At 74.1% G+C, this 55,728-nt stretch carries 48 protein-coding genes, 1 tRNA gene, 1 pseudogene and 1 riboswitch (1 of these 51 running past the window's edge); of the genes and pseudogenes, 26 read left to right on the forward strand and 24 right to left on the reverse strand.

Translation table 11 applies throughout. The features are described 5' to 3' along the window. The 3 genes and pseudogenes from ACFY4B_RS23890 to ACFY4B_RS23900 all read left to right on the forward strand — a co-directional run. Positions 1 to 215, forward strand: a pseudogene (locus tag ACFY4B_RS23890) (hypothetical protein); the annotation flags it as partial. A gap of 138 nt (positions 216 to 353) precedes the next feature. Beyond that, entirely contained in the window at positions 354 to 1,829 is a 1,476-nt protein-coding gene (locus ACFY4B_RS23895; protein ID WP_387970818.1) for an alpha/beta hydrolase family protein, read from the forward strand. 143 nt (positions 1,830 to 1,972) lie between these two features. After that, positions 1,973 to 2,533, forward strand: coding sequence for a hypothetical protein (locus ACFY4B_RS23900; RefSeq protein ID WP_387970821.1), 561 nt, complete (start codon positions 1,973 to 1,975; stop codon positions 2,531 to 2,533). A gap of 21 nt (positions 2,534 to 2,554) precedes the next feature. Here ACFY4B_RS23900 and ACFY4B_RS23905 read toward each other — a convergent pair whose 3' ends face one another. After that, positions 2,555 to 3,478 (reverse strand): LysR family transcriptional regulator, encoded by a 924-nt coding sequence (locus tag ACFY4B_RS23905; RefSeq protein WP_387970824.1) that lies wholly within the window; start codon positions 3,476 to 3,478, stop codon positions 2,555 to 2,557. Between the two features lie 134 nt (positions 3,479 to 3,612). Between ACFY4B_RS23905 and ACFY4B_RS23910 the strand changes: the two genes are divergently transcribed. Then, entirely contained in the window at positions 3,613 to 3,999 is a 387-nt protein-coding gene (locus ACFY4B_RS23910; RefSeq protein ID WP_387970826.1) for a VOC family protein, read from the forward strand. A 91-nt stretch (positions 4,000 to 4,090) separates the two neighbouring features. Here the strand turns inward: ACFY4B_RS23910 and ACFY4B_RS23915 are convergent, their stop codons facing one another. Together ACFY4B_RS23915 and ACFY4B_RS23920 are read right to left on the reverse strand one after the other, a co-directional pair. Next, the gene (locus ACFY4B_RS23915) at positions 4,091 to 4,528 is read right to left on the reverse strand and encodes an SRPBCC domain-containing protein (protein WP_049659222.1); all 438 of its coding nucleotides are present in this window, start codon (positions 4,526 to 4,528) and stop codon (positions 4,091 to 4,093) included. A 211-nt stretch (positions 4,529 to 4,739) separates the two neighbouring features. Further along, positions 4,740 to 5,189, reverse strand: coding sequence for a DUF5994 family protein (locus ACFY4B_RS23920; protein WP_375876529.1), 450 nt, complete (start codon positions 5,187 to 5,189; stop codon positions 4,740 to 4,742). Between the two features lie 307 nt (positions 5,190 to 5,496). Here ACFY4B_RS23920 and ACFY4B_RS23925 point away from each other — a divergent pair, with 307 nt between their 5' ends. Then, positions 5,497 to 5,937: a CBS domain-containing protein gene (locus tag ACFY4B_RS23925; protein ID WP_387970830.1), complete on the forward strand. Its 441-nt coding sequence runs from the start codon at positions 5,497 to 5,499 to the stop codon at positions 5,935 to 5,937. Positions 5,938 to 5,952: 15 nt separating this feature from the next. Here the strand turns inward: ACFY4B_RS23925 and ACFY4B_RS23930 are convergent, their stop codons facing one another. Continuing rightward, positions 5,953 to 6,750: a helix-turn-helix domain-containing protein gene (locus ACFY4B_RS23930; protein WP_387970833.1), complete on the reverse strand. Its 798-nt coding sequence runs from the start codon at positions 6,748 to 6,750 to the stop codon at positions 5,953 to 5,955. 113 nt (positions 6,751 to 6,863) lie between these two features. Between ACFY4B_RS23930 and ACFY4B_RS23935 the strand changes: the two genes are divergently transcribed. Together ACFY4B_RS23935 and ACFY4B_RS23940 are read left to right on the forward strand one after the other, a co-directional pair. After that, positions 6,864 to 7,220 (forward strand): VOC family protein, encoded by a 357-nt coding sequence (locus tag ACFY4B_RS23935; RefSeq protein WP_387970836.1) that lies wholly within the window; start codon positions 6,864 to 6,866, stop codon positions 7,218 to 7,220. Positions 7,221 to 7,237: 17 nt separating this feature from the next. Further along, positions 7,238 to 7,669, forward strand: a complete 432-nt coding sequence (locus ACFY4B_RS23940; protein WP_387970839.1) for an SRPBCC family protein — start codon at positions 7,238 to 7,240, stop codon at positions 7,667 to 7,669. A 59-nt stretch (positions 7,670 to 7,728) separates the two neighbouring features. Here the strand turns inward: ACFY4B_RS23940 and thiC are convergent, their stop codons facing one another. Continuing rightward, entirely contained in the window at positions 7,729 to 9,543 is a 1,815-nt protein-coding gene (gene thiC / locus ACFY4B_RS23945; protein WP_375876532.1) for a phosphomethylpyrimidine synthase ThiC, read from the reverse strand. After that, a riboswitch (TPP riboswitch) is annotated at positions 9,538 to 9,672 on the reverse strand. Its footprint overlaps the gene before it by 6 nt. Positions 9,673 to 9,910: 238 nt before the next feature. Here thiC and ACFY4B_RS23950 point away from each other — a divergent pair. Then, on the forward strand, positions 9,911 to 12,406 hold the full coding sequence (locus ACFY4B_RS23950; RefSeq protein WP_387970842.1) for a PKD domain-containing protein: 2,496 nt from the start codon (positions 9,911 to 9,913) through the stop codon (positions 12,404 to 12,406). Between the two features lie 87 nt (positions 12,407 to 12,493). On the opposite strand, the gene ACFY4B_RS23955 is transcribed toward ACFY4B_RS23950, so the two are convergent. Further along, complete coding sequence (locus ACFY4B_RS23955; protein ID WP_049653234.1) at positions 12,494 to 12,694, reverse strand: DUF5326 family protein; 201 nt, start codon at positions 12,692 to 12,694, stop codon at positions 12,494 to 12,496. Positions 12,695 to 12,956: 262 nt separating this feature from the next. Here ACFY4B_RS23955 and ACFY4B_RS23960 point away from each other — a divergent pair, with 262 nt between their 5' ends. Further along, positions 12,957 to 14,258: a hypothetical protein gene (locus tag ACFY4B_RS23960; RefSeq protein WP_387970845.1), complete on the forward strand. Its 1,302-nt coding sequence runs from the start codon at positions 12,957 to 12,959 to the stop codon at positions 14,256 to 14,258. 195 nt (positions 14,259 to 14,453) lie between these two features. After that, positions 14,454 to 15,755: a hypothetical protein gene (locus ACFY4B_RS23965; protein ID WP_387970848.1), complete on the forward strand. Its 1,302-nt coding sequence runs from the start codon at positions 14,454 to 14,456 to the stop codon at positions 15,753 to 15,755. Between the two features lie 83 nt (positions 15,756 to 15,838). Here the strand turns inward: ACFY4B_RS23965 and tenA are convergent, their stop codons facing one another. Next, positions 15,839 to 16,510: a thiaminase II gene (gene tenA, locus ACFY4B_RS23970; protein WP_049653239.1), complete on the reverse strand. Its 672-nt coding sequence runs from the start codon at positions 16,508 to 16,510 to the stop codon at positions 15,839 to 15,841. A 163-nt stretch (positions 16,511 to 16,673) separates the two neighbouring features. Between tenA and ACFY4B_RS23975 the strand changes: the two genes are divergently transcribed. Beyond that, positions 16,674 to 17,054, forward strand: coding sequence for a phage holin family protein (locus ACFY4B_RS23975; RefSeq protein ID WP_049653241.1), 381 nt, complete (start codon positions 16,674 to 16,676; stop codon positions 17,052 to 17,054). A 96-nt stretch (positions 17,055 to 17,150) separates the two neighbouring features. Here ACFY4B_RS23975 and ACFY4B_RS23980 read toward each other — a convergent pair whose 3' ends face one another. Together ACFY4B_RS23980 and ACFY4B_RS23985 are read right to left on the reverse strand one after the other, a co-directional pair. Beyond that, entirely contained in the window at positions 17,151 to 17,576 is a 426-nt protein-coding gene (locus ACFY4B_RS23980; RefSeq protein WP_049653243.1) for an SsgA family sporulation/cell division regulator, read from the reverse strand. A gap of 197 nt (positions 17,577 to 17,773) precedes the next feature. Further along, a complete protein-coding gene (locus tag ACFY4B_RS23985; protein WP_387970851.1) occupies positions 17,774 to 18,667 on the reverse strand; it encodes an IclR family transcriptional regulator in 894 nt (297 codons plus the stop codon). A 238-nt stretch (positions 18,668 to 18,905) separates the two neighbouring features. Between ACFY4B_RS23985 and ACFY4B_RS23990 the strand changes: the two genes are divergently transcribed. Then, positions 18,906 to 19,448, forward strand: coding sequence for an NUDIX domain-containing protein (locus tag ACFY4B_RS23990; protein ID WP_387970854.1), 543 nt, complete (start codon positions 18,906 to 18,908; stop codon positions 19,446 to 19,448). Here ACFY4B_RS23990 and ACFY4B_RS23995 read toward each other — a convergent pair whose 3' ends face one another. The 4 genes from ACFY4B_RS23995 to pdhA form a co-directional block, all read right to left on the reverse strand. Further along, the gene (locus ACFY4B_RS23995; RefSeq protein ID WP_387970856.1) at positions 19,449 to 20,936 is read right to left on the reverse strand and encodes a globin domain-containing protein; all 1,488 of its coding nucleotides are present in this window, start codon (positions 20,934 to 20,936) and stop codon (positions 19,449 to 19,451) included. A 432-nt stretch (positions 20,937 to 21,368) separates the two neighbouring features. Beyond that, a complete protein-coding gene (locus ACFY4B_RS24000) occupies positions 21,369 to 22,700 on the reverse strand; it encodes a dihydrolipoamide acetyltransferase family protein (RefSeq protein WP_387971009.1) in 1,332 nt (443 codons plus the stop codon). Then, entirely contained in the window at positions 22,700 to 23,668 is a 969-nt protein-coding gene (locus tag ACFY4B_RS24005; protein ID WP_387971012.1) for an alpha-ketoacid dehydrogenase subunit beta, read from the reverse strand. The genes ACFY4B_RS24000 and ACFY4B_RS24005 overlap by 1 nt, the downstream gene beginning before the upstream one ends. A gap of 77 nt (positions 23,669 to 23,745) precedes the next feature. Further along, entirely contained in the window at positions 23,746 to 24,888 is a 1,143-nt protein-coding gene (gene pdhA, locus ACFY4B_RS24010; RefSeq protein WP_380740696.1) for a pyruvate dehydrogenase (acetyl-transferring) E1 component subunit alpha, read from the reverse strand. 149 nt (positions 24,889 to 25,037) lie between these two features. On the opposite strand from pdhA, the gene ACFY4B_RS24015 reads away from it, so the two are divergent. Continuing rightward, positions 25,038 to 25,499, forward strand: a complete 462-nt coding sequence (locus ACFY4B_RS24015; protein WP_049652805.1) for an Lrp/AsnC family transcriptional regulator — start codon at positions 25,038 to 25,040, stop codon at positions 25,497 to 25,499. A gap of 48 nt (positions 25,500 to 25,547) precedes the next feature. On the opposite strand, the gene ACFY4B_RS24020 is transcribed toward ACFY4B_RS24015, so the two are convergent. Next, on the reverse strand, positions 25,548 to 26,132 hold the full coding sequence (locus ACFY4B_RS24020; protein WP_049652808.1) for a TetR/AcrR family transcriptional regulator: 585 nt from the start codon (positions 26,130 to 26,132) through the stop codon (positions 25,548 to 25,550). 129 nt (positions 26,133 to 26,261) lie between these two features. On the opposite strand from ACFY4B_RS24020, the gene ACFY4B_RS24025 reads away from it, so the two are divergent. The 3 genes from ACFY4B_RS24025 to ACFY4B_RS24035 all read left to right on the forward strand — a co-directional run bounded on the left by ACFY4B_RS24025 (position 26,262) and on the right by ACFY4B_RS24035 (position 31,028). Further along, positions 26,262 to 27,530 (forward strand): hypothetical protein, encoded by a 1,269-nt coding sequence (locus ACFY4B_RS24025; protein ID WP_387970859.1) that lies wholly within the window; start codon positions 26,262 to 26,264, stop codon positions 27,528 to 27,530. A 161-nt stretch (positions 27,531 to 27,691) separates the two neighbouring features. Continuing rightward, positions 27,692 to 29,392, forward strand: a complete 1,701-nt coding sequence (gene paaN / locus ACFY4B_RS24030) for a phenylacetic acid degradation protein PaaN (RefSeq protein WP_387970861.1) — start codon at positions 27,692 to 27,694, stop codon at positions 29,390 to 29,392. 145 nt (positions 29,393 to 29,537) lie between these two features. After that, on the forward strand, positions 29,538 to 31,028 hold the full coding sequence (locus ACFY4B_RS24035) for an FAD-dependent monooxygenase (protein WP_117488781.1): 1,491 nt from the start codon (positions 29,538 to 29,540) through the stop codon (positions 31,026 to 31,028). Between the two features lie 60 nt (positions 31,029 to 31,088). Here ACFY4B_RS24035 and ACFY4B_RS24040 read toward each other — a convergent pair whose 3' ends face one another. Continuing rightward, complete coding sequence (locus ACFY4B_RS24040) at positions 31,089 to 31,655, reverse strand: CGNR zinc finger domain-containing protein (protein WP_387970865.1); 567 nt, start codon at positions 31,653 to 31,655, stop codon at positions 31,089 to 31,091. 258 nt (positions 31,656 to 31,913) lie between these two features. On the opposite strand from ACFY4B_RS24040, the gene ACFY4B_RS24045 reads away from it, so the two are divergent. The 5 genes from ACFY4B_RS24045 (at position 31,914) to ACFY4B_RS24065 (ending at position 38,509) form a co-directional block, all read left to right on the forward strand. After that, positions 31,914 to 34,085: a protease pro-enzyme activation domain-containing protein gene (locus ACFY4B_RS24045; protein ID WP_380780041.1), complete on the forward strand. Its 2,172-nt coding sequence runs from the start codon at positions 31,914 to 31,916 to the stop codon at positions 34,083 to 34,085. Between the two features lie 315 nt (positions 34,086 to 34,400). Continuing rightward, positions 34,401 to 35,423, forward strand: coding sequence for a hypothetical protein (locus ACFY4B_RS24050; protein WP_079272005.1), 1,023 nt, complete (start codon positions 34,401 to 34,403; stop codon positions 35,421 to 35,423). A gap of 184 nt (positions 35,424 to 35,607) precedes the next feature. Further along, positions 35,608 to 36,078, forward strand: a complete 471-nt coding sequence (locus tag ACFY4B_RS24055; protein ID WP_387970868.1) for a VOC family protein — start codon at positions 35,608 to 35,610, stop codon at positions 36,076 to 36,078. Between the two features lie 15 nt (positions 36,079 to 36,093). Then, on the forward strand, positions 36,094 to 37,005 hold the full coding sequence (locus tag ACFY4B_RS24060; protein WP_387970871.1) for a pyridoxamine 5'-phosphate oxidase family protein: 912 nt from the start codon (positions 36,094 to 36,096) through the stop codon (positions 37,003 to 37,005). A 157-nt stretch (positions 37,006 to 37,162) separates the two neighbouring features. Continuing rightward, positions 37,163 to 38,509 carry a peptidoglycan-binding protein gene (locus ACFY4B_RS24065; RefSeq protein WP_387970874.1) on the forward strand — a complete coding sequence of 449 codons (1,347 nt, stop codon included), beginning with the start codon at positions 37,163 to 37,165 and terminating at the stop codon, positions 38,507 to 38,509. A 40-nt stretch (positions 38,510 to 38,549) separates the two neighbouring features. Here ACFY4B_RS24065 and ACFY4B_RS24070 read toward each other — a convergent pair whose 3' ends face one another. Both ACFY4B_RS24070 and ACFY4B_RS24075 read right to left on the reverse strand, forming a co-directional pair. Beyond that, entirely contained in the window at positions 38,550 to 39,311 is a 762-nt protein-coding gene (locus tag ACFY4B_RS24070; RefSeq protein WP_387970877.1) for a TrmH family RNA methyltransferase, read from the reverse strand. Next, complete coding sequence (locus ACFY4B_RS24075) at positions 39,308 to 39,943, reverse strand: TetR family transcriptional regulator (protein ID WP_387970880.1); 636 nt, start codon at positions 39,941 to 39,943, stop codon at positions 39,308 to 39,310. Before ACFY4B_RS24075 ends, ACFY4B_RS24070 begins: the two co-directional genes overlap by 4 nt. 93 nt (positions 39,944 to 40,036) lie before the next feature. On the opposite strand from ACFY4B_RS24075, the gene ACFY4B_RS24080 reads away from it, so the two are divergent. Then, positions 40,037 to 40,684, forward strand: a complete 648-nt coding sequence (locus ACFY4B_RS24080; RefSeq protein ID WP_375876547.1) for a hypothetical protein — start codon at positions 40,037 to 40,039, stop codon at positions 40,682 to 40,684. Positions 40,685 to 40,892: 208 nt separating this feature from the next. Here the strand turns inward: ACFY4B_RS24080 and ACFY4B_RS24085 are convergent, their stop codons facing one another. The 4 genes from ACFY4B_RS24085 to ACFY4B_RS24100 form a co-directional block, all read right to left on the reverse strand. Beyond that, on the reverse strand, positions 40,893 to 43,064 hold the full coding sequence (locus tag ACFY4B_RS24085) for an FUSC family protein (protein ID WP_387970882.1): 2,172 nt from the start codon (positions 43,062 to 43,064) through the stop codon (positions 40,893 to 40,895). Positions 43,065 to 43,073: 9 nt separating this feature from the next. Continuing rightward, positions 43,074 to 44,342, reverse strand: a complete 1,269-nt coding sequence (locus ACFY4B_RS24090; RefSeq protein ID WP_387970885.1) for an HTTM domain-containing protein — start codon at positions 44,340 to 44,342, stop codon at positions 43,074 to 43,076. Beyond that, the gene (locus ACFY4B_RS24095) at positions 44,339 to 45,001 is read right to left on the reverse strand and encodes a DUF5819 family protein (protein ID WP_049660264.1); all 663 of its coding nucleotides are present in this window, start codon (positions 44,999 to 45,001) and stop codon (positions 44,339 to 44,341) included. The genes ACFY4B_RS24090 and ACFY4B_RS24095 overlap by 4 nt, the downstream gene beginning before the upstream one ends. 93 nt (positions 45,002 to 45,094) lie before the next feature. Next, positions 45,095 to 46,315: a rhodanese-like domain-containing protein gene (locus ACFY4B_RS24100; protein ID WP_387970889.1), complete on the reverse strand. Its 1,221-nt coding sequence runs from the start codon at positions 46,313 to 46,315 to the stop codon at positions 45,095 to 45,097. A 215-nt stretch (positions 46,316 to 46,530) separates the two neighbouring features. Between ACFY4B_RS24100 and ACFY4B_RS24105 the strand changes: the two genes are divergently transcribed. Continuing rightward, positions 46,531 to 49,374, forward strand: coding sequence for a SpoIIE family protein phosphatase (locus tag ACFY4B_RS24105; RefSeq protein WP_387970892.1), 2,844 nt, complete (start codon positions 46,531 to 46,533; stop codon positions 49,372 to 49,374). Between the two features lie 82 nt (positions 49,375 to 49,456). Here ACFY4B_RS24105 and ACFY4B_RS24110 read toward each other — a convergent pair whose 3' ends face one another. Both ACFY4B_RS24110 and ACFY4B_RS24115 read right to left on the reverse strand, forming a co-directional pair. After that, positions 49,457 to 50,257, reverse strand: coding sequence for a hypothetical protein (locus ACFY4B_RS24110; RefSeq protein WP_159028583.1), 801 nt, complete (start codon positions 50,255 to 50,257; stop codon positions 49,457 to 49,459). Between the two features lie 169 nt (positions 50,258 to 50,426). Further along, positions 50,427 to 52,256, reverse strand: a complete 1,830-nt coding sequence (locus ACFY4B_RS24115) for a phosphatidylglycerol lysyltransferase domain-containing protein (protein ID WP_079272003.1) — start codon at positions 52,254 to 52,256, stop codon at positions 50,427 to 50,429. Positions 52,257 to 52,594: 338 nt separating this feature from the next. On the opposite strand from ACFY4B_RS24115, the gene ACFY4B_RS24120 reads away from it, so the two are divergent. Further along, positions 52,595 to 53,248: a response regulator transcription factor gene (locus ACFY4B_RS24120; RefSeq protein ID WP_234348583.1), complete on the forward strand. Its 654-nt coding sequence runs from the start codon at positions 52,595 to 52,597 to the stop codon at positions 53,246 to 53,248. Then, positions 53,245 to 54,390: a sensor histidine kinase gene (locus ACFY4B_RS24125; RefSeq protein ID WP_387970895.1), complete on the forward strand. Its 1,146-nt coding sequence runs from the start codon at positions 53,245 to 53,247 to the stop codon at positions 54,388 to 54,390. The genes ACFY4B_RS24120 and ACFY4B_RS24125 overlap by 4 nt, the downstream gene beginning before the upstream one ends. 84 nt (positions 54,391 to 54,474) lie before the next feature. Here the strand turns inward: ACFY4B_RS24125 and ACFY4B_RS24130 are convergent. Next, positions 54,475 to 54,558 (reverse strand) — tRNA-Leu (locus ACFY4B_RS24130). A gap of 421 nt (positions 54,559 to 54,979) precedes the next feature. Between ACFY4B_RS24130 and ACFY4B_RS24135 the strand changes: the two genes are divergently transcribed. Beyond that, positions 54,980 to 55,728 carry the 5' portion of an FhaA domain-containing protein gene (locus ACFY4B_RS24135; protein ID WP_387970898.1) on the forward strand. The gene runs 124 nt beyond the window's last position, so only the first 749 of its 873 coding nucleotides appear in the window; its start codon is at positions 54,980 to 54,982; its stop codon lies off the right edge, out of view.

The raw sequence follows: 55,728 nt of genomic DNA on the forward strand, positions 1-55,728 counted from the left end.
CCGACCGCGAAGGCCGCGTCCCCCGCCCCGCCGGCTTCACCCCACCCGACTTCACCGGCCCCGGGTACACCCCACCCGACTTCACCGGACCCGACGCCGAAGAACTCACCGACCGCGAAGGCCGCGTCCCCCGCCCCGCCGGCTTCACCCCACCCGACTTCACCGGCCCCGGATACACCCCACCCGACTTCACCGGACCCGACGAGGTCCGCTGAACCCTCCGCTCCCCGGTCGGCGCCCCCGGACCGGGGGACATCCCCACCCCCGGTCCGGGGGCGGCCACCATCGTCCCGGGCCCCGCTGCCCGCCAGGCTGGAACCCACGAGTGGAGCACGACCCGGGGGAGACCAGCGATGCGCACCGGACCCGTCCGACCGGCCCGCACCGGACCGGCCCTGCTACTGGTCACCGCCCTGCTGGCGGCCCTGCTGGGGCTGCTCCCCGGCGTCGGAGCCGAAGCAGCCGCAGCCGAGGCGGCGGGCGACGCGCCCGCGGCGGGCGATCCGGTCCCCAGCCCGGTCGACTTCACCGGCGCCGGCGGCACCGTCCTGCACGGCCTGGTGCTGGCCGTGCCCGGCGCGAAGGCCGGCACCCCCGGCCCGGGACTGGTCATGCTCCCCGGGGCCGGCCCGGGCCCGCTCGCCGAGCTGCGGGCCGCCGCCGAGTCGTACGCGCGGCACGGCGTCACCGTCCTCGTCTTCGACAAGCGCACCGACGGCTACTCGACGACCCACCGGGACTACGGGCAGCTGGCCGACGACGCCCTGGCCGCCGTCCGGCTGCTGCGCGCCCGGCCGGAGGTCGCCCCGGACCGGGTCGGCCTGTGGGGCCTGTCCGAGGGCGCCTGGGTGGCCTCGCTCGCCGCCACCCGCACCACCGAGGCGGCGTACCTGGTCACCGTCGGGGCCGTCGGCCTCACCCCGGCCCGCCAGCAGGCCTGGGCGTACCGGGGCTACCTGCGCCACGCCGGCGTCTCCGGCTCGCTGGTCACCGCCCTCTCGGACACCTCCGTCCGCCTGCTCTCGGCGGCCGGGCTCTTCCCGGAGGCCGACTACGACCCGGTGCCGGTGTGGGAGCGGGTCCGCCAGCCCGTCCTGGCCGAGTGGGGCACGCTCGACCGCGAGGCCGCCCCCGAGGAGAGCGCGACGATCATCCGCCGGGCCCTCGACCGCGGCGGCAACACCCACTACACGCTGCGGACCGTCCCCGACGTCCGGCACAACCTGCACCTGACCCGGGACGACGGCTACGACCGGCCCGACCAGCTCCCCGCCGACTACGCCGGGACCGAGTCCGCCTGGATCCAGCGGCTCGCCACCGGCCTCCCCGCCGCCTCCGCCGACCCGGCCCCGCACCAGGACACCCGCAGCCTCGCGCTCGACCCGCTCCCCTGGTACGAGTCCACCTGGTTCGAGGTCGTCGCCACCCTGCTCTGCCTGACCGGCTTCGCGGGCTACGCGCTGAGCGGCGCCGTCCGCCGCCTGCGCCGCCGGCCGCGCCCGGCCGCCCTGCCCCGGGCCGCCCGCTGGGCCGCCCTCGCCGGAACGGCCGCCCTCCTGGGCGCCCTCGGCTACCTGCTCTTCCTGATGCTCACCGCCGCGATGTTCCCCGGCCCGGTCCTGTTCGGCCGCCCGGTGGTCTGGCTGGCCGTCCAGCTGCTCGCGCTGTTCGCCCTCGGGGCGGCCGCCGTCGCCGCGGCCGGCGCCCGGCGGGAGCGGGCCGCCCTGGCCGCCGCCTCCCTGGCCGACCGGGCGCGGCTGGGCGCCCTGCTGCTGGCCGGGCTGGTGTTCCTGCCCTGGGCCCTGTCCTGGGGACTGCTGCTGCCCTGACCCCCCGCCATCGGGGCAACGGCCCGCTCCCTCGCCCGGGGGAGCGGGTTCGGCCCGGATGAGGACGCCCCGGCCGGCCCGCTCCGGGAGGGTCGGAGCCGGTGGCGGACGGACCGCGTCCGCCCGGGTCGGGAGGCGGAACCATGGGCGCACGGACGATCACGGCACGACTGCACGGCACCCCCGCACCGGGCGTGCCCCGCTGGGCGGTCCGCACCGGGTACGCGATCACCCTGGCCGTCCTGCCCTCCTGCCTCTGGCGGATCGGCGGCTTCATCGTCGGCCTGCCGCTGCTCGACCACGGCCCGACACCACCGGAGCGGGACCCCGCCCCGTTCGACGGAGGCTGGGCGTACATCCTCGCGCTCAGCGTGGTCAGCGAGGCGCTGGCCCTCCTCTGCTTCGGCCTGGTCGCCCGCTGGGGCGAGGTGTGGCCGCGCTGGATCCCCCTCCTCGGCGGCCGCCCGGTCCCGGTGCTCGCCGCCGTCGTGCCGGCTGGACTGGGCTCCGCGGTGCTGATGGTCTTCCCGTACGCGATGGTGATGTTCTCGCTCGGCCTGACCGTCCGGGGCGACCGGGGCGGGGTCGTCACCCACGGCTGGCAGACCGTCGTGTTCTGGATCGGCTACCTGCCGCTGGCCGCCTGGGGTCCGCTCCTCGCCGTGCTCACCGTGCACTACTACCGTCGGCGCAGGGCGAGTTGAACCGCTTCGGGGCGGGCGCGGTCAGTCCGTCGCCGGCGCGCGGAGCGGCGCGCCCCCGGGCCGCTCCGCGACGACGTCCGTCGCCGCCCGGACGAAGGCGCGGACCCGGGCGGTGGTGTTGCTCTCCAGCCAGACCGGGCCGCGCTCGATCGGGGGCGCGTCGTGGATCGGCACGTACGCGACGTCCGGGCGCGGGTAGTAGCGGCGGGAGTGCTCGCCGACCGGGAGGACGCCGCGGCCCATCGCGACCAGGCTGAGCAGCTCGGAGAAGGTGCCGCCGGACGGGCCCTTGGGCACCGGACGGCCGGACGGGGTGCGGTCGGGGGTGCGGTCGCGCTTGAAGCCCGCCGAGGTGACGGCCGGGTACTGCACCACCGGGTGGTCGGCGAGCACCTCGACCGACACCGACCGCTCCGCGGCCAGCGGGTGCCCGGCCGCCACCGCGAGGACCCGCCGCTCGGTCAGCAGCACCGGGCCGCGGGCCATGCCGTCGAACGGGTAGGAGGCGATCAGGACGTCGACCGAGCCGTCCTCCAGGCTCGACCGGGAGTTGGACAGCTGCACCTCGCGCACGTCCACCCGACAGTCCGGGTGCCGCTCGCCGAACAGCGCGGCCGCCTTGAGCAGCACGGGCGCCGTCCACTCCCCGAGGAACGCCACCCGGAGCTCCCCGGTGACGCCCCGGGCGGCGTCCTCCGCCCGGCGCAGCGCCGCCTCCGTCGCCGCCGCCACCGGCACCAAGTCATCGGCCAACTGCCGCCCCAGCGCGGTGAGTCGGACCGACCGGCTGGTGCGGTCGAACAGCTGCGCACCGATCCGGCGCTCCAGTTTCCGCACCACCTGGCTGACCCGCCCCGTGGTCAGGTGCAGCCGCTCGGCGGTCCGCCCGAAGTGCAGCTCCTCGGCGAGCGCGAGGACGACCTCGATCTCCAGCCGCTCCAGCATCCCGGTCCCGCCCGCCCCTCGATCGTTGAATGCGGCTCAACGATCGTACGACGATCACGCGTTGATCAGGCCTCCGGCCAGGAGGATCGTGGAACCCGTCCCCAGCAGTCGCACCCGAGCGGAGCCGATCACCCATGCGCGTCGTAGCCTTCGACCACCTGGTCCTCAACGTCGCCGACGTCGAGCGTTCGCTGGCCTTCTACTCCGGCCAGCTCGGCCTGGCCCCCGTCCGGGTCGACGAGTGGCGGGCCGGCCGGGCGCCGTTCCCGTCCGTCCGGGTCGGCGCCGAGACGATCATCGACCTGGTCCACGGCCCCCGGCACGAGTCCAACGTCGACCACTTCTGCCTCACCGTCGAGCCCCTCGACTGGCAGGAGGTCATCGACGCCGGCACCTTCACCGTCCTCGAAGGCCCCGTCCCCCGCTACGGCGCCCGCGGCACCGCGACCTCCGTCTACGTCCAGGACCCGGACGGCAACACCGTCGAACTCCGCTGGTACCCCCAGGACGCCGACCGCTGAGCGGCGCCGACCGCCGAAGGGCGCCGACCGCCGAGCGGCGCCGCCCCCGGCCCGTGCACCGGGCCGGGACGGCACGCGGCCGGCCGCCGGGTCAGCTCCGGCCGGCGAGGTGCTCGACCAGCCGGTCGAAGCTGGAGTTCAGCCCCGCCTCGGCCTCCGGGCCGCGGTACATCTCCGGCACCCCGGTCTGGTGCAGCACCACCCGGGTGCGGCCCTCGTCGAGCCCGGTGAAGGTGAGGGTGGACCGCATGCCCGAGCCCTCCTCCACCATCGCGAAGAACTCGCCCGCCCGGATCTCGGTGATCTCCGCCTTCAGCGGGTACCGGTCGCCGGTCTCGTCGACCACCATGGTGCTGTCGTAGCGCCCGCCCTCCTTCGCCTCGATGGTCACGGTGTCCAGCGGCACGTGGGTGCCGACCGGACCCCAGAAGCGGACGAACTGCTCCGGCTCGAAGTACGCCTCGAACGCGGCGGCGGGGGCGCCCGGCAGCTCGCGGGTGATGGTCAGCTCGCCCAGGTTCTCGGTCATCTCGGAATCTCCTCCGTGGTCACGTCTGTCGCTTGCACAGGGGTAGACCGGGACCGCCCCGAGAACTCATCGCTCCCCGCGAAAGTTTTTCCGACGAGTTCTCCGGAGCTCTTCCGACGAGCTCTCCTGAGCCTGAGCCTGACCCGGAGCCGGTTCCCGCTGCCCGCTGCCCGCTGCCCGCTGCCCGCTGCCCGCGCAGCGCCGACGTCCGTCAGCCGAGCAGGAGTTCCGCCGCCGGGGTGTGGTTCCCGGTCGCGGAGGCGCCGGCCATCGCCGAGGCGGCCGTCGTCGGGTCGGTGCCGGGCGGCACCACCAGCAGCAGGAAGTGGTCCTGGAGGCCCCGGGTGACGCTGATCGTCGCGTCGCTGCCGGGGAACCAGTTGATCCTGATCATCAGGCCGTTCGCCATCACGGACCGGGGCACACCGTCCCACGCCGAGGTGTCGAGGCCGACCCGGAGGATGCGCCCGAAGTGGGCGCCGAGCGCGGTGATCAGGTCCGGCAGTTCGGTGCTGACCTGGTTCGAGCGGGGCCACCAGGCCCCGTCGAAGACACCCTCCCGCGACTGCGTCGGCTCCAGCTCCAGGCGCGGCAGCAGCGGCGCACCGGGCACCGTCCACGGCCCGGTGGGCGAAGGGTTGGGGAGGGGGATCGGCATCATCTGAGGCCGCCCGTCCGGTCCACGAGGGACCCGTCATGACCCAGGGCGACGTCGACGCTGATGCCGGTGTGCGGAATGTCCTCGGCTGCCTCCCACGCTACTCCGCCGCGACCTCCCCCGGGCCGCCCGTCACCCCGCTCTCCGCCCCGTCCCGCGCACCGCACTCCGCCCCGTCCGCCCGGGGAGTAGCCTCGGAGACATCCAGGGCAACCCGCATTCCGGTCCCGTTCCGGCTTCGTTCTGGGTGAAGGACAGCCCGGCAGGCCCCGCTCCGGCGGGCGGCCGGAGACGGGAAGCGGTGAACGCCGTGACCACTCACTCGCCCCAGCCCGCACGACCCTGCCACGGCCTCACGGTCGCCGATGCCATGGACCCCTGCGACTACCAGATAGCCGACGACAGCACCGTCGACCAGGCCGACGACGTCCTCCGCGTCGCCCACCTCGACTACCTGCTCGTCCGCGGCCACGACGGCCGCTGCGAGGGGCTGGTCACCCGCACCGGACTTCATCCGTTCCTCACCCGCTCCTGGTACGCCGAGCGGACCGCGATCAGCTCGACCACCCACCAGCGAGGCCCGTTCGCCTGGCCGACCATGGGCCTGGCCCTGGCCGCGATCGCCATGCGGATCAAGCACCTCGCGGTCTGGCCCGTCGTCGACGAGGACGGCTACATCCTCGGCGCGCTGACCGCGGACCGCGCCGCCGGCCTGCTCGCCACCGACCTGGTCGTCACCGTGCCCGCGTGACCCCGCCCCGCCGGCTCATGACGGGCCCGGGCCCGGGGCGAGCAGCCGGCGCAGTGCCGTGGGTGTGTGCCCCACGTGCTCGCGGACGACGCGGGTCAGGTGCGCCTGGTCGGCGAAGCCGAGCTGGGCCGCCAGGGCGGCGAGGCCGGGTTCGCCCTCGACGATCCGGTCCATGGCCCGGGTGACGCGTACGCGGTTGCGGTAGCGGGTCAGCGAGACGCCCGTCTCCCTGGAGAACACCCGGCTCAGCCGGTAGGGCGACACCTCCAGCAGCGCGGCCAGCGCGCAGAGCCCACCGGCCTCCGGGGCCTCCTCGATGATCGCCTCGCGCGCCGCCGCGGCCAGCGCCCGGTCGGCCGGCCGGCCTGCCCGCCGGGCGCGGGCGGTCGGCTCACCGGCCGCGGCCGCGACGAGGCGGAGCAGTTCCTCCGCCAGCGCGTAGTCGATGTCGCCGGTGCCCGCGGCGGCGACCAGACGGCGGTGGGCGAGGTCGACGCGCGCGTCGACGTACACCGTCGTCGCGGCGGGCGGGCGCCCGAGCAGGGAGGGCTCGAACCTGACCGACGTACAGACGTCGCCGCCGGCCGGGTGCGCGAAGCGCTCCTGCTCACCGGGCGCGCCCAGGTAGGCCGTGGTCGCGTCCAGATCGGTGTCGGTGCCGTCGGCCGACCGCCGGAACCTGCCGCGTCGCACCAGCACCAGGCGGTGGTCGTCGCGGCTCTCCGGCCGCGACCACCGGGTGTGGTCGGAGCGGCACCCCACCACGGTCACGGTGAACTCCGGCCGGGCGGCGAGGGTCGATGCGGACAGCATGCCGCGGACGGTACCCGCCGGGTACGACAGGACGGCCCGCAAGGATCTTCAAGACCTCCGGTGCCGTCACCCCGGATGCTGGGGCCCACGTGACGACAGGAAGGGAGCCATCCATGGCCGTCCACGCGGAGCTCACCGCGATCACCATCGACTGCGCCGACCCCCGGGCCCTCGCCGGGTTCTACCGCCAGGTCACCGGCTGGGACCTCGGGCAGGCCGACGACGACTTCGTCCAACTCGGCGCGGGGCCGGTCCGGTTGGCCTTCCAGCGGGTCGCCGGCTACCGGGGGCCCGGCTGGCCCGACGCCGCGAAGCACGCCCACCTCGACTTCACGGTCGCCGATCCCGAGGCCGCGGTGCAGGAGCTGCTCGCGGCGGGGGCGACCAGGCCGGAGTTCCAGCCCGGCGAAGGCGATTGGACCGTTCTCGCCGACCCCGAGGGCCACCTGTTCTGCATCGCTTCGGCCTGACGAGGAGTCGACCACCCATGGCCTCGATCCACAAGGAACTCGTCATCGACGCCCGCCCCGAGGCGGTGTGGTCGGTGCTCAGCGACTACGGCGCGGTGCACGAGCGGCTGGCGCCCGGGTTCGTCACCGACACCGTGTTGAGCTCGGACACGCGCACCGTCACCTTCGCCGACGGCACGATCGTGCTCGAACGGCTCGTCGACCTCGACCACGAGGCGATGCGGGTCGCCTACACGGTCGTCGGCGGCAGCCTCCACCCGTCCCACCACCACGCGTCCATGCAGGCCCTTCCGGAGGCCGGCGGCCGGACGAGGTTCGTGTGGCACACCGACGTCCTGCCCGAGGCCCTGGCCGCACCGATCGCCGAGTCCGTCGAGCACGGTTCGGCGGTGATCCGCCGCACGCTGGAGGCCGCCGCACCGATCGCCGACCCCGACGCCGGGAGGTAGCGGAGGACCGCGAAAGCGCCGCCCCGAGGTACTTCGGGGCGGCGCTCGGGTGTCCCGGGTCAGTCCACCAGCGGGAGGTAGACCTTGTTGCCCTGGGCCGCGAACTCGGCGGACTTCTCGGCCATGCCGGCCAGCGCCTCGGCGTCGAACTCGCTGGAGACGGCGGTGGATCCGTCGCCGTGCTCGTCGCGGATCTTCTGGGAGATCTTCATCGAGCAGAACTTCGGGCCGCACATCGAGCAGAAGTGCGCGGTCTTGGCGGGCTCGGCGGGGAGGGTCTCGTCGTGGAAGTCGCGGGCGGTCTCCGGGTCGAGGGCCAGGTTGAACTGGTCCTCCCAGCGGAACTCGAAGCGGGCGTCGGAGAGGGCGTCGTCCCAGGCCTGGGCGCCGGGGTGGCCCTTGGCCAGGTCGGCGGCGTGGGCCGCGATCTTGTAAGTGATCACGCCGGTCTTGACGTCGTCCCGGTTGGGCAGGCCCAGGTGCTCCTTGGGGGTCACGTAGCAGAGCATCGCGGTGCCCCACCAGGCGATCATCGCGGCGCCGATGCCCGAGGTGATGTGGTCGTAGCCGGGGGCGACGTCCGTGGTCAGCGGGCCGAGGGTGTAGAACGGCGCCTCGTCGCAGATCTCCTTCTGGAGATCCATGTTCTCCCGGATCTTGTTCATCGGGACGTGGCCCGGGCCCTCGATCATCACCTGGACGTCCCGCTCGCGGGCGATCCGGCCGAGCTCGCCGAGGGTCTTCAGCTCGGCGAACTGCGCCTCGTCGTTGGCGTCCGCGATCGAGCCCGGACGCAGGCCGTCACCGAGCGAGAAGGTGACGTCGTAGGAGGCGAGGATGGAGCAGAGCTCCTCGAAGTTGGTGTAGAGGAAGTTCTCCTGGTGGTGGGCCAGGCACCAGGCCGCCATGATCGAGCCGCCGCGCGAGACGATGCCGGTCTTGCGGCGCGCGGTGAGCGGGACGTAGCGCAGCAGCACGCCGGCGTGGACGGTCATGTAGTCGACGCCCTGCTCGCACTGCTCGACGATGGTGTCCCGGTACACCTCCCAACTCAGCTCCTCGGCGCGGCCGTCCACCTTCTCCAGGGCCTGGTACAGCGGCACGGTGCCGATCGGCACGGGGGAGTTGCGCAGGATCCACTCACGGGTGGTGTGGATGTTGCGGCCGGTGGAGAGGTCCATGACGGTGTCGGCGCCCCAGCGGGTGGCCCAGGTCATCTTCTCCACCTCCTCCTCGATCGAGGAGGTGACGGCCGAGTTGCCGATGTTGGCGTTGATCTTCACCAGGAAGTTGGTGCCGATGACGGCCGGCTCCACCTCGGGGTGGTTCACGTTGACCGGGATGACGGCCCGGCCGCGGGCCACCTCGGCCCGCACGAACTCGGGCGCCAGGCCCTCGCGCAGCGCCACGAACTCCATCTCCGGCGTCACCACACCCCGCTTGGCGTAGGCGAGTTGGGTGACGGCGGCACCACCGCGGCCGCGCAGCGGACGGCGCGGGCGGCCGGGGAAGACGGCGTCCAGGTTGCGCAGGTTCCCGCCGCGCGGCGAGGTGTGCTTGATCCCGTCGTCCTCGGGGCGCGACTCGCGGCCGTCGTACTCCTCGACGTCGCCGCGCTGGCGGATCCAGGGGTCCCGCAGCGCGGGCAGGCCGCGCCGCACGTCGGGCTCGTACGACGGGTCGGTGTACGGGCCGGAGGTGTCGTACAGCGGGACGGTCCCGCCGTTGGTGAGCCGCACCTCGCGGTACGGGACGCGCAGGTCGGGGCGCGATCCCTCGCGGTAGGCCTTGTGCCAGGCCGGGGTCGGGTAGCCGGTGCGCTCGCTGCTGGGGGCGCTCCGGACAGACTGCGGCTGTGCTTCGAACGTGGTCATCTGACCTCTACTCCCTACGCCGGCATTACCCGGTCAGGTTCCTGCGGTCGACGCAGCCGTCGGTCCGTCCGTCGACGTCCCGGTCAGCGTCCTCTCAGCCCGGTGCTCCGAGCTCCCGCGTCGCAGGCGGTGTTGCCTGCACACGACGCCCAACACCGTAGCGAGCGGATCGCCGCAGGTCCAGAGCGCCTCACGGGCCGGCGGCGGGTCCGCTTCGACGGCACCCCGGTGGCCGAAAGTGTCCGAACGCACCCTCATAATGCTCACGAATGCTCCGCAGGCACTCCACCGGGTCGCGCACGGCCCCTCCGTGCGGGCGACCGGCCCGGGGTGTCGCGGCTCTGACGATTCTTGGGGGAAGTACTCCGTGCGCATCCGTCACGCGGCCGGCCTGAGCGCCGCCGTGGTCTCCGCCGTGGTGGGCCTGCCACTGCCCGCGGTGGCGGCCGAACCGGCCGCAGTCCTGTACGTCGAAGGCTCCAACTCCGCCTGCTCGAACAGCGGTCCGGGCACCCGGGCGGTTCCGTTCTGCACCGTCCAGGCCGCCGCCGACCAGGTGCTGCCGGGCCAGACCGTGGAGGTCGCGTCGGGCACCTACGCCGAGGACCTGACCGTCCGGCGCTCCGGCGAGCCCGGCAGGCCGATCACCTTCCGCGGCGCCGGCCGCCTCGCCCTGAAGAAGACCCTTCCGGTCATCGCCGGTCCGCAGAAGCAGGCGGTGAGGATTTCCGGCCAGCACGACGTCGTCTTCTCCGGCTTCGACGTGACCCACTTCGAACTCGACGGGGTCAGCCGGGTCGAGCTCTCCGGAAACTTGATCGAGCAGCCGAACGGCGACGTCCTCCGGCCGGCCGTCAACGTCACCGGCGCCAGCGACCACGTCCGGGTCGAGCGCTCGATCGTCAGTCTGGCCAGCGGCGGCGTGAAGGTCGGGCCGGGCATCTCCGGGACAGTGATCGCCGGCAACGACTTCAACTCCACGTTCGGGTCGGCCGTGTCGCTGACCGACGCGCCGAACACCGTCATCACCCACAACACGGTGCGGTTCCAGTGGTCGGTGTCGACCGCCTTCGACCTGGCCGGCGCGTCCCACCACGCGACGATCACGAACAACCTCGCCGACATGTCCGTCGTCCGGGTGTCGGCCGGCTCGACCGAGGGCACCGTCCTCGACTACAACACCATCCAGCCCCCCGGGCTCGGCCACATCCCCACCTACGAGTGGGGTGGCACCAAGTACCAGTGGGCCGAGAACCTGAAGGCCGCGACCGGCCAGGGCGGCCACGACCTCAACGTCAGCGTGCAGTTCGACCCCGACCTGTGGGGGTACTCGATGCCGGTGGCCGCCCTCGGCTGGCTGCCCAACGGCGTGATCGACTCCGCCGGCCCCGAGGTGCCCGGCGTCTCGGCCGTCGACCTGCTCGGCCACGGCGCGACGGACCACCCGGACGTCCCCAACACCGGCCCGGACGGCGGTTTCCGCGACCGCGGCGCGTACGAGGTCGTCGGCTCCTTCAAGACCGACCTCAAGGTGACCCCGGAGACCGGCTCCGACCCGCTGGCCGTCACGGTCGACGCCAACCCCGTCGTCCCGTCGCGGATCACCGACTACTCCTACGACTTCGGCGACGGCACCACCGCGTCGGGGCCGAACCGCCCCACCGTGCGCCACGTGTACGCCAAGCCCGGCGACTACCGGGTGCAGCTCACGACCACCGACGAGTTCGGCGCCAGCCGGACGGATGTGCAGTGGAGGAAGGTCGACTACACCCCGGCCGGCTACACCGCGATCGCGCCGACCCGCATCCTGGACTCCCGCCAGCCGGGCGGCCGCTACCCGCGGCTCGGCCCCGGCGAGACCATCGACCTGGACCTGCGCAACCGTGTCTCCGGCTCGGCCGGCACCCTGGTGCCCCCGGGCGCCACGGCCGTCGTGCTCAACCTGACCGCCACCGAGGGCACCGCCGACAGCCACCTGGACGTCTACCCGTCCGCCGCCGCCCGGCCGACCACCTCGAACGTGAACTTCGGCCCCGGCCAGGACGTCGCCAACCTGGTGACCGTGCCGATCGGCCCGGACGGCAGGGTGGTGGTGCGCAACAACGCGGGCTACGTGCACACCGTCGCCGACGTCCTCGGCTACTTCACGGCCGGCAGCCCCGACCGCTTCACCTCCGTCGCCCCGGCCCGGCTGCTCGACACCCGCTCCGACGCCACCCCGCTGACCGGAGGCACCCCCCGACGGCTCCAGGTGGCCGGCGCCGGCGGCGTCCCGGCGGGCGCCACCTCGGCGGTGCTCAACGTGACCGCCACCGAGTCCGCCTCGGCGGGCTTCGTCACCGTCTACCCCGGCGGAACCCAGCGCCCCGCGGCCGGTTCCAACCTCAACACCGCCCCGGGCCGGAACATCCCCAACCAGGTGGTGGTCCCGCTGGGCGCGGACGGCAGCGTCGAGCTCTTCACCAACGCCTCCAGTTCGCACCTCGTGGTCGACGTCTTCGGCTACTACGGCCCGGACGGCAAGGGCCTGTTCACCCCGGTCCCCCCGACCCGTCTGCTGGACTCGCGGGGCAACGTCACCTTCACCCCGTTCTCCACCCAGCAGGTCCGGGGCGTGCCTTCCGGCGCGACCGCCGCGGTGGTCAACCTGACGGCGACCGGCACCACCGGGGCCACCCACCTCACCGCGTGGGCGTCCGGGACGCCCCAGCCCGACACCAGCAACCTGAACGCCAGCCCGGGGCTGGACGTCTCCAACCACACCACCGTCCCGGTCGACGACGGAGGCCGGTTCGACATCGCCAACCACGCCGGCACCACCCAGGTCATCGCCGACCTCTTCGGCTACTACCGCAACCAGTAGCAGCACTCCGGACACCGGAGAACGCCAGAGGCCCGGCTCCCCGTCTCGCGGGGGGCCGGGCCTCAGGGCGGCGGTCGGGGCGGCCGGTCAGCTCTTGGCCGCCTTCTTCACCAGGACCACCACGGCGGCCGCGATGCCGACCACCACCAGCAGCTTGATCACGATCGAGAGCAGTGCGCCGACGACGCCGAACACGAAGGCGACGATGTTCCAGGCCAGCACCAGGACCAGCACCGGGATGACGATGTTGCGCACCCAGGAGGGCAGCGACTTCCAGAGCTCAGCCATGTCGGTTCCTCTTCTCCCCTCGGGTCGGCCGCCGTCCGGTGCCGCATCCCGCTTGCTTTCGGTACTTCGATCGTACGGTGGCGCGAGTGCCGGAACGAGGCCCAACGGCCCGGAGAGAACCCCGAGATCCCCCCGATCCCGACCCCCCGGGTGACCCCCGAGAATTCCTCCGTCGCGGCACAACCCCCGGCCTTCCGGAACGTCCTACCTAGTGCCGGGACCATGCCCTCCCGGCGCCGTCTACCAGGGGGGAACCCGACCCATGCGGGCCAGCACAGCCATGTCCACCGCCGCTCTCGCGGCGCTCAGCCTCACCGTCGCGGCCCTCGCCGCGGTGCCCGCGACCGCCGCCCCGGCGGCCGCCACCGCTGCCGCCGACACAGCCCCCGGCACCACCGCACCGGCCGGATTCGTCGGGATGGCCCCGAAGCGCGTCCTGGACACCCGCGACTCCAACCAGGTCCCGGAGACCCGCACCGCGCGGCCGCTCCAGGAGGGCCAGTACTTCTCCACCCCGATCGCGACCGGCTGCCACAGCCACCCCCCGCAGGAGTGCTACGGCGTCGTCCCGGCCGACGCCACGGCCGTGGTGGTCAACGTGACGGTGACCGACCCGACCGCCGACAGCTTCGTGACGGTCAGCGGCACCCCCGGCACGCCGGGCACCAAGCCCGCCACCTCCAGCATCAACTTCAGGGCCGGCCAGACCATCTCCAACCTGGTCACGGTCGCGACCGGCCCGGTCAACCGCTTCGTCCCGTGGCTCACCCTGTACAACAACGCGGGCACCGCCCACGTGGTGCTCGACGTGGTCGGCTACTACACCCCCACCGCGACCGACAAGTACGGCCCCCTGACCCCCACCCGGATCGCCGACAGCCGCGACAACGGCACCGCCGGCCGGCTCCGCGGCGACGAGATGCGCTCGTACCTGGTCGCCAGCCCCGAGCTGGGGACCGCGGACGCCACCTCGGTGATCCTCAACATCACCGCGACGGAGGGCACCTGGGACAGCTTCCTGACCGCGTACCCGACCGGGACGATCCGGCCCACCAATGGCTCGAACGTCAACTTCCCGGCGGGCACGACGGTTTCGAACCGCGTCGTGGTTCCGGTCGGGCCCGACGGGAGGATCAACCTCTACAACCACGCCGGCTGGGTGCACGTCATCGTCGACGTCGTCGGCTACTACGGACCGTCCGGGAAGGGCCTGTTCAGCGCGCTCAAGACCCCGGTGCGGGCCTTCGACTCCCGGAACGGCAACTCGGTGGCCACCGGGTCGACCGAGCAGGTCCAGGCCGTCCCCACCGACGGCTCCGTGCCGAACGCCATGGGGGTCGAAACGAACATCACGGCCACCAACGTCCTCGCGGACGGCCACCTCACCGTCTTCCCCGGGCCCGGCCAGGCGCCGAACACCTCCACCCTCAACGTGAGGGCGGCGCGGGACACCTCCAACTCGGCGACCACCGCGGTGACCCCCGAGGGCAGGTTCTCCGTCTTCAACCACGGGTTCGGACTGGACCTCATCGCCGACGTGAACGGCTACTACGTCACCGGCTGATCCGGCCACGATCCCGCCCGGCCCGCCGGCCCCGGAGCACCCGGGTCGGCGGGCCGGGCGGGGCCCGGGACGAGCGGCGTCCGGGCCCCCGCCGGGAATTCCGCCGGAGGGGCACAACCCCGGGCGGCCCGATGCGTCCAACCAGTACTGGAAGCAAGCCCGTCCAGCACCGTCGACCCCCGGGGGGATCCGATCATGCGGGCCAGAACAGCCATGTCCCTCGCCGCCCTGGCGGCGCTCGTCCTCACCGCCCCGGCCCTCGCCGCCGTCCCGGCGACCGCCGCACCCGCCGCCTCGCCGGCCACGGCCGCGGCAGCCGGAACCACCACGCCGGCGGGCTTCGTCGGGATCGCCCCGACCCGGGTCCTGGACACCCGCGACTACAACCAGGTCCCGACGCACGACCACGGCAAACTCGGAGCGGGCGAGTACTACCGGACTCCGCTGGCGACGGTCTGCGGCCACCACCCGCCGTTCCCCTGCACCTCCCCCGTGCCGACGGAGAGCACGGCCGTGCTGGTCAACGTCACGGTGACCAACCCGACCGCCGACGGCTACGTGTCGCTCAGTTCCGCCGCGGGCGCGGCCGGCACCGCGCCCGCCACCTCCAGCATCAACTTCAGGGCGGGCCAGACCGTCTCGAACCTGGTCACGGTCGCCGTCGGCGACCTGTGGAGCTCCGGATACACCCGGACGGTCACCCTCTACAACAACGCGGGCACCACCGACGTGGTGCTCGACGTGGTCGGCTACTACACCCCCACCGCGACCGACAAGTACGGCCCGCTGGCCCCGACCCGGATCGCCGACAGCCGCAGCGACGGCACCGGCCGGCTCGGCGGCGACGCGGTGCGCACGTACCAGGTCGCCCGCCCCGAGCTGGGGACCGCGGACGCCACCTCGGTGATCCTCAACGTCACCGCGACCGACGGCTCCTGGGACAGCTTCCTGACCGCCTACCCGACCGGGACGGCCCGGCCCGTCAACGGCTCGAACGTCAACTTCCCGGTGGGGTCGACCGTCGCGAACCAGGTCGTGGTGCCGGTCGGGGCGGACGGGAAGATCGACCTCTACAACCGCGCCGGCTGGGTACACGTCATCGTCGATGTGGTCGGCTCCTACGGGCCGTCCGGAAAGGGCCTGTTCAGCGCGCTCAAGACCCCGGTCCGGAACCTCGACACCCGGGACATCGGCGGCAGGCTCCAACGGGGAGCCACGGCGACCGTCCGGGCCGTACCGACGGACGGCTCCGTCCCGAACGTCCTGGGCGTCGAGGCCAACGTCACGATCACCGACGTCACCGAGGCCGGCCACCTCACGGTGTTCCCGGGCGGGGGCCAGCCGCCGAACACCTCCACCGTCAACGTCGAACCCGGGCAGACCATCGCCAACTCGGCGACCACCGGGGTCACCGGCGGGGGCACCTACTCGGTCTTCGACCACGGCGGCCCGGTGAGCGTCGTCGCCGACCTGACCGGCTACTTCGTCACCGGCTGAGCCGCGCCCGCCCGCGCCGCCCGCCCGCGGTCCCGCACGTCGTCCGGACGCTCCGGACGACGTGCGGGCGCCGCCCGGACGGCTCAGACCGGCCAGCGCTCGCCGCGCCAGGCGGCGTCCCAGAACATCCACTCGTAGCGCGAGGTGGTCACGAAGTGCCCGACCACCTTCCGGCGTTCGGCCGCGGACAGCTCCTCGCCCAGCCGGTCGGTGAGCGCCAGCACCCGGCGGACCACCGACTGGAAGGCCTCGTCGCCGTAGGTGGAGATCCACTTGGCGTACAGCGGGTCGGGCGAGCCCTGGGCGAGCAGCGCCTCGCCGACCCGGGCGTAGATCCAGTAGCAGGGCAGCACCGCGCCGAGCGCCTCGGCGAAGGAGCCGCCGTAGACGGTGGCCAGCAGGTAGCTGGTGTAGGCCCGGGTGGTGGGCAGCACCGGCTCGGCGGCGGCCTCCTCGGCGCTGCCGCCGAAGGCGGTCAGGAACTCGGCGTGCATGCCCTGCTCGGCGGCCAGCGCGCCGACCGCGTCGTCGGCGAAGGCCCGGACGTCCTCCTCGCCGGGTGCCTTGGCGGCGCAGACGGCGAGCGCACGGGCGTAGTCGCGCAGGTAGTGCGAGTCCTGGACGACGAAGTGGCGGAAGGCCTCGCGCGGCAGGGTGCCGTCGGTGAGCCCGGCCAGGAAGGGGTGGGCGAGGATCTCGGCGTACACCGGCTCGATGGCCGCCCAGAGTTCTTCGGTCAGCGTCTTGGTGCTCATGACGCGACCCTAACCGCAGGGGCGGCCGGTCCTCCGGCCAGTGTGCCGCTGTCCGCCCCCGTCCCCGGGCCCGTCCGTCCACCTCCCGGACCAGGGGCATTCAGCACGACCCCGCCGTGTGGTGGTTCCGCCGGGAGGGTGGTTCCTGTCAGGCTTGGGCGGCATGAAGGGTTTCCTCATCAAGACACTGATCAACGCGGCGGCCATCTGGGTCGCCGCCTGGATCGTCAGCGGCATCCAACTCGCCCAGGGCAAGGCCGACTGGCAGCACAAGGCGCTGACGGTGCTCGGCGTCGCCGTCGTGTTCGGCGTGGTGAACTGGCTGATCAAGCCGGTGGTCAAGCTGTTCTCGTTCCCGCTGTTCATCCTCACGCTGGGACTGATCACCTTCGTGATCAACGCCCTGATGCTCCTGCTCACCTCCTGGGCCTCCGGGAAGCTGAGCCTGGACTTCCACGTGACCAACTTCGGCTCTGCGCTGGTCGGTTCACTGATCATCAGCCTGGTCGCGTGGGGCCTGCACCTGGCCCTGGACGACGACTGACCGGTGCCGTGCGGACGGCCGAAAGGGGCCCGCACCCGGGTGTTGCCACCGGGTACGGGCCCCTTCGCCGTTCCTGTGCGACCGCGGCCGGGACGATCACCCCGCGTTCTCACGCCCCTTGAGCAGGTCCGCGAGCTGGGCGTCGATGTCCCGCCCGGAGAACTCCTGCCCCATCGGCACCAGCCGGTCGGTCCGCGCCAGGAAGGCGATCAGCGGCGCGGACGAGGCGCACAGCAGGGCGTCCCCGTCGGGGGAGTGCAGCACGATGCGGACCTCCGAGAGCTCGTCGCCGACCGGGCGGATGTGCACGTCGCCCTCGCCCGCCGGTCCGCTGATCCCGTCGAGCAGCAGCTCCCGCGCGAAGTACCAGGTGACCGGGGCGTCGCCGGGCAGGTGGAAGGTGAGCCGGACGGCGTACGGGTCGTCGGCCTCGTACGCCAGGTCCACCGGGAGGCGGAAGGAGAGCTCGTGCGAGACCACGAGGTTCATCACCAGGTGACCCTGGACTGTGCTGTGCTGCATGGCGCCAGTACCTCTCGTTCTGCCCGCGCCGTCGGTTCGCTTGGTCCGATGGCGGCGGACATGTTTTCGACGGTTTTTGTGACGGTTTATGCAACCAATCCACGTTCGATCATCATCGTCCATGTTTGGGGATGTAGTGGACAAGGCGTGCTTTTTCAAATGGTGAACGAGCCGGAGCAGGTCCAGACCAAGTGGTGTCAGAAGATGAACGACGGACTCATCGCCCCGACCCCGCGCCGCAGTTGGCACGCGACGGAGACCAGCCGGTCGGCCCGCTCGACCGGGAGCGACAGGGCCATCGTGGCGACCACCGGGCCGATGGTGATCGGGACGGCCGCGCAGACCGTGCCGAGCGCGTACTCCTGACGCTCCAGCACCGGCATGGTCGGCCGCAGCGAGGCGAGCCGGCGCAGCACCGCGGTCTCGCCGGTGAGGGTCGACGGGGTGAGCCCGGCCGGCGGGTGGCGGGCGAGGTGGTCGCGGCGCTCCTCCTCGGGCAGCTGGCCGAGCAGGCACTGGCCGATGGCGTGCGCGTGGGCGGTGGCCCGGAAGTCCGCCCAGGGCTCGACGGCCGGGCGGTTCGGGTCCTCGGCCACGTCCACCACGTGGACCTCGCCGTCCCGGTACAGCGCGAAGTAGACCGCGGCGCCGAGCTCGTCCCGTAAGGACCGCATCCGCGTCCGCAGGTCGGGGTCGCCGCACCGGCCGCGGGAGCGGGCTATGCCGTCGAGCGCCTCCCCGTGGAAGAAGCGCCCCTCGGAGCGCCGCAGGTAGCCCTCGTGGGCCAGGGTCCGCAGCAGGTGGTAAGCCGTGCCGAGGGGCAGTTCGGCGGCCCGGGCCAGCTGCTTGGCGGTCGCGCCGCGCCGGAAGCCCCCGACGGCCTCCAGCAGCCGCAGCGCCCGCTGGACGGAGCCGATCAGGGTGGGCCCGCGGTCCGCCTCGGGCGGCCGCAGCACGGCGGGCCCGGCCTCCCGCGCCGGCCCGAGCGGTCGTGCCGCCTCGAACGGTTGCTCTCCGAACGGGTGCTCCCCGAACGGTCGTGCTGTCTCGAACGGTTGCGTCTTCTCGAACGGCTGTGCGATCCGATCCATGACACCCAACCCCCAGCCCGAGTCCCTCGTACAGGTCCGTGCCCAGAACGGGCATGCGGAACGAAACCTCCGATTTGCCCGATAGCTGCTCATTGCAGCACAGCGGGACCCCGAACGGATGCACCCGACCGGGTCGGCGTTTCGACCCGTTCCCGGCGTGTTTCGACCCGTTCCCCGGGTTTCGTTCCTCCCCCGGCGCGGGAGACTTCCGCACAACGCGCCAGTCCCGGAGGTGGCCATGGGCCCCGAGAACCGCACCGCGCCACCGCGCCCGGTCGTGAAGCGCACCGCGCGGGCGATCCTGCTGGAGCTGGACCCGGACGATCCGTACGGCCCGGCCTCGATCGTGCTGATCCGGCGGGTCCGGCCGGACTCGCCGCACCCGTACTGGATCACGCCCGGCGGCGGGGTCGAGCGGGAGGACCGGACGGTGGTCGAGGCGTTGCACCGCGAGGTGGACGAGGAGCTCGGCGGCAAGGTCGTGGACGTGGTGCCCGCCTTCGTCGACACCATCAGCCACACGCACCATGACGACGGCACCCCGCTGCACCCGCACGGGGTCAAGGTGCAGCACTTCTTCGTCTGCCGGCTCGCCTCGATGGACCTCGACCGACGGCACGGGCCCGAGGTGACCGATCCCAACGGCGAGTACGAGGTGGTCCGGCTGCCGTTCACCCGCGAGGGCGTCACCTCGGTCAACGTGGTCCCGCCCCGGCTGCGGGCGTACCTGGCGACCAACATCGAGGGCATCCGCGCGCTCCTCGCCCCCGACCTCGGGTGATCACACGGCGGCCGGGTCGCCGACCGGGTCGTGCCGGATCAGCTCGGCCGGGACCCCGGCCCGCAGCAGCACCCCGACGCCCCGGCGCACCATCGCCGGCGGCCCGCTGAGCACCGCCTCGCGACCGGACCACGGGCCGAACCGGCCCACCGCATCCGGCAGTTCGCCGGTCAGCAGCCCGCCGGCCAACAGTTCGCCACCCAGCGGACCCCCGGCGTGGCCGCCGCCGGAGAGCACCGGACGGACCGTCAACCAGGGGTGGCGAGCGGCCAGTTCGCGCAGCTCTTCCAGCGCGTACAGCTCCTCGGCCCGGCGGGCCCCGTAGAACACCTCGACCCGGCGGCCGGACGCACCGTGCTCGGCGACCTCCTCGACCAGGGCGCGGATCGGCGCGATCCCGGTGCCGCCGCCGAGGCAGAGCAGGTCCCGGCCGGCCGCGTGGTCGACGGTCATCGCGCCGGCCGCCGGGCCGAGCCGCAGCACGTCCCCGGGCGCGGCCCGGTGGACCAGCGCGTTGCTCACCCAGCCCGCCTGGACGGCCTTGACGTGGAAGGTCAGCAGCCCGTCCGGGCGGGGCGCGCCGGCGAAGGAGTAGTGCCGCCAGACCCGCGGCCACCAGGGCGTCTCCAGCGCGGTGTACTGCCCGGCCCGGAACGGGTAGGCCTGGTCCGGCCGGACGGTGACCACCGCGACGTCCCGGGTGCGGCGCTCGTGCCGGACGATCTCGCCCTGCCACCAGGCCGGCGAGGTGCGGGCGTCCTCCTCGGCGGCCTCGATCATGGCCGAGGAGATCATCCGGTAGGCGCGGCGCCAGGCCGACTCGGCCTCGGCGTCCCAGCGGTCGCCCGTGTACCGGGCCAGCGTTCCCACCAGACACTCCTCCACCACGGCGTAGTGCCCGGCCAGTGCCCCGTACCGGCGGTGGGACCGGCCGAGCCCGGCCAGCGTGGCGCGCAGGGCCGCCGGCCGGTCGAGCTCGCGGACCACGGCCAGCAGGGTGCGGAACAGCCGCTCGCGGTGGACGTCCATGGCGGCGGGGAAGGACGAGCGGAGCTCGGGGTGGCGCAGGAAGAGCAGCGCGAAGAAGTGCGCGGTGGCCCGGTCGGCGACCGGCTCGACGGCGGCGAGGCCGGCCCGGACCAGCCCGACCTCCCGGGCGGTGAGCGGCCGGCGGGCGGTGGCCGGGTCCTGCCCGGCGGCGGGGAGCGCGGCGGCGGGCTGCCCGGCGGGGGTCCGTACGCCCCAGGCGTCGCTCCACCGGTCGCCCGGGCCGACCCGGTTGAGGCCGGGAGCGTCGGCGAACAGCGGGCGGAAGTCGGCGGCGGGGGCGGGAGCGGGAGCCGGGGCGTGGACGTGGACGTGGGCCGGAGCCGGGACGAACGGCGGTTGCAGCGGCCGGACGGGCTCCAGCAGCGACACCGGCGGCAGCACCTCCGTCGGTGCCTCCGCCGCCACCAGCGGCGGCAGGTCCGGCGGGGCCACGGGCATCGGCGGGGCCAGGGGCGCAGGCGGGTCCAGGGGCACCGGCGGGGCCAGGGGCACCGGCGGGGCCAGGGGCACCGGCGGCCGGGCGACCGCCTCCCGCGACGGGCCCCCGTCGGGCGCGGACTGCCGCAGGCCCGGGACGGACGAGACCCCCGCCGAGCCGTGCCCGGTACGGACCAGGACTGTTCCGCGGGACTTCACCGCTACGTTTCGAGTACCCAAGAGAATCGTTTCGCCCTCCGGCCGGCCTGCGCCACCACCTGGCTTGTCGCTACTGGCGCCAAGGCAGCGTGGCACGACCCGACCGACCGACCGACGAATCACGCGAAGCCCGGACATCCGGGCCCGGAACGCGCTACTCTCCCCGCCCCCGGTCGCCCCGGGTGTCCATCCGCACACCCAGGGCAACCGGAGAGCCGGGCTCGACGGCGGTCCTCAGAGCTGCCGCAGCAGCATCCCCGGCTGCTCCACACAGTCCGCGACGAACCGCAGGAAACCGCCCGCCGTCCCGCCGTCGCAGACCCGGTGGTCGAAGGTGAACGACAGCTGGGTCACCTCGCGGACCGCCAACTCCCCCTGGTGGACCCAGGGTTTGGCGACGATCCGGCCGACCCCGAGCATCGCCGCCTCCGGGTGGTTGAGGATCGGGGTCGAGCCGTCCACGCCGAACACCCCGTAGTTGTTCAACGTGAAGGTGCCGCCGGTCAGTTCGGCCGGGGTGAGCGCGCCGCTGCGCGCCGCCTCGGTCAACCGGCCCAGCTCCTCGCCGAGTTGCCCGGTGCTGCGGTTCTGCGCGTCCCGCACCACCGGGACGACCAGCCCGCGCTCGCCCTGCGCGGCGAAGCCCAGGTGCACCGCCGAGTGCCGGACGATGCCCGAACCGTCCTCGGTCACCGAGGAGTTGAGCTCCGGGAAGCGCGCCAGGGCGACGGTGCAGATCCGCGCCAGCAGCGCCAGCACGCTCACCTTCGGCCCCGGTGTGGCGTTCAACTGCCGCCGTAGCGCCATGAGTTCGGTGGCATCGGCGTCCACCCAGCAGGTCGCCGCCGGGATCTCCCGGTGGCTGCGGCTCAGCTTCTCGGCCACCGCCTTGCGCAGCCCGCGCAGCGGGACCACGCCGTCCTGCCCGGCGGGCCCGGCGGGCGCCGGAGCGGCCACCGTGGCCGCGACCGCCCGTTCGACGTCCGCGCGCATGATCAGTCCGTCCGGCCCGCTCCCGGTGAGCGCGGCCAGGTCGACCCCCTGATCCCGGGCCAGCCGCCGCACCAGCGGCGAGATCACCGGCACCACCGCCGGCCCGGCCGGGACGACCGGAGCCCGCACGGCCACGGCACCGACGGCGACCACGGCCGAGGCCGAGGCCGAGGCCGGTGCCCCGACCCGGCGCCGCCGCCCGCCCCGGCCCGGCTCGGCGACCCCGAACCCGACCAACGGCCGCTCCACCTCGGCAGAGGCGGAGGCAGCGGCAGGTGCAGCGGCAGAGCCCGGCCCCGCCGCATCCTCCGGCCCGCTCCCCGCCGCCGGCGCCACCGCGACCGTCACCAGCGGCGCGCCCACGGCGATCTCCTCGCCCACCTCGCCGTACCGCGCGGTGACCACCCCGCCGTACGGGCAGGGCACCTCCACCACGGCCTTGGCGGTCTCCACCTCCACCACCGGCTGGTCGACCGCGATCACCTCGCCGACCTCGACCATCCAGCGCACCACCTCGGCCCCGGTGAGCCCCTCACCGAGATCGGGCAGCCGGAACTCCCGTACGACGGGCATCATCCTCGGTCCTCCCACTGCAGCCGGGCGACCGCGTCCAGGATCCGGTCCACCCCGGGCAGGTGGTGGTGCTCCAGCATCGGCGGCGGGTACGGGACGTCGAAGCCGGTGACCCGCAGCACGGGCGCGGCCAGGTGGTGGAAGCAGCGCTCGGTGACCCGGGCGGCGATCTCCGCGCCGGTGCCGCCGAAGCCGCTCGCCTCGTGCACCACCACGGCCCGGCCGAGCGAGCGCACCACCTGGCAGACCGTCTCGTCGTCGAACGGCACCAGGGTGCGCAGGTCCAGCACCGCGAGGTCCCGGCCCTCGGACTGCGCCGCCTCCGCCGCCGCCAGGCAGACCGGCAGCGAGGGGCCGTAGGTGATCAGCACGGCGGAGGTGCCGGTGCGCCGCAGCACCGCCCGGCCGATCGGCTCGACCGGTGCGTCCGGGTCGAACTCGGCCTTGCCCCAGTAGAGCCGCTTGGGCTCCAGGAACACCACCGGGTCGTCGGAGGCGATCGAGGCGCGCAGCAGCCCGTACGCGTCGGCCACCGTCCCCGGGGTGACCACGTGCAGGCCGGGGGTGCTGGTGTAGTAGGCCTCGGAGGCGTCGCTGTGGTGCTCGACGCCGCCGATGCCCCCGCCGTACGGGATGCGGACGGTGATCGGCAGCGGGAGCCGGCCCGCCGTGCGGTTGCGCATCTTGGCGACGTGCGAGAACAGCTGCTCCAGCGCCGGGTAGGCGAAGGCGTCGAACTGCATCTCGACGACCGGGCGCAGCCCGTACATCGCCATGCCGATCGCGGTGCCGAGGATGCCGGCCTCGGCCAGCGGGGTGTCCAGGCAGCGCTCCGGTCCGAACTCGGCGGTGAGCCCGTCGGTGATCCGGAAGACCCCGCCGAGCGCGCCGACGTCCTCGCCGAGCACGTGCACCGCCGGGTCCTCGCGCATGGCGTCCCGCAGCGCGGAGTTGAGCGCCTGCGCCATCGAGGCGGTACGGACATCAGAGGGGCGCCGCGCAGAGGCTCCGCCAAGGGTGGGGGTGGGCGACGGGTGGGCCGTGCTCATCGGTCCGCCACCTCCGCCTCGGCGGCCAGCTCGGCGGCCAACTGGGCGGCCTGCTCGCGCAGTTGCGGGGTCGGCTCGGCGTAGACGTGGGCGAACAGCGACATCGGGTCCAGCTCCGGGTCGGTGTGGAACTCCGCCCGCATCCGGGCCGCCAGCGCCTCCGCCTCGTCGGCCGCCTCCCGCACCAGGCGGTCGTCCAGCGCGCCGAGTCCGCGCAGCGCCCGCTCCATCAGCAGGATCGGGTCGTGCTCGCGCCAGGCGGCCACCTCGGGCTCGGTGCGGTAGCGGGTGGCGTCGTCGGCGTTGGTGTGGGCGTCGATCCGGTAGGTCAGCGCCTCGACCAGGGTCGGGCCGCCGCCGGCCCGGGCCCGCTCGACCGCCTCGGTCAGCACCGAGTGCACGGCGGGCGCGTCGTTGCCGTCCACCAGCCGACCCGGCATCCCGTAGCCGACGGCCTTGTGGGCCAGGCTCGGCGCGGCGGACTGGGCGCTGAGCGGCACGGAGATCGCGTAGCCGTTGTTCTGCACCAGGAAGACCACCGGGGCGTCCAGCACGGCCGCGAAGTTCAGCGCCTCGTGGAAGTCGCCCTCGCTGGTGCCGCCGTCGCCGAGCATCGCCAGCGCCACCACCGGCTCGCCGCGCAGCCGGGCGGCGTGCGCCAGCCCGACGGCGTGCGGGGCCTGGGTGGCGAGCGGGGTGCAGAGCGGGGCGGTGCGGCTGGCCCGCGGGTCGTAGCCGGTGTGGGCGCTGCCGCGCAGCAGGGTCAGCGCCTCCAGCGGGTCGACGCCCCGGGAGACCACGGCGAGGGTGTCGCGGTAGCTGGGGAAGAGCCAGTCGTGCTCGCCGAGCACCAGCGCGGCGGCGACCTGGCAGGCCTCCTGGCCGGTGGACGCCGGGTAGACGGCGAGCCGGCCCTGCTTGGTCAGGGTGGTGGCCTGCTGGTTGTACCGGCGGCCGACGACCAGGCGGCGGTACAGCTCGCGCAGCAGGGCGGGGTCGTACTTCTCCAGCGCGGGGGTGCCGATCGCCCGGACGGGGGAGGGGTCCGGGAGGAGGGGTGCCGGATCGGTGCGCGGGGCGGTGGCCCCGGGCAGCCAACCGGGTACACCCGCGTGGTGTCTGTGGTCGAGAACGGTCATCTCGGGGCACCTCCAGGGGTTGCGGGGGCTCCCTACCGATTGTTCGGTCGTCTGTTCATCTTGACCAGAAGCGTGACAAGGTGGTGGACATTCGGCCTGTACGGCGGTCGACTGGTGGCAGTGCGTCCAATCGGTGGGGGTGGGGGGTCATGTCGGCTGAACAGATGTCCAGACTCGACCGGGTCGACCGGTCGATCCTGCGGCTGCTGCAGCAGGACGGTCGCGCCTCCATCCGCTCGGTGGCCGAGCGGGTGCACGTGTCCCGGGCCAACGCGTACGCCCGGATCTCCAGGATGGTCGAGGACGGCATCATCCGCGGCTTCACCGCCAGGGTGGACCACGAACGGGCCGGTCAGGCCGCGTCGGCGTACGTCACCCTGAAAATCGTCCAGAACTCCTGGCGGACGGTGCGCGAGCAGCTGCTGGAGCTGCCCGGGGTGGCACACATCGCGCTGGTCGGCGGGGACTTCGACGTCCTGCTGCTGGTGCACACCGCCGACAACAAGGCCCTGCGGGAGCTGGTGCTGGGCAGCATCCAGTCCATCCCGCAGGTGCTCGGCACCCGCACCATGCTGGTCTTCGAGGAGACCGACCAGGTGCCGCCGCTCTGAGGGGGGCTCCGCCTCGAGGGCGGGGCCCGGGCCCGGGGGAAGGACCGGTCAGCGCGCCCGCAGCCCGTCGAAGGCCAGGTGGACCACCGCGTCCGCGACCCCGTCGGCGGCCTTGAGCCCCGGCCGGTACCACTCCACGATCGAGTTGATCATCCCGAACAGCAGCCGGGTGGCCAGCCGCGGCTCCACGTCCGCGCGCAGCGCGCCGTCCGCGACCGCCGCCCGCAGCAGCTCGGCGACCTGGTGGTCGAAGTCCCGCCGGCGCTCCAGCGCCCACTGCTCGGTGGCCGTGTTGCCGCGCACCCGCAGCAGCAGCGTCACGTACGGCAGCTCGTCCAGCAGCACCTCGGCGGTGCGGCGCACCACGTGCTCCAGCCGCTCCACCGCCGGGCCCGCGACCGCCTCGGGCTCGGCCAGGATCGCGAACAGCCCGTCCAGCGCCCGGCCGACCGCCAGCCGCAGCAGCTCCTCCTTGCCGCGCACGTGGTGGTAGATGGAGGACTTGGAGATCCCGGCCGCCCGGGACAGGTCCTCCATCGAGGTGCCGTCGTAGCCGCGCTCGTTGAACACGTCGACGGTCACCGCGAGCAGTGACTCCACGGTGTAGGCGGTGCGCGTGGTGTGATCGGCCATCCTCCGAGTATCCCCGGCCGTCACCCCCGTCACGCGAGCGGGTCCGACTGGTCCACACCAACCAAGGGACGCCGACGGGGGCAGGCCCTAGACTCTGCGGACGATCCGTCCACGTCCAAGGCTGGGGACATGAACGCAATACCGGCAGTCGCCTCCGACGTGCCAGAGAAGCGCAGCGAGGAGCCGGAGGGACCCGCGCGCACCTGGCAGGAGCGCGGCCGGGCCCTGGTGGTCCGCTTCGGACCGGCGGTGTGGTGCTACGCGGTGCTGAAGCTGATCGGCTTCACCGTCTTCATGAAGCTGCTCTCCTTCTCCGGGGAGTACGCCAAGAAGCCGGCCCGGTTCGGCGGCGGCGCCAACCCCTGGGACGTGGTGGCCACCTGGGACGGCTGGTGGTACCAGCAGGTGGCTCGGTTCGGCTACCACCCGGCGCTCGTCCCGATACCGAACGGACCGGTCGGCTTCAGCGTCGAGCAGAACTCGGCCGCGTTCTTCCCGCTCTACCCCGGCCTGATGCGGATGACCTCGGACGTCACCGGCCTCGGCCTGTACGGCGCCGGGATGCTGGTCTCGGTGCTGGCCTCGCTGTTCGCCGCGGCCGGCATCTACGCCGTGGTGGAGAAGCTGACCGGCGACGCCCGCTCCGGTGTGATCGCGGCCGGCATCTGGGCGATCGCCCCGGGTTCCGGCGCCGAGTGGGCGGTCTACTCGGACTCCCTCTTCGTCGCGCTGGCCGCCTGGGCCTGCTACTGCGTGATGGCCAAGCAGTGGGTCGCGGCCGGGGTGATCACCCTGGTCGCCGGGCTCAACCGGCCGACCTCCGCGGCGCTGATCGGCGCGGTCGGCCTGGCCGCGCTGGTCGAGCTGTACCGCCGGGACAGCGGCGTCCTGCGCCCGCTGGCCGCGATGCTGCTGGCCCCGCTCGGCCTGCTCGGCTACGTGGGCTGGGTGGGCTGGCGGACCGGCGAGTGGGGCGGCTACTTCCGGCTGCAGCACGACGCCTGGCTGCACTACTTCGACTGGGGCCAGGGCACCTGGCACGCGATCCGCGGGGTGCTGCTGGGCCGCAGCGACTACCCCTTCGCCTTCCCGATACCGGACCTGTTCGCCACCCTGATCGTGCTCAGCCTGCCGATGCTGATCGTGCTGCTGGTCCGGCTGCGCCCGCCGCTGGTGCTGACCGCCTACACGCTGGCCACGATCGTCTCGGTGCTCGGCAGCCTGGGCATCTTCGGCAACGTCTCCCGCTACCTGCTGCCCGCGTTCCCGCTGTTCATCGCGCTGGCGGTGGGGATGCGCAAGCTGAGCCTGCCGGTGCTGGCCACCGTCCTGGGCACCGGCGCGGTCGCCTCCGGCTGGTACGCCGGGTACGTCATCTTCGAGCTGGGCGTGCCGTAGACCCGGACCACCCGAGCCCCCGGGGGCGCGTCCGCCACGGACGCGCCCCCGCGCGTTTCCCGGTGGATTCCTCCCACCACACCCTCGTGGCCCGACCGATCGTTCGGTTACTCTGTGACGTGTCCCGTCCTGCTTTCCGAGGCCCTCCGAGGAGCGCACAGATGTCCGCAGCGGTCACCCACCCCCTCGTCAGCGAGCTGGTCGAGCGCCACCAGGCCACCCTGGACGCCGCGCTCGCCGCCGCCGCCGAGCGCGACTACTGGTCGCCCTACCCCGAGTTCCCCAAGGCGTACGGCGAGAGCGGGCCGGCGGACGGCAAGGCCGCCTTCGACGCCCTGCTCGGCAGGCCCTTCACCCTCGAAGGCCACCCCACCGACGGCGACCAGGTCGGCGGCGAGGCCTCCCCGTACGGCGTCGAGCTGGGCATCACCTACCCGCACGCCGACCCGGACGCGCTGATCGCCGCGCTCACCGCCGCCCGCCCCGGCTGGGCCGCCGCGACCCCGCTGGAGCGCGCCGCCGTCTGCCTGGAGATCCTGCACCGGATCAACGCCCGCTCCCACGAGTTCGCCCAGGCCGTCATGCACACCACCGGCCAGGCCTACGGCATGGCCTTCCAGGCCGGCGGCCCGCACGCCCAGGACCGCGGCCTGGAGGCGGTCGCCTACGCGTACGCCGAGCAGACCCGGCTGCCGAAGCAGGCCGCCTGGACCAAGCCGCAGGGCAAGCGCGACCCGCTGGTGATGACCAAGGAGTTCACCGTCGTCCCGCGCGGCCTCGCGCTGCTGATCGGCTGCAACACCTTCCCCACCTGGAACGGCTACCCGGGCCTGTTCGCCTCGCTGGCCACCGGCAACCCCGTCCTGGTCAAGCCGCACCCGCGGGCCGTCCTGCCGCTCGCGCTGACCGTCGCCGTCGCCCGCGAGGTGCTCGCCGAGGCCGGCTTCGACCCGAACCTGGTCGTCCTGGCCGCCGAGCACGAGGGCGGCACCGTCGCCGCCGCCCTCGCGGTCCGCCCCGAGGTCAGGCTGATCGACTACACCGGCTCCACCGCCTTCGGCGACTGGCTGGAGGAGCACGCCAAGCAGGCGCAGGTGTACACCGAGAAGGCCGGCGTGAACGCCGTCGTCATCGACTCCACCGACGACTACAAGGGCATGCTGGGCAACCTGGCCTTCGCGCTCTCCCTCTACAGCGGCCAGATGTGCACCACCCCGCAGAACGTGCTGATCCCGCGCGGCGGCATCGCCACCGACCAGGGCGACAAGTCCTACGACCAGGTGGTCACCGACCTGGCCGGCGCCATCGAGGGCCTGCTCTCCGACGACGCCCGCGCCGCGGCGATCCTCGGCGCCGTGGTCAACCCCGGGGTGCTCCAGCGCTCGGCCGCCGCGGCCGGCGGCGAGTACGGCGAACTCGCCCTCGCCCCGCGCGCGGTGACCTCCCCGGACTTCCCCGGCGCGACCGTCCGCACCCCGGCGCTGGTCAAGCTGGACGCCGACAAGCCGGACGACCGCGCGGTCTTCCGCAGCGAGTGCTTCGGCCCGGTCTCCTTCGCCGTCGCCGTCGAATCCACCGCCGCCGCCGTCGAGTTGCTGCGCACCACGGTCCGCGAGAAGGGCGCCATGACGGCCTCCGGCTACACCACCTCGCCCGAGGTGGAGGCGCTGCTGGTCGAGGCCGCGCTGGACTCCGGCGTCTCGCTCTCGCTCAACCTGACCGGCGGCGTCTTCCCCAACCAGACCGCCGCCTTCTCCGACCTGCACGGCACCGGGGCCAACCCGGCCGCCAACTCGGCCTACTGCGACGGCGCGTTCGTCGCCAACCGGTTCCGCACGGTGGAGATCCGCCGGCACGCCTGAGCCGTTCACCCCCGTCACCGGGCCCCGGCGGTCACCCACCGCCGGGGCCCGGCGGTTCACAGCTCCGACGGCGCCCGCGATGATGGAGGCTGGGAGAACGCCGGGAACGGCGTACGACCGCCCTCCGAACAACGGGAGCTGATACATGGCCGTGAAGCCGACGACCGAAACCGACGTCCTGATCGTCGGCGCCGGACCGACCGGACTGCTGCTGGCCGGCGACCTCGCCGCCGCCGGAGTCGGCGTCACGGTACTGGAGAAGCGGGCCGCCGAGTCCAACCTCACCCGGGCCTTCGCCGTGCACGCCCGCAGCCTGGAGCTGCTGGACGCCCGGGGCCTGGCCGAGGAGCTGATCGCCACCGGCCGCCCGCTCGCCGAGCTGAGGATGTTCGACCGCTTCGGCATCGACCTCGCCGCGCTGCCCACCCGCTTCCCGTTCGTGCTGATCACCCCGCAGTACAACGTCGAACGGCTGCTGCTGGACCGCGCCGAGAAGGCCGGCGCGACCGTCCTGCGCGGCGCCGAGGTCACCGGGCTGCGCCAGGACGCCGAGGGCGTGACCCTGGAGACCCGGGACGGGCAGGGCCACCGCGCCGCGTACGCGGTCGCCACCGACGGCGTCCACTCCACCGTCCGCGACCTGCTGGGCATCCCGTTCCCCGGGGAGTCGGTGGTCGACTCGGTGGTGCTGGCCGACGTCCGGCTGGACCGCGAGCCCGCCCAGGCGATCACCGTCGGCGCCAACCAGGCCGGCTTCGCCTTCATCGCCCCGTTCGGCGACGGCTGGTTCCGGATCATCGCCTGGGACCGTGAGGAGCGGTACCCGGACGGCACCACCCCCTCCGCCGAGCAGCTCACCGCCCTCGTCCGGGCCATCCTCGGCGAGGACTACGGCCTGCACGAGGTGCGCTGGAGCTCCACCTTCCACAGCGACGAGCGGCAGGCCCCCAACTACCGCTCCGGCCGGGTCTTCCTGGCCGGCGACGCCGCGCACTGCCACTCCCCGGCCGGCGGCCAGGGCATGAACACCGGCCTCCAGGACGCCGCCAACCTCTCCTGGAAGCTCGCCGCGGCACTCCGGGGCCACGCCACCGACGCCCTCCTGGACACCTACCAGACCGAGCGGCACCCGGTCGGCAAGACGGTGCTGCGCACCTCCGGCGCGCTGATCCGGCTGGCCCTCGCCGAGTCCGCCCCCACCCGCGCCCTGCGCGGCGCGCTCACCGCGCTGGGCGGCCACCTCGACCCGGTCACCGAGCGCGGCGCCCGGCTGGTCTCCGGCATCGGCATCTCCTACCCCGCGCCCAAGGACGCCCACCCGCAGGTCGGCAAGCGCGTCCCGGACCTGCGGCTGACCGCCCTGAGCAAGCCCGTCGAGGGCGCCCCGGCCGCGCCCGAGCGGCTCTACGAGGCGCTGCGCGCCGGGACGTTCGTCCTGGTCAGCAATGACGAGCTGGCCGCCGCCGAGCCCTGGGCCGACCGCATGGTCTCCGCCGCCCCCGCCGACCCGCACGGCAAGCTGCGCGACACCGTCCTGCTGATCCGCCCGGACGGCTACGTCGCCTGGGCCGCCGTCGACCCCGGCCAGGGCGAGCTGCGCGCCGCCCTCACCGACTGGCTCGGCGCCCCGGCCTGACCACCCCCGGGCGGGCCCGCGACCACCGCGCGCCCGCCCGGCCCGTCGTTCGCCGGCCGCTCAGCCCCGGGCCTTCACATAGTGCCGCGCCGCCTTCGCCCGGTTCCCGCACACCGCCATCCGGCACCACCGCCGGCGGCCGTTCTGCGAGGTGTCGAAGAAGTACAGGACGCACGCCTCGTGCGCGCACTGCTTGATCCGCTGGGCGCCCCGGTCCAGCAGGTCCAGGAAGTCGTCCGCCGCCAGCCAGGAGGCCAGCCACTCGGGCCGGTCCACCTCGACGTGCGCGGTCGGCCCCTGCGGGCCGAGCTCCCGGCGCAGCCGCCCGTGGCCCAGCACACCGTTCAGCCGGGCCACCGCCTCCGGCCCCAACTGCCCCTGCCCGCACAGCTCCTGGACGGCATCGGCGATCACCTCACGGGTCTCCCGCAGGGCCGCGAGCCCCGACCCGGCGGCCCGGCAGCGGTCCGCGAGGCCGGCCGAGGAGAGCCAGATCGCGTAGCCGTCCGGTTCGGCGAGCAGGTCGTTGACGGGCGTTCCGGCCCAGCGCGTGTTGAGCAGGTCCAGTGCGAGCGGCTCACCGATCAGCGGTCGCGGGTCCCTCGGGTCCGGCTGCACGTCAGTCATCGCTCTCCCTCGGATCGGTCCGATTCTACGTCCGCCCCTTCCGCCCGGACTGGTCTGGACCGGCCCCGGAACCACGGTCATTCACTGTATGGAACCGCCGAGTTGGGGGCCCTCCACAGTTGACTGTTTTTTAGCAACGAATTGCCCGGCCATGAGCCAATTCGCACACGGGTTCTGTCATGTTCGAGCCAGCGTTCTCGACCCCCCTGAACGCCTGGTCCCTTGCCGGCCCCCCACAGCCGGCTGGAGGAGGATCCGTTGCGTCCCCGCTCCCTTGCCCTCGCCGCGGCGATAGCCGTGCTGCCGCTGACCGCCGTCTCGCTCGGTGTCTCCACCGCGCAGGCCGCCACTCCCAACGCCTCCCCGCGCGTCGCCCTGCCGAACACCGTGAACCCGGCGGTGGCCCACTCGGAGAAGAAGGGTGACGTCCCGGCCGCGCAGCAGATCTCGGTGTCCGTCAGCCTGAAGCTGCGCGACACCGACGCCCTGGACCGCTTCCTGACCGCCGTCACCACCCCGGGCGCCCCGGAGTACGGCCACTACCTGACGCCGGAGCAGTTCACCGCGCGGTTCGGCCCGACCCAGGCCGCCGTCGACCAGGTCCGGACGTACCTGGCCCAGCAGGGCCTGACCGTCTCCGACGTGAGCGCCAACCGCCAGGTGGTCAACGCCCGCGGCACCGCCGCCCAGGTCTCCCAGGCCTTCGGGACGCACGAGAGCGCGTACCTCGACCCGCAGCTCCAGCGCGCCTTCTTCGCCAACGACGCGGCCGCCTCGATCCCGTCCGACCTGGCCTCCGTGGTCCAGGGCGTCAGCGGCCTGGACAACCACGCGGTGCGCAAGAACCGCCTGGCCACCCCGAACGCGGTCGCCCCGAACTCGGTCACCCCGAACACGGCGACCGCGAGCCCGAGCGGCATGGCCCCGGCCCAGTACACCGGTGCGTACAACCTCAACAAGACCGGCGCGGACGGCACCGGCACCACGGTCGCGCTGTGGGAGTTCGACGGCTACCAGTCCTCGAACCTGACCACCTACGACTCCCAGTACGGCCTGTCCGGCCCGGCCGTCTCCACCGTCTCGGTGGACGGCGCCAACTACGACTCCGCCCCCGGCCAGGGCCAGGGCGAGGTCGAGCTGGACAGCGAGATCGTCCGCGGCGCGGCGCCCAAGGCCACCCAGCTGGTCTACGAGGCGCCCAACAGCGACCAGGGCGAGATCGACATGGCCAACAAGATCGTGACCGACAACAGGGTCTCGGTGGTCTCGATCTCCTGGGGCTCCTGCGAGCCGGACACCACCGCCGCCTCGATGACCGCGGTCGACAACGCCTTCAAGCAGGCCGCCGCCCAGGGCATCTCGATCTTCTCCGCCTCCGGCGACGACGGCTCCCGCGACTGCACCCGCTCCACCAGCGGCTCCGGCGTGAAGGCGGTCGACTTCCCGGCCTCCAGCCCGCACCAGACCGGCGTCGGCGGCACCAACCTCAAGGTCTCCAGCGGCAACGCCTACTCCTCGGAGAGCGCCTGGAGCACCGCCGGCGGCGGCGTCTCCACCGTGTTCGCCAAGCCGAGCTGGCAGACCGGCACCGGCGTCAGCGGCACCATGCGCACCGTCCCGGACGTCTCCTCCAACGCCGACCCGCAGAGCGGCTTCGCGATCTACACCGCCGGCGCCTGGCAGGTCTACGGCGGCACCAGCGCGGCCGCGCCGCTCTGGTCCGGCTACGCGGCCCAGTTCAACCAGAAGGCCAAGGCCGCCGGCCAGGCCGTCCTCGGCGAGGCGAGCCCGCGGCTGTACTCGGTGGCCAACGGCAGCGGCTACGGCAGCACCTTCCACGACGTGACCACCGGCGCCAACCAGGACTTCTCCGCCAAGGCCGGCTACGACCAGGTCACCGGCTGGGGCTCCCCGGTCGCCGACGCGCTGACCACCGCCCTGCTCGGCGGCGGCACCACCCCGCCGTCCGGCGGCTGCACCGCCGCCCAGCTGGTCGCCAACGGCGGCTTCGAGAGCGGCACCGCCTCCCCGTGGACCGCCTCCAGCGGCGTGGTCAGCAACAGCTCCTCCGAGGCCGCCCACTCGGGCAGCTGGAAGGCCTGGCTGGACGGCTACGGCTCGGCCCACACCGACACCCTGTCGCAGACCGTCTCGATCCCGGCCGGCTGCGCCTCCGCCAAGCTGACCTTCTGGCTGCACGTCGACACCGCGGAGACCGGCACCACCGCGTACGACAAGCTGACCGTCCAGGCCAACAGCACCACGCTGGCGACCTACTCCAACGTGGACGCCGCCGCCGGCTACGTCCAGCGCACCCTGGACCTGACCTCCTTCGCGGGCCAGACCGTGACCGTCAAGTTCACCGGCACCGAGGACTCCTCGCTGCAGACCAGCTTCGTGATCGACGACGTCGCGCTGAACGTCGGCTGACCACCGGCCGCACCACCGCACCACCCGATCCCCGCCGGGGCGGAGCCGTCAGGGCCCGCCCCGGCGGTGTCCGTCCCGGGCCCTGCCGGAGCCGTCCGCCGGCCCGGTCGGGCCCCGGTCAGCGGCCCGTGTTTCCGGACTGTTTCAAGATCGATAACCCTTCGGTCCACCTGCCGTGACCACTGTCATACGCACGACTGATGACGTAGCCTCTCGACCGTGCATAGGGTTCCCCAAAGCTCGGTGAAGCCGCTGGCGGCGCGCCCCGGCGCCGACCCGGTCCCGCCGAACTCACCTGGTGGGGAGGGTCACCGTATGGCCGCACAGCAACCTCAGGACGCCGCGCGGCTGCGGCTGGTCGGATCGCACACGGAGCGCCCGGGCCCGCCCGGGCCGCCCGGCCCGACTCCCGCCACCCCCGGACCGCCCCCCGGCCGGCTCGCCCCGGTCGGCGGCTTCGCGGACACCCTCCACCTGGCCATCGAGGCCAGCGGCCTCAGCCTGGACCGCATCCGCGCCGCCCTCGCCGGGCGCGGCGTCAGGGTCAGCGTCACGACCCTGAGCTACTGGCGGCGCGGCCGCAGCCAGCCCGAACGGGCCAGCTCGCTGCGCGCCGTCCACCTGCTGGAGGAGCTGCTCGGCCTGCCGCACAGCGCGCTCTCCTCGCTGCTCGGCCCGCCGCGCCCGCGCGGCCGCTGGGCCGCCGCGGCCAACACCTGCCACCTCGGGCTGGAGGACGTCTGGCCGGGCGAGCAGGAGATCGCCAACATCTTCGCCGAGCTGAACGCCCCGCCGGCCGGCGAGCTGGAGCGCCTGAGCATCCACGACTCCTACTACGTGGACGCCGAGCGGCGCGGCAACCTGCTGCGGATGCGCCAGGTGGTGCGCGCCACGGTCGGCGGCGTCGGCCGCTGCCTGGTGGTGCACATGGCCGACGAGGAGGCGGCCGGCTGCCCGGAGATCACCGCGGTGCGGCACGGCCGGCTGGGCCGGGTGCGCCGCCGCCCGGAGGCCGGGCTGATCGTCGGCGAGCTGATGCTGGACCGCCCGCTCGGCCTCGGCGACAGCACGGTCTTCGAGTACGAGGTGGAGATCCCGCCCGGCGGCCCGACCACGGAGTACAGCCGCCGCTTCGCCACCCCGGTGCGCGAGTACGTGCTCCAGGTGCACTTCGACCCGGCGGCCGTCCCGGCGCACTGCGAGCGCTACGACCGCGAGCCGGGGGCCGACGTCGACCACCGCCGCGAGCAGCTGTGGATCGGCGCCTCGGCGAGCGCCCACGTCCTGGCCCCGGACCAGCAGCCGGGCCACATCGGCATCCGCTGGGAGTGGGCGTAGCCCTTCCGCTCCTTCGAGACCCGCCGGACCTCACGGTCCGGCGGGTCTTTCGCATGCCCGCCCGAAGAGCTGACCCTCCCGACCCCCTGCACTGGTTGACGCTGCATCACCTAACTCCTACTCTCGTGAATACCGGTTAGGCAGCTGCCTCACCGGCAGCCGAAGCCTCCGGGAGTGACCAGGCATGTCCAGCACCGCCCAGCTCCGCACCCTGCAGACCGGCCACGTGGGCCTGAACGTCACCGACCTGGCCCGCTCGATCGCCTTCTACCGCGCCGTGTTCGGCCTCGACGTCACCGCCGAGGGCACCGACCCCGACCGCCGCTACGCCTTCCTCGGCCGCGACGGCCGCCTGGTGGTGACGCTCTGGCAGCAGAGCGCGGGCCGCTTCGCCCCCGGCAACCCCGGCCTGCACCACCTCTCCTTCGAGGTCGAGAGCCTCGACGAGGTCCGCGCCACCGAGCGGCTGCTGCACGAACTCGGCGCCGAGTTCGCCTACGACGGCGTCGTCCCGCACAGCGAGGGCTCGGCCTCCGGCGGCATCTTCTTCACCGACCCGGACGGCATCCGGCTGGAGGTCTACACCCGCACCGGCGTGGCCGGGACCGCGGCCGCCGCCCCCACCGCCACCGCCCCGACCTGCGGGTTCTTCTAGGAGCCGGGCCCGGCCATGACCACCACCAGCACGCCGTACCACCCCGGCGAGCGGGCCGCCCAGGCCCGGGCCGGCCGGACCGAGCGGGCCGACCACGCCGGCCGGTCGATCCGCCGCACCGTCCCGACCGTCGCCGCCCGCTTCCTGGCCGAGCGCCGGATGCTGGTCCTCGGCGCCGCCGACCGGGACGGCCGGATCTGGGCCACCCAGCTGGCCGGCCCGGCGGGCTTCCTCACCGCCCCGGACGAACGGACCATGGCCGTCGCCGCCCTCCCCGCCGGGGCCGACCCCCTCGCCGAGGCACTGGCCGGCCCCGCCCGGGTCGGCACGATCGCGCTGGACCCGGCCGGCCGGCGCCGGATGCGGCTCAACGGCCGCTCCGTCCCGGACGGCCGGGGCGGGCTGCGGGTGCACGCCGACGAGGTGGTCGCCAACTGCCCGAAGTACATCCAGCGCCGCACCCCGACGGACCGCCCCGCCGCCGGCCCGCCCCGTACGGTCGCCGCCGGCCCCGTACTGACCACCGCCCAGCGGCTGGCGGCGGCCACCGCGGACACCTTCTTCATCGCCAGCACCGGCCCGGACGGCAGCGTGGACGCCTCCCACCGCGGCGGCTTCCCCGGCTTCCTGGAGCCGGTGGCGCCGGACCGGCTGCGCTGGCCCGAGTACCCGGGCAACAGCATGTTCCTGACGCTCGGGAACCTGGAGCTGGACCCGCGGGCCGGCCTGCTGCTGCCCGACTGGGAGACCGGCGGGGCGCTGCTCGTCACCGGCGAGGCCCGCACCGACTGGTCCGAGGAGGCCCGGCAGGGCGTCCCGGGCGCCGAGCGGATGGTCGAACTGACCGTCACCGGCGTGCTCGAACTGGCCGACGCCACCCCGCTGACCTGGACCGACCCGGAGTACTCGCCCGCCATCCCGCGCTGACCCCGCCTCACGTCGCCTAGACCCTCCGCCCGACCCACGCCACGCCCGGGAGCCGAACGGGTCTCACCCGTTCGGCCTAATCCACCGTGACTCATCGCGCCCGCTTTGGGACTTTGGTCCGGATAACACGCGGAATAGTCCGGGAAAGAGGCGGAGCATGACCCTGACCGACCCCCTGTCCCCGCTCATCGAGTTCGACGACGTCGAACCGGCGGAGGACTGCATATGCGGGGGCTGCAACGCCCGCCGACGAGCACGGCTGCACGCCGCGCCCGTCCACGAGGGCGGACACGCCTCCGCCCGCAGCGTCCGCCGCCGGGCCGCCGTCCTGATGGCCGCCGTGGGCACCGCGCTGGGCGGCGGAGCGGCCGCCGCCGGCACCGCCACCGCGGCCCCCGCACCCGGCCCCACCCCGGGCGGCAACAGCAGCAGCCAGTCCCAGACCCCCCAGGGCGAGGTCAGCGGCCTCTACGGCCAGGCCCCCGGCGCCCGTACCTTCGCCGCGCCGCGCGCCGCCGCGGCGCCGCTCACCCGGGCCCAGATCATCCAGCGCGCCCAGACCTGGGTCGACCAGGGCGTGCCGTACAGCATGAGCCGCTACTGGTCGGACGGCTACCGCCAGGACTGCTCCGGCTTCGTCTCGATGGCCTGGGGCCTGGGCAGCAGTCAGACCACCTGGACACTGCCCAACTTCGCCGAACGGATCGGCAAGAACGACCTCCAGCCCGGCGACGTCCTCATCTACAACAACCCGGCCAACCCCCAGGCCGGCTCGCACGTCACGATCTTCGGCGGCTGGGCCGACTCCTCCCGCACCAAGTACGTCGCCTACGAGCAGACCGGCCCCTCCGCCAAGAAGCGCTCCACCCCGTACGCGTACTGGAACAACTCCGGCTCCTACGTCCCGTACCGCTACACCGGCCTGTCCTCCGGCAGCAACGACGGCGGCGGCACCTCCTCCACCGCCTTCCCCGGGGCCGACAAGTTCGGCCCCGGCGCCAACAACGCGTCCGTCACCAGGCTCGGCCAGCTGCTGGTGCAGCGCGGCGGCGCCGGGTTCTACTCCGAGGGCCCCGGCCCGCGCTGGGGCGAGGCCGACCGCAAGGCCACCCAGGCCTTCCAACAGGCCCAGGGCTGGCGCGGCGCCGAGGCCGACGGCATCCCCGGCAAGGACACCTGGGACTACCTGGTCAACGGCAAGGGCCGCAACATCGGCGGCGGGGGAGGCACCCCGCTGCCGCCTCCGCCGCCGCCCGTCACCGGGGGCTCCGCCTTCCCCGGCGCGCAGTACTTCGGGCCGGGCCAGAGCAACGACCACATCCGGCAGCTCGGCGAGCAGCTGGTCCGCAAGGGCTTCGGCGGCTCGTACAGCGTCGGCCCGGGACCGCGCTGGACGGAGAGCGACCGCCGGGCCGTCCAGGCCTTCCAGCAGGCCCAGGGCTGGCGCGGCAGCGAGGCCGACGGCTACCCGGGCCCCGACACCTGGCGCCGGCTCTTCTCCTGACGCCCCCTCCGAGGCGCGGTGCCCACCCGGGCGCCGCGCCTCAGCGCTTGCCCGACATCCAGTGGAACAGGCCCATCCCGACGCTGGTCGCCAGGTTGAAGCTGGACACCCCGGGCCGCATCGGCACCGCCACCAACCGGTCGGCGCGGTCCTTGAGTTCCGCCGACACACCGTGCCGCTCCGTCCCGAAGGCGAGCAGCGCGTCGTCCGGGAACGGCACGTCCCGGATGTCCGCGCCCTCCGGGTCCAGCACGTACAGCGGCCCGTCCGGCAGCTCCGGCAGGGCCAGCCGCTCCACCGCGGTCGCGAAGTGCAGCCCGGCGCTCCCCCGCAGCACGTTCGGGTGCCACGGATCCAGGTCCCCGGTGGTCACCACCCCGGTGGCGCCGAAGCCCGCCGCGAGCCGGATCACCGCCCCGACGTTCCCCAGGTTGCGCGGGTTCTCCAGCAGCACCACCGGCGCCCGGCGCGGCAGCCGGCCCAGCACCGCCCGGTTCGCCTCGACCCCGGGCCGCACCGCCAGCGCGACCACCCCGGTCGGGTGCAGTCGCGGCACCAGCCCCCGCAGCGCCGCCTCCGGCAGCTCCACCGCGAGCCCCTCCAGCGCCGGAACGACGTCCGGCGCCAACTCACCCGCCAGCGCCAGCAGCGCGCCCCGGTCCGCGGTCAGCACCCGCCGCACCTCGCCGCCGAACCGCAGCGCGTGCTTCAGCGCGTGGAAGCCGTCCAGCAGCACCGCCCCCGGCTCCCGCTCGGCCGCCCGCCACGCCCGCACCAGCCCGTTCTCGTCCGTCCTGTTCACTCCGCCATCGTCTCCCCTGGGCGCCCCGCCGCGGCGATCACCTCGTCGAAACCGAGCGCCCGCCCCAGCGGGCCGTCCGTCGTGGCGGCCAGTCCGGCCAGCGCGAGGTCCAGGTGCCGGTGGACCAGCGAGCCGTCCGCGTCCAGCGCCGCCAGGGCGCCCGGCAGCGGACGGGACACCCGGACGCAGAGCAGCACCAGGTCCCCCATCCCGACGTCGGGGCGCAGCCGCCCGGCCTCCCGCGCGGCGCGCAGCAGATCCTCGACGGCCTCCACGGTGCCCCGCCGGACCGCCACCAGCTCCTCGTCCACCACCAGGCGCTCCAGCAGCACCACGATCGCCGCCCCCATCCGCAGATCGGCGGCGGCGTGCACGAAGCGGCGCAGCGCCTGCCAAGGGTCCGCCTCGACGCGCCGCGCCTCCTGCGCGGCCTCGCCGAGCCGGGCCAGCAGGTCGGTGACCAGCGCTCGGACCAGCGCCTCCCGGTCCGGGAAGCGCCGGTAGAGCGTGCCCGGGCCGACCCCGGCCCGCCGCACCACCGCGTCCAACGGGGCGTCCGGGCCCCGCTCCAGGAACACCTCGCAGGCGGCGTCCAGGATCCTGCGCCGGCTGCGTTCCGCGTCGGCCCTCATCCACCACTCCCTAACCGGAGAAAATCTCTCCCCCTATGCTAGCGTCACCAGAAGCGGAGAAAAACTCTCCGCCTCTCCCGGAGGAGCGCCACCATGCCGACCAGCCTCACCATCCGCACCGAGATCGACGGCACCCCCCACCCCCGCGAGGCCGTCCTCGCCTGGGAACTCGACCGCGCCCGCGCCGCCCTGCACCTCCTCAAGCAGCGCCTCGGCGACACCCGCACCCGCGAACTCCTCACCCCCGACACCACCGCCGCCGACACCGCCCTGACCACCTGGGCCCAGGCCTCCGCCGGCCACTGGCGCACCGCCGTCACCGAACTCACCGCCACCGGCATCGACGCCCGGACCTTCCTCACCTGGTGGCAGACCCGCCTCCACTCCGGCGACCGCACCGCCCTCCTCGCCGCCAACCCCGAGCACTACCTCGCCGACTCCACCGGCGACCGGGTCGAGATCATCGAAACCCTCGGCACCACCCCGACCCGCTTCTTCCTCCACTTCCACGACACCCCCGGCAACGCCACCTTCCCCGTCCGCATCGGCGGCACCGGCACCCTCGCCGACGGCACCGAAGTCCTCCACGTCATGCACGAGTTCGCCGACACCCCCGACGGCCTCCGCATCCGCCTCACCGTCCAGTTCCCCGAAGCCGCCCCCGACCTCCTCCCCACCGGCCACCAGTGGCACTTCGCCTGCGAGTTCACCAACTGGCTCCAAGCCGCCCACGCCGCCTGACAGCCCCCACTCCCCTCAACACCCACCCCCTCAGCCCCCCCACCTCCCGCACCAGGGCCACCTCCCCCCCCCACCCCTCCCCTCTGGCGAGAGGGACGCGCTGCGGGAGGGGGTGGCGCAGGGGGTGGCCGCGGAGAGGGGCGTGACGGGTGATTTTCAGACTGCCAACGGTCTGAACGCCCCACCTCCAGGGTCGGCAGTCTGAAAATCATCCAGCCCCCGGAGCGACCACCCCCGGAGCCGCCCCCGGCCCCCCACCCTCCCGAGAGCCCTCCCCCACAGAAGACCCCCGCAGAGCCCGCTCCAAGTCCCGCAGGGCCTGCCCCACCAACCGAACCCCCGCCCGCACCACATCCCGCTGCACCCCCGCCGGCGCCCCCGCCAACCCCTCCTCCAACCGCGCCTGCGCATCCCGCACCGCCCCGAACTCCACCGCCTGCCCCGTCAGCAGCGCCGCCGCCGCGAGCGCCGTCGCCAGCCGCAGCTCCTCCGCGTACTCCCCGGTCCCCGGCACGGGCTCCGCGTCCGCCGCCGGCAGGTGGGCCTCCAGCAGGACGGCCGCCCGCCCGAGGGCCCCGACCGCCGCCCGGGCCCGGTCGATCTGGCGCCGGCTGACCCCGGCCAGTCCGGTCTCGTGCCGGCCCGGTTCGGCGTCGGCCCGCTGCATCGCCTGGATCAGTTCGGACCGCGCCTCCCGCGAGTCCAGCAGCGCGCTCCGCACGACCCGACCGCGCGGCGCCGCCGGCTTCTCGTAGCAGGCGATCACCGCTCCCGCGTACCGTCCGGCGGCCGCCAGCCATTCGGCGAGCCGTTCGCCGAGCCGGGCGGTCTGCCAGGTCGGGAACAGCGCGTACGTGACGAGCGCGATCGACCCGCCGAGCAGGGTGAGCCCGACCCGTTCGAAGGCCGTCACCAGCGGGTTGCCCTCCTGCAGCCCGAGCAGGAACACCACGTACGTGGAGATCCCGACGGTGGTGAGCGCGTACCCGGTGCGGAACGCGAGGTACGCCCCGCCGATGCATAGCACCGCCAGCGCGGCCAGCACCCATTCCCCGGGGTGGAGCAGCTGCACCACGAGCGTCGAGACGGCGACTCCGACCACCGTCCCGGCCAGCCGGGCGACGCCCCGGCTGTAGGTCTGCGCGAAGTCCGGCCGCATCACCATCGCGGCGGTCATCGGCGCCCAGTACCCGTGGTGGAACCCGACGAGCCGGGCCAGCAGGTAGGCGACGGTGACCACCCCGGCGAGCCGGACGGCGTGCTGGAAGATCGCCGAGCGCGGGTGCAGCTGCCGCCGGACGGCCCGCGCCGCGACCGGCAGCATCCGGGCGATGGTGGGCTTGCGCAGCGCCCCGCCGGCCCCGACCACGGGCGTGGTGATGGTGTCCTCGTCGTTGCGGTCCAGGGTGTCCGCGGCCTTGCGCAGCAGCCCGCCGAGCCGCCGGGCGGAGCGCCGGGCCGCGCCCTGGAGCCGCGGCCCGTCGTCGGAGCCGACCAGGGTGAGCGAGGGCGCGGAGCGGGGGAGCCGGACCGGGTCGCCGGTGCGGATCGCCCGGGCGAGGGCGTCCATGACCTCGGCGGCGGCCGCCAGCACCTCCCGGGCCCGGTCCCGTTCGGGCCCCTCCTCGGGGGCGCCCACCTTGGGGTCGGCGAGTGCGGCGAGGGTGGGCCGGATGCGCTCGGCGATGCCGCGCAGGCCGCGCAGCTCGGGCGGCCGGTGGCGGTCCTGCCAGGGGGTGAGGGCGGCCGCGTGGCGGGCCGTCATGAACGGTTCCGGGTCCACGTGCGCGGTCGGGTCCTGCCGCAACCGCCGGGCGTAGTCGGCGAGTTCGGCGTAGGTGTCGGCGAGGGCCTGCCGCTGGGCGGTCCAGCTGCCGATCGGCCAGACGGTGATGACGGTGGCCTGGACGACCCCGCCGAGGGCGGCGACCAGCCCGTGGCTGAGCGCGGTGACGGTGCTGACGGGGAGCTGGACGACGATCAGCATCACCGAGACGGTGTTGGTGGCGACCACCCCGGCGGTGGGCCCGATCGCCCAGGCCAGCCCGGCGCCGAAGGCCCACACCGCGAGCAGTACCGGGAACAGTCCGGGGACGCCGGCGGCCAGGTAGCCGAGGAAGGTGCTGATGCCGAGTCCGGCCCCGGCCGCGACGGCGAGGCTGGCCCGGGGCCGGAAGCTGCGCTGGAAGGTCGCCGAGCCGGCGATGAACGCGCCCATCGCGGCCGAGGTGGCGAGCGCGACCCCGCCGAGCGTGAGGGTCGGGAAGAGCACCAGCGCCACCGCGACCGCCCCGCGCACCGCCCGCTTGGGGTCGGTGAGCGCCCGGTCCAGGGTGAGCCCGGTCCGCGCGGTGTCACGAAGTGCGGCGAACCAGGACATAGCGCCATCCTAGGGCGTGATCTCCGGGGCCGGGCCCGACCTCCGGCGGAGCCGCGCCGCCACCCACAGCAGGGCCCCGGTCGGCAGGAAGACCGCGTCCGCCGCGATCATCGCGAGCGAGAACACCGGCAGCCCGAGCACCACCGCGATCCCCGCGTGCTCCAGCACCATGACGGCCAGCAGGACGTTCTTGACCCGCCGGTTGACCAGCGTGAACGGGAACGCCACCTGGAGGACCACGGTGCCGTACGAGACCAGGAAGACCGGCAGCAGCGCCGAGCCGACCAGCGCGGACAGTCCCGGCCAGGGGGCGAAGTAGTCCAGGTGCAGCGGGTAGTACAGCGCGGTGCCGTCCTGCCAGCGCGAGCCCTGCACCTTGTACCAGCCGGCCGTGGCGTAGATCAGCACCACCTCGACGGCGATCACCAGCATCGCGCAGTTGTGCACCATGGTCGCCAGTGCGTCGAGCACCGCCCGCGGCTCGCCGTCCGGCCGCAGCCGGCCGAGCGTCCACCAGAGCCCGGCCACCGCCCAGAGCCCCCAGAACAGCGGCGACCAGCCGAGGTACGGGAAGGCCCGGTCGGTCCAGGTCAGGGTGTCGCCCGCGAAGCCGCCGAACTGACAGGCCGCCAGGACGGCTCCGAGCACCGCCCAGAGCACCACCCCGGTCCGCCCCGGCCGGGGCCTGCGGGCGTCCAGCGACCAGACCTCGGCGCAGCGGGTGAAGACCAGGTAGACCGCCATCAGGTGGACGACGTTGTCGCCGCCGTCGCCGAGGAAGACGTCGCGGTTCTGCAGGGACAGCACGGTGACCAGGAACAGCACGGTGCTCGCCCTGGTCCGCCAACCCAGCAGCACGGCCAGGGCGGCCAGCACCGCCAGGTGGTAGACCAGCTCGAACCAGAGCCGCCCGCCGAACCAGGGCAGCACGGTGAGCGCCCCGTTGTCGGCCAGCAGCCGCTGGGCCAGCTCCGTCGACCAGGGGGACCGGTCGCCGTACAGCACCCGCCGGTGGGGCCACTCGCGCAGCAGGTAGGCCAGCCAGACCAGCCCGAAGCCGATCCGCACCACCGCGGCCTGGTGGCGGCCGAGCACCCGTCCGGTGAAGGCCTCCGCCGCCCGTCCGAGCGGCGCCCGCGGCCCGCGCGCCTGCCGCGCCTCCCGCGCCGCACCGGGCTCCGCCGGCCGCCCGGCCCCGGCCTGCCGCGGCACACCGCCGGACGGCACCGCCGCACCCGGCGGCAGCGCCCCGTCGGCCCGTACCGTCGCCTCGTTCATCCGAGCAGCCCCCGGTAGTCCTCGTCCGCCACCGGCCACCACGGCAGCTCCCGCACCCGGGGCGCCGCCGGCGCGGGCTCGCCGCTCCAGGACGGCGGCGGGACGGTGACCGCGGTCGAGCGGAACTGGATCTCCAGGACCCGTTCGCCGTCCGCCTCCCGGCCGATCCGCTGCAGGGCGATCCGCTTGAGGTACTGCTCGGCGAGCCGGCCGCGCGGGGAGGCCGGGCTCTCGTCCTGCGGGTTGTGCGTGCCGTCGTAGAAGTCCCAGGCCCGGCGCAGCAGGTTCTGGTCGACGTGGCTGGGCGCCGGGTTGCCCCGTATCGCGGCGATGTCCTGCGCGGTCAGCCCGATCCAGTCCCCGGTACGGGTGGCCCCGGCGGGCGCGGCGGTGCGGACCCGGGCGTCCACGCTCACGTTCTGCTGGAGCGGGTTGGGCGCGAACAGCTTCCAGTTCTGCTCGAACTCCGGGTACACCAGGCCGTCGACCTCGTCCCGGTACTGCCGGGACACCGAGTTGGCGGGCGCGACGTGCAGGAAGACCGCGGCGAGGAACAGCCCGGTGCCGCCGGCCAGCACCGCCCCGGCGAAGCCGAGGACCAGCTGCGCGGGCCTGGACCAGGCCCGTCCGGCAGCCGGCCGGTCCGTCGTCTCGGTCATGGCCTCCCCCGACCGGTCGGCGGGCACCGCCGGCCCGGTGCCGGCGCGCTCGCGCGCGCCCATCCTGCCCTAAGGGCCGTGGGGCGGGGGCCGTCAGAGGACGAAGGCCTCCTGGCCGGTGCTGCTCACCATCGGACGGCCCGCACCCTGCCAGGCGTACATCCCGCCGTCCACGTTCACGGCCTCCCGGCCCTGCTGCACCAGGTACTGGACGACCTGCGCGGAGCGGCCGCCGACCCGGCAGAGCACGTACAGCTTCTCGTCCGGCAGCTCGCCGAGCCGGGCGATCACCTCGCCGATCGGGATGTGCAGGGCACCGTCCACGTGGCCGGCGTCCCACTCGTCCTGCTCGCGCACGTCCAGCAGGGCGGCGTCGGCGGGCACGGCGGCGGCGTCGGCGGAGGGGATCTGCGGGAACATCGTGTGGCTCTCCTGGGATTCGGTCGGGTGCGTGCCATTGTCGCCCACCGGCGCCGTGCCGTGGGCGCCGGAGGACGGGCCGTCCGCCGGGGCCGGGCCGCCGAGCAGCCGCGCCAGCTCGGCCTGCTGCCCGGCGGCCTTGGCCAGCAGCTCCTCGGCGAGCTGTTCCAGCAGCCGGTCCGGATCCTGCGGGGCGAGGGCGAGCAGCTGCCCCATCGGGGTCTGCTCCAGTCGGACCTGCTCGGCGGCGGTCTCGGCGATCTTGGCGGTCAGCCAGTCCAGCCGGCGGCGCAGCCAGTCCGAGCGGTCGGGGGAGTCGACGGCGGGCGCGGCCTCCGGCGCGGTGGACCACTCGGCGGCCAGGGCCCCCAGCGCGCCCGCGTCCCCGTACGCGTAGGCCTCGTTGACCCGGACCAGGAAGGCGGCCCGGCGCTGCTGCTCGCCCGGGTCGGTGGTCAGGTCGGGGTGGGCGCGGCGGACCAGCTCGCGGTAGATCCGCTGGGCCTCCTTGCCGGGCCGCACCCGCTCCGGCGCGGCGGGCGGCGGCGGGGCCGGCTCGCCGTCCTGGCCGGACTGCTCCCGCACCGAGTCGAACAGCGCGTCCAGGTCGGGCAGTTCGTCGACCTGCCGGCGCGCCTCGGCGGCCCGGCGCAGGTCCTCCGGCAGGCCGGTGCGGGCCGCCACGGCCTCGGCGACCAGCGCGTCCAGCTCGTCCAGCCGGGCGTAGAGCGGGCCGAGCAGCTGGTGGTGGATCAGCGCGAAGTTGTCGATCTCGACCCGCAGCGTCTGGACGTCCACGTCCATGCTGAGCCAGGCCAGCTCGGCGGCGGCGACCCGCTCCTCCAGTGCCTGCTGCTCCGGGTCGGTCCAGCGGGCGGGGCTCTGCGCGCTCAACTTCTCGCCTCTGTCTCGTCCGGCCGGCGGCGTCCTGCGGACCACTCGTACGGGCGGTCCGGCCTGCCACCCTACCGCCGTGATCGCGGGCCCCGTCCGGGTGAACCGGGGGTACGGACCGGCGCGCGGCACGCGACACGCAACCGATCCTGAGGAATCTCCCCGTTTCGGTGTCGAGCCCGGCCCGGTCCGTGCTTCGCTGGTATCCGCACAGCGTGCCTTCCTCCGGAGAGACGGCCGCCCCGGGCGCGGCGGCCAGGCGGGAGCAGAGCGAATCCATGGTGGCCGAGTCCAACTCCACACCGCGGCCGGCGGGCGACGGAACCGCGCCGGGCGACCACCCGACGGGGGTGGCCGCCCTGGTCCGGCTCGCCCCCGTCCTGGTCGACCGGTCCGGCCGGATCGCGCAGTGGGGGCGGGCCGCCGAAGAGCTCTTCGGCCACCGCGCCGACGTCGCCCACGACCGCCCGGCCTCCGGCCTGCTGCCCGCCCTGGAGTCGCGGGTGCTCGAACGCTGCTCCGTCCGCCGCCCCTGCGACGCGTTCGACACCCTCGCCGAACGGACCGCCGACGGCCGCCCCTGGATCGGAAGGCTGACCGTCACCGACCGCGAGGAGCACCAGCGCGACGTGCTCTGGTGGGCGTACCCGCTGCCCGGCCCGGTCGGCGGGCTGCTGGCGCTGGCCGCCGACGCCCGCCCGCTGCGCGCCACCGGGCCGCGGCTCGCGCTCGGCGAGCGGCTGCTCCCCTTCGCCGCCGCGCCCGGCGTCCGGGGCGGCTTCCACGCCCTGGCCGCGGCGCTCACCCCGGCCGGCCTGCCGGTGCCCGAGCCGCTGGTCCGGCTGCTGCCCGCCGCCCACCGCGCGGCGCTGCTGGCCGCGCTGGAACGGGGCGGACTGCCCGCCCTGCGGCTGGACCCGGCCACCGTGCTGCCGGTGCTGCCCGCCGACGCCCAGACCGGCAGGGCGCAGGCGGCCGCCGGCCTCGGCCGCCGCTACCCGACGCCCCAGCAGCGGGTCGCCCGGGTCGGCCCGCCGCCGCAGCCCGAGCAGGGCGCGCCCGGCCGCCGTCCGCCCGGCCCGCTGCCCGTCCAGCGCGAGACCCCGGACCGCCCCGCCGCCCAGCCCGCGGCCCCCTCCGCCGTCCGGCCGGTGGCCGCCGTCGGCGGCGGCTCGGCGGGCGCCGGCCCGTCCGTCCCTCCCCCCGCCTCCGGCCGGGAGGTGCCCCCGCCCACCGCAGGAGCCGCAGCCATCGAGCACGCCACCGTCGAGCCGTCCGCCACCGGCCGTCCGCCGCTGCGCACCGACCAGGCCCCGCCCGCCACCGTCCCGGTCCCCGCCCCCGCGGGCGGCGAGGGCCCGACCGGCGGCCGGCTCGGCCCGTTCCTCACCAACGGGCAGGCCGGCGAGCAGTTGGCCCTGCTGAACGAGGTCGGCGGCAAGGTCGGCACCACGCTGGACCTCGGCTTCACCGCCCACGAGCTCTGCCAGGTGCTGGTCCCCCGGGTCGCCGACTTCGCCTGCGTGGACCTGGTGGACGGGCTGATCTCGGACTCCGAGCTGCCGGCCGCCCGCCCGGACGACGCCACCATGCTGCGCCGGGTCGCCCTGGTCTACAACGAGACCGGCGGCGTCTGGGACCACGTGCTCTCCGAGGGCTCGCTGGTCAGCATGCCCCGCCGCACCCCGCCCGGGATGGCCCTCCAGCTGAACCAGCCAGTGCTGGTCCCGGTGGTCAGCCCGGACGTCGCGGTCGACTACGCGATCGCGCTCGGCGACGCCCGGCTGACCCCGGTGGTCACCGGCCGCTCGATGCTGGTCGTCCCGCTCTCCGCCCGCGGCACCGTGCTGGGCATCCTCAAGCTGCTCCGGCTGCCGGACCGCGCGCCCTTCGACGAGAGCGACGCCGCGACGCTCAAGGAGCTGGCCGTCCGCGCCGCGCTGTCGCTGGACAACGCCCGGCTGCACCGCGCCGAGGCCAGGGTCGCCACCACCCTGCAGCGCTCGATGATCCCGACCCGCCCGCCGCAGATCCCCGGCGTGCAGATCGCCCACCGCTACCTGCCCGGTGACCCCAAGGCCGAGGTCGGCGGCGACTGGTTCGACGCCATCCAGCTGCCCGGCAGCCGGGTCGCCCTGGTGGTCGGCGACGTGATGGGCCACGGCATCCACTCGGCCGCCGCGATGGGCCGCTTCCGCACCGCGATGCAGACCCTCGCCGCCCTGGACCTGCCGCCCGGCCAGCTGCTGCGCCACCTGGACAACCTGGCCCACAAACTCGGCGACGACCACCTCGCGACCTGCCTGTACGCGGTCTACGACCCGATCAACCGGACCTGCGAGCTGGCCAGCGCCGGCCACGTCCCGCCCGTCCTGGTGCACCCGGACGGCACCGGCGAGCTGCTGGAGATCCCGGCCGGCGCGCCGATCGGCGTCGGCGGGGTGCCGTTCGTCGCCAAGACCATCGACGTCTCGGACGGCTCGATGCTGGTGCTCTGCACCGACGGCCTGGTCGAGGTCCGGGGCGGGGACATAGGAGCGGGCCTGGCCGCGCTCTGCGGCAACCTGATCGACCCCCGGGAGAGCCCCGAGCAGGCCTGCGACGTGGTGCTGCGCCGGCTGCACTCGGACGACCGCAAGGACGACGTCGCCCTGCTGGTGGCCCGCTTCGACGGGGTCGCCCCGTCCGAGGTGGCCACCTGGGACCTCACCGTGGACCACCGCGAGGTCGGCCGGGCCCGCTCGCTGGTCCGCGAGCAGCTGGCCGGCTGGCACCTGGAGGCGCTCAGCGACACCACCGAGCTGCTGGTCAGCGAGCTGGTGACGAACGCCGTCCGGGTCGCCCGGGACACCGTGAAGCTCCAGCTGATCCGGGTGGACAAACTGCTGGTCGAGGTCAGCGACGACAACCACAACCTGCCCTCGCTGGAGCCGGCCGAGCAGCTCGGCGAGACCGGCCGCGGCCTCACCCTGGTCACCAAGCTCGCCGAGCGCTGGGGCACCGCCCGCAAGGCGGTGGGCAAGGTCGTCTGGTTCGAGCTCCCGCTCCCGCACGCCTGACGGCCGCACCGACGGGCCCCGGGCACCGAACGGCCGCGTACGGGCACCCGTACGCGGCCGGCTTGAGCGCGGTCGGCGCCCGTCAGGGGATGACGGCCCCCGCCGAGGTGCGCCGACGGGCCTCCACCGCGACCTCCCGCGAGGCGGCCGCGGCCACCGAGGCGGCGGCGCCGACCCCGGCCAGCACCCGCGGCCAGAAGTCCCCGAAGACCTCGACCGAGACGGCGATCAGCAGCGCGGTGATCACCGCGACCACGTGCTCCAGACCGGCCAGGTTCGGCAGCACGACCGCCTCGCCGATCATCACCGCCACCACCAGGCCGGCGGTGAGCCAGGCCCGGCAGCGGAACGCGATGCAGATCGCCAGCGCCACCACCGCGGCCGAGGGCCCGGTGTCCCGCACGTAGGCGACCCACTTCGGGAAGCCGAACAGGTGGTGCGGCCCGATCGCCACGCCGACCCGGGCGAACAGCGTGCCCGCCAGGGTGCAGGTGTAGGCGACCACCAGGGTCATCCGCCGGCCGAGCACGATCTCGGCGATCGAGAAGACCACGAACACCTGGGCCAGCGCCCCCCAGACCGGAAGGTCCAGCGCCGGCACGTACAGGGAGAGCGGGGTCCGCAGCAGCGAGACGTCCAGCGGCAGCGCCGCCCGCACCACCCCGATGTTGTTCACGAAACGCTCGCCGCCCGGCAGGTGCTGGACGACGCTGAACAGCAGGATCAGAAACGTCGCGACGGTGGCCAGGGGAACGGCGGCGAACTTCTTTCGCACCACCGCGTCCCGGACCGTCGCGAACAGCGTTCCCCACTCGGCGACAGCGGCCGCTCCGGCGATTGCCAGCGGCCCCTTTCGCACGCCCCCCGCGTGGGTCCTGTGCATCACAACAGTTTCTCCGAATCCCCGAACGCTCTACTACTCCAACATTAGAAGCCAGTTAACAAAGCCACATCGGCACGGATGGGGAGTCGGGTCATCCTCTGGGGGGAGGCAATCCCCCCATCAGCCCCCCAATTCGACCGGCCGGTCCCCTCCGCCCCCCGACGGAGGGCTACCCCTTCCCGTCCCGGGCCGCCACCGGGACCCGCGGCGCCACCACGGCGGCCCGGGCGTGCCGGCGGCGGAACAGGGCGGGCAGGCTCGGCGCGACGATGAAACCCTCGGCGCGCGCGCTCGCGATACCGATCCGCGGAATCTCGCTGCTCTTCTCGAAGAGCAGGTAACGCGGTTCCCAGATCGGGCGGTACTTGGCATTGGCGCGGTACAGCGACTCGATCTGCCACCAGCGCGAGAAGAATCCCAGGATCGAGCGCCACAGCCGCAGCACCGGGCCGGCGCCGAGGCGCGAACCGCGCTCGAAGACGGAACGGAACATCGCGAAGTTCAGCGACACCCGCTTCAGCCCGACCTCGTCGGCGCGCTGCAGCAGCTCGATGACCATGAACTCCATCAGGCCGTTCTCGGTGTCCCGGGCCCGGCGCATCAGGTCCAGCGAGAGCCCGTCCGGGCCCCACGGCACGAAGCTCAGCAGCGCCTTGAGCTCGCCGTCCCCGTCGTGGCACTCCAGCATCACGCAGCGGCCGTCGCCCGGGTCGCCGAGCCGGCCGAGCGCCATCGAGAAGCCGCGCTCGGTCGCCCCGTCGCGCCACTCGTCGGCCTTGGCCACCAGCTCGGCCATCTCCGCCTCGGAGATGTCCTCGTGCCGGCGGATCCGCACCGTGTACCCGGCCCGCTTGACCCGGTTGTAGGCCTGCCGGACCACCCGCATCGCGCGGCCGTCCAGCGAGAACTCGTCCAGCTCGACGATCGCCTCGTCGCCCAGCTCCAGCGCGTCCAGCCCGTGCCGGGCGTAGATCACCCCGGCCTCCTCCGAGGCGCCCATCACGGCCGGCGCCCAGGCGTGCTCGCGGGCCTCGGACAGCCAGGCGTCGATCGCGCCCGGCCAGGCCTCCGGGTCCCCGATCGGGTCGCCCGAGGCGAGCGAGACGCCGCCGATGACCCGGTAGGTGACCGCCGCCTTGCCGCTGGGGGAGAAGACGACCGCCTTGTCCCGGCGCAGCGCGAAGTAGCCGAGCGAGTCCCGCTCGCCCTGCTTGTCCAGCAGGCCGCGCAGCCTGGCCTCGTCCTCGGCGGTGAGCAGCTCCTTGCCGCGCGGGCTGCGGAAGGCGACGTACAGCACCAGCAGGAAGAGCACCGCGCCCATCGCGTTGATCGCGGCGTTCACCCAGGTCGGCGCGGCGATCACCGAGCGCAGGTGCTCGGTCGGGGTGATCGTGATCATCCGGCCGACCGAGTACCGGAACAGGTCCCAGAAGCCGGCGCCGGAAAGCTCGTTGGTCATCCAGACCAGCAGCGCCCCGACCCCGCCGCCGAACGCCAGCCCGCCGACGAAGGTGGCCGCCGCGGTCTTCGGGTTGGAGCTGTCGCCCTTGGACGTGAACTCCTTCCGCCCGACCAGCAGCGCCAGGACGAACAGGCAGGTCAGGACGGTGGAGAAGTAGTTGAGCGGGTGCCTGTTGAAGCGCTCGTCCGGCACCAGCATGAACGCCAGGTAGAGCAGCGCGAAGAGACCGCCGAGCGCCGTGTTGAAGATCCACGCGGCCCGCTTGCGCCGCCGCATCGCGATCGCGAGGAAGACCGACAGCACCGCGCTGGCCAGCCCGGAGGTCATCAGGTACGGGGTGAAGTACTCACCCTCGTTGTGCTCGCTGACCTGGTTCCGGAAGGGCACCAGCAGGACCGTCGCCACGTTCAGCAGCGCGATCAGCCGCAGGTACCAGACGGAGGCCGCGGCGGCCCTCGGACGCCAGCGACCGGGCTCGTCGACGGGCCGGGGCCCGGGGGACGTGGCGGACGGCTCCGACTTCACAGTGGACGACACAGCTCAATTCCAAACGATCAGATGGTGGGGCGCATCCGCGAACGGCCCGGCGCCGGGCGCCCGCTCGGGCCCGACGGACTGACCGGCGACCTCGCCCGGCCGACCGCCCGAAATGGAGAAGCGGCCGGAAAAGAGTCAGCCAACTCCATGTTTCCCCACCCAGCCTGAGAATTGCGTGAACCGGGTAGCGGATTCCCACCCCCGCCGAACGGCGGGGGTGAGCGCCCGCCGCACGTTCGGCACCCCGCCCCGCCTACCCCTACCCTCGAAACGACCCACGCGGACCGCCCCGACCCGGCCGCCCGAACCGAGGAGGCACCATCACCACCACCCGCGTGCTGATCGTCGACGACGAGATCCTGGTCCGCTCCGGCCTGGGGCTGATCGTCGGCTCCGCCGCCGACCTGGAGGTGGTCGGCGACTGCTCCGGCGGGCAGGCCGAGGAGCACGTCCAGCGGCTGCGCCCGCACGTGGTGCTGCTCGACATCCGGATGCCCGACCTCGACGGCATCTCGGTGCTGCGCCGCCTGCGCGCCCTGCCCGACCCGCCCGCCGTGGCGATGCTCACCACCTTCGACACCGACGAGTACATCGGCACCGCGCTGCGGGCCGGCGCGGCCGGCTTCCTGCTCAAGGACACCGCCCCCGACCAGCTGGTGCACGCCGTCCGGGTGCTCGCGGCCGGCGGCAACATCCTCTCCCCGACCGTCACCCGCACCGTGATCGGCGGCTACGTGGACGGCGGCGGCCCGGACGCCGAGGCCACCGCGCTCGCCCGCACCCTCACCGGCCGCGAGCTGGACGTGCTCTCGCTGCTCGGCGAGGGCCTGTCCAACGCCGAGATCGCCGACCGGCTGTTCCTCGGCACCGGCACGGTCAAGGACCACATCAGCGCGATCCTCGGCAAACTCGGCGCCGCCAACCGGGTCCAGGCCGCCGTCCTGGCCCACCGGGCCGGTCTGGTCCGGCCCAAGCCCGGCGACGGGGCATGACGACCGCCGACCAACTGCCGTCCCGACGGCTGCCGGCCTGGTGCACCGCCCCCTGGCTGATGCTGCTGCTGCCCGTCCTGTACGGCCTGCTGGACGCCGCCCTGGTGGCCCGGGAGGCCGCCTGGTGGCAGGTGGCGCTGTCCACGCTGGCCGCCGTCGCCCTGTTCTGGCGCCGCCGCTTCCCGGTGGTGGCACTGCTCCTCACCATGCCGGGCAGCTGGGTGGACGAGATCTGGCTGGCCCCGATCACGGCCGTCTACTCGGTGGCCGCCGAGCGCCCCCGCCCCCGGGTCGTGATCCCCTGCGGCGTCCTGTTCGCGCTGGTCGAGTTCTTCCACTGGCCGCTGCCCCAGGACGTCCTCGACCTCAGCCGCGCCACCGCGCTGGACGCCATCCAGGCCGTGATGCTGGCGGCCGGCCCGGCCGCCACCGGTCTGCTCGCCCGCACCCGGCGGGAGCTGGCCGCCCGGCTGGACGAGCTGACCCGCGGCCAGGAGCGGGAGAGCCGGCTGCTGGCCGAGCGGGTGCTGATCAGCGAGCGCGGCCGGCTGGCCCGGGAGATGCACGACGTGGTCTCGCACCAGGTCAGCCTGATCAGCATCCAGGCGGGCGCGCTCCAGGTGAGCAGCCCCGACCCGGCCGCGGTGACCGCCGCCCGCACCATCCGGGAACTGTCCGTACGGACCCTGGACGAGCTGCGGCAGATGGTCGGGGTGCTGCGCGGCACCGGCGGACTGCCGGACGCCCCGCTCGCCCCGCAGCCCCGGCTGGCCGACCTGCCCCGGCTGATCGAGCAGAGCGGCCTGGCCGCGGACACCGAGCTGCTCCCCGGCGACCGCCCGTGGCCGGAGGCGGTCGAGCGGGCCGCCTACCGCACCGTCCAGGAGGCGCTCACCAACATCACCAAGTACGCCCCGGAGGCGGCGGTGCACGTCCGGGTCCGGGCGAAGGGCCGCCGGCTGCGCGTCGAGGTCCGCAACGAGGCCCCGCCGGTGCGTCCGGCCGAGACCCTGCCGGGCGGCGGCCACGGCCTGGTCGGCCTGCGCGAGCGCGCCCAGCTGCTGGGCGGCACCCTCACCGCGGGGCCGACCCAGGACGGCGGCTTCGAGGTCCGCGCCGAACTCCCGGCCAGCCGCGGCTGATCCCGCCCGCCCCCGAGATCCACGCCACCGGGGAGTGGACGACAAAAAAGCCCCGCAGATCCGTAGATCTGCGGGGCTTCGCTGTGCGCGAGGGGGGAGTTGAACCCCCACGCCCTTTCGGGCACTGGAACCTGAATCCAGCGCGTCTGCCTATTCCGCCACCCGCGCATGGGTGTTGTCCTCGTTGCCGACCGGTCTTCCGAACCACTCGGTACCATCGGTACTTCGCGCTTCCTGGACCGGCCTCCCTTTCGGGCGGCCCTTCCGACGTGGAAAACATTAGCACGACCTGGGGGGCTGCTCCGAATCCGTTGTCCGGGGAGGCCCACGGCACCCGAACCGATGCCCGACGCACGCCCGTGCGACTGCCGGAAGGGTGCTCCGACGGGCACACCTGGCGTGCCGTACCCGACATGCGTCACCCTGTGTGTCCGAGCCCACCCCCGGGCACCACACGGTCCGGGAACCGTACGGAAGGGCCCGGCGTGGATACGATCAGTACGGAAGTACCGCAAGTAGGAGGCGCGACCGGGTCCCGGGCGGGATCCGGCCGGCAGGCAGGCGAACGAACCCTGGAAGGGGGTGCCCCATGGGAGTGCTGAAGAAGTTCGAGCAGCGGCTCGAGGGTCTCGTCAACGGCACCTTCGCCAAGGTGTTCAAGTCCGAGGTCCAGCCCGTGGAGATCGCCGGAGCGCTGCAGCGCGAGTGCGACAACAACGCGAGCATCTGGAACCGCGACCGCACCGTCGTGCCGAACGACTTCATCGTCGAACTGAGCCCGCACGACCACGAGCGGCTGAGCCCCTACTCCGGGCAGCTCGGCACCGAACTGGCCGGCATGGTCCGCGAGTACGCGGAGGCCCAGCGGTACACCTTCATGGGCCCGCTCCAGGTGAACCTGGAGAAGGCCGACGACCTGGACACCGGGCTGTACCGGGTGCGCAGCCGCACCCTCGCCGCCGAGGAGCCCCCGCAGCAGCAGCAGCAGTACGCGCCGCCGCAGCCCGGCTACGACCGTGCGCCGGCCGCACCGGCCCCCGGCGCACCGTGGCAGCAGCCCGGCGCCGGCCAGTACAACGCGCCCCCGCCGCCGGCCGCGCCCCCCGCGATGCCCCCCGGTCAGCCGGCGCCCGCGGGCGGCAACGTCCGGGCGTTCCCCGGCGCGGGCCACGGCGGCGCCGGGACGCGCCGCTGGATCGAGGTGAACGGCGCCCGCCACCAGATCACCGGCTCGGCCTGCGTGCTCGGCCGCTCGACCGAGGCGGACGTGCGGATCGACGACCCCGGGGTCTCCCGCAAGCACGCCGAGATCCGGCCCGGCACCCCTTCGATGGTGCT

The organism is Kitasatospora sp. NPDC001261 (assembly GCF_042896795.1).
Classification (GTDB): Bacteria; Actinomycetota; Actinomycetes; order Streptomycetales; family Streptomycetaceae; genus Kitasatospora.

Coding starts and splice junctions, on each gene's coding strand:
- ACFY4B_RS23910 (WP_387970826.1), top strand. CDS start 3,613: ATGCGCGTCGTAGCCTTCGACCACCTGGTCCTCAACGTCGCCGACGTC.
- ACFY4B_RS23980 (WP_049653243.1), bottom strand. CDS start 17,576: ATGCAGCACAGCACAGTCCAGGGTCACCTGGTGATGAACCTCGTGGTC.
- ACFY4B_RS23915 (WP_049659222.1), bottom strand. CDS start 4,528: ATGACCGAGAACCTGGGCGAGCTGACCATCACCCGCGAGCTGCCGGGC.
- ACFY4B_RS23975 (WP_049653241.1), top strand. CDS start 16,674: ATGAAGGGTTTCCTCATCAAGACACTGATCAACGCGGCGGCCATCTGG.
- ACFY4B_RS23905 (WP_387970824.1), bottom strand. CDS start 3,478: ATGCTGGAGCGGCTGGAGATCGAGGTCGTCCTCGCGCTCGCCGAGGAG.
- ACFY4B_RS23965 (WP_387970848.1), top strand. CDS start 14,454: ATGCGGGCCAGAACAGCCATGTCCCTCGCCGCCCTGGCGGCGCTCGTC.
- ACFY4B_RS23935 (WP_387970836.1), top strand. CDS start 6,864: ATGGCCGTCCACGCGGAGCTCACCGCGATCACCATCGACTGCGCCGAC.
- ACFY4B_RS24090 (WP_387970885.1), bottom strand. CDS start 44,342: ATGAACGAGGCGACGGTACGGGCCGACGGGGCGCTGCCGCCGGGTGCG.
- ACFY4B_RS24060 (WP_387970871.1), top strand. CDS start 36,094: ATGACCACCACCAGCACGCCGTACCACCCCGGCGAGCGGGCCGCCCAG.
- tenA (WP_049653239.1), bottom strand. CDS start 16,510: ATGAGCACCAAGACGCTGACCGAAGAACTCTGGGCGGCCATCGAGCCG.
- ACFY4B_RS23960 (WP_387970845.1), top strand. CDS start 12,957: ATGCGGGCCAGCACAGCCATGTCCACCGCCGCTCTCGCGGCGCTCAGC.
- ACFY4B_RS24065 (WP_387970874.1), top strand. CDS start 37,163: ATGACCCTGACCGACCCCCTGTCCCCGCTCATCGAGTTCGACGACGTC.
- ACFY4B_RS23995 (WP_387970856.1), bottom strand. CDS start 20,936: ATGCCCGTGGCCCCGCCGGACCTGCCGCCGCTGGTGGCGGCGGAGGCA.
- ACFY4B_RS23920 (WP_375876529.1), bottom strand. CDS start 5,189: ATGATGCCGATCCCCCTCCCCAACCCTTCGCCCACCGGGCCGTGGACG.
- ACFY4B_RS24055 (WP_387970868.1), top strand. CDS start 35,608: ATGTCCAGCACCGCCCAGCTCCGCACCCTGCAGACCGGCCACGTGGGC.
- ACFY4B_RS24050 (WP_079272005.1), top strand. CDS start 34,401: ATGGCCGCACAGCAACCTCAGGACGCCGCGCGGCTGCGGCTGGTCGGA.
- ACFY4B_RS24025 (WP_387970859.1), top strand. CDS start 26,262: ATGAACGCAATACCGGCAGTCGCCTCCGACGTGCCAGAGAAGCGCAGC.
- ACFY4B_RS24080 (WP_375876547.1), top strand. CDS start 40,037: ATGCCGACCAGCCTCACCATCCGCACCGAGATCGACGGCACCCCCCAC.
- ACFY4B_RS23990 (WP_387970854.1), top strand. CDS start 18,906: ATGGGCCCCGAGAACCGCACCGCGCCACCGCGCCCGGTCGTGAAGCGC.
- pdhA (WP_380740696.1), bottom strand. CDS start 24,888: ATGACCGTTCTCGACCACAGACACCACGCGGGTGTACCCGGTTGGCTG.
- ACFY4B_RS24075 (WP_387970880.1), bottom strand. CDS start 39,943: ATGAGGGCCGACGCGGAACGCAGCCGGCGCAGGATCCTGGACGCCGCC.
- ACFY4B_RS23930 (WP_387970833.1), bottom strand. CDS start 6,750: ATGCTGTCCGCATCGACCCTCGCCGCCCGGCCGGAGTTCACCGTGACC.
- ACFY4B_RS24015 (WP_049652805.1), top strand. CDS start 25,038: ATGTCGGCTGAACAGATGTCCAGACTCGACCGGGTCGACCGGTCGATC.
- ACFY4B_RS24125 (WP_387970895.1), top strand. CDS start 53,245: ATGACGACCGCCGACCAACTGCCGTCCCGACGGCTGCCGGCCTGGTGC.
- ACFY4B_RS24040 (WP_387970865.1), bottom strand. CDS start 31,655: ATGACTGACGTGCAGCCGGACCCGAGGGACCCGCGACCGCTGATCGGT.
- ACFY4B_RS23955 (WP_049653234.1), bottom strand. CDS start 12,694: ATGGCTGAGCTCTGGAAGTCGCTGCCCTCCTGGGTGCGCAACATCGTC.
- ACFY4B_RS24005 (WP_387971012.1), bottom strand. CDS start 23,668: ATGGCGCAGGCGCTCAACTCCGCGCTGCGGGACGCCATGCGCGAGGAC.
- ACFY4B_RS24020 (WP_049652808.1), bottom strand. CDS start 26,132: ATGGCCGATCACACCACGCGCACCGCCTACACCGTGGAGTCACTGCTC.
- ACFY4B_RS23895 (WP_387970818.1), top strand. CDS start 354: ATGCGCACCGGACCCGTCCGACCGGCCCGCACCGGACCGGCCCTGCTA.
- thiC (WP_375876532.1), bottom strand. CDS start 9,543: ATGACCACGTTCGAAGCACAGCCGCAGTCTGTCCGGAGCGCCCCCAGC.
- ACFY4B_RS23900 (WP_387970821.1), top strand. CDS start 1,973: ATGGGCGCACGGACGATCACGGCACGACTGCACGGCACCCCCGCACCG.
- ACFY4B_RS24095 (WP_049660264.1), bottom strand. CDS start 45,001: ATGACCGAGACGACGGACCGGCCGGCTGCCGGACGGGCCTGGTCCAGG.
- ACFY4B_RS23985 (WP_387970851.1), bottom strand. CDS start 18,667: ATGGATCGGATCGCACAGCCGTTCGAGAAGACGCAACCGTTCGAGACA.
- paaN (WP_387970861.1), top strand. CDS start 27,692: ATGTCCGCAGCGGTCACCCACCCCCTCGTCAGCGAGCTGGTCGAGCGC.
- ACFY4B_RS24085 (WP_387970882.1), bottom strand. CDS start 43,064: ATGTCCTGGTTCGCCGCACTTCGTGACACCGCGCGGACCGGGCTCACC.
- ACFY4B_RS24110 (WP_159028583.1), bottom strand. CDS start 50,257: ATGCACAGGACCCACGCGGGGGGCGTGCGAAAGGGGCCGCTGGCAATC.
- ACFY4B_RS24000 (WP_387971009.1), bottom strand. CDS start 22,700: ATGCCCGTCGTACGGGAGTTCCGGCTGCCCGATCTCGGTGAGGGGCTC.
- ACFY4B_RS24035 (WP_117488781.1), top strand. CDS start 29,538: ATGGCCGTGAAGCCGACGACCGAAACCGACGTCCTGATCGTCGGCGCC.
- ACFY4B_RS23940 (WP_387970839.1), top strand. CDS start 7,238: ATGGCCTCGATCCACAAGGAACTCGTCATCGACGCCCGCCCCGAGGCG.